The following is a 54,931-nucleotide window of genomic DNA, read 5'->3' as shown; positions in this document are numbered from 1 at the left end:
GGACTCCACCTTCGCCGGCGGCTCGGCGTTCGAGATGTACGTGGCGCGCGCCGTCCAAGCCATCGAGGCCGGTCAGTGCACGACCGTCCTCATCTCCTACGGCTCCGACCAGCGCAGCGCCAGGTCACGCTCGCTGGCCGGCGCGCTGGAGACGCACACGCCGCAGGCGCAGTTCGAGACGCCGTACGGCCCGCTGTTCCCGCTCTCGTACTACGCCATGGCCGCCCAGCGGTACCTGCACGACCGGGGGGCGTCCCGGGCGGACCTGGCCGAGGTCGCCGTGGCCGCCCGCGAGCAGGCCCTGCTGAACCCGAAGGCCTTCCGCCACCGCGCCGGCCCCCTCACCGTCGAGGACGTCCTCGGCCAGCCGATGATCTCCAGCCCGCTCACCGCCGCCGACTGCTGCCTGATCACCGACGGCGGCGGCGCCATCGTGCTGACCAGCCTGGAACGCGCCCGCGACCTGCGCGCCGACCCCGTCGTCGTGCTCGGCTACGGCGAGTCCACCACGCACCACGGCATGGCCGGCGCCGCCGACCTGCTGCGGACCGGCTCCATCGACTCGGGCCGGCGCGCCTTCGCGCGGGCGGGGCTGGGGCCGCAGGACGTCGACGTCGCCCAGCTCTACGACTCCTTCACCATCACGGTCCTGCTCACCCTGGAAGGTCTCGGATTCTGCGGGCCGGGGGAGGCGGGCGACTTCGTACGCCGGCGCGCGCTGCCCTTCAACACCACCGGCGGCGGGCTCTCCTACTGCCACCCCGGCATGCTGGGCCTGCTGCTGCTGGTGGAGGCGGTCCGCCAGCTCCGTGGCGAGTGCGGGCCGCGCCAGGTGCCCGGCGCCGAGGTCGCGCTCGCGCACGGCGTCGGCGGCATCTTTTCCACCCACGCCACCGTGCTCCTGGGAGCCGACCGATGACCGACCCCGCCCCGAATGATCCCGCCTCGAACCTACGGCTGACCGATCCCGCCCCGAACCTGCCGCTGAGCGACGAGATCACCGCGCCTTGGTGGGCGGCCACCCGCGAAGGACGGCTGCTGCTGCAGTCCTGTACGACCTGCGGCCACACGCAGCACTACCCCCGCGCGCTCTGCACCGCTTGCGGCGGCACCGACCTGACCTGGCGCGAGTCAGCCGGACGTGGCGTCGTCGACTCCTTCACCATCGTGCACCGATCACCGTCTCCCGAGCACGAGACGCCGTACGTGGTGGCCAGGGTCCGGCTCGCCGAGGGCCCGATCCTGCTGACCAACCTGATCGGCACCACCGACTGGCACTGCGACCAGCCCGTACGGCTGGCCTGGCGAGCCCTCCCCGACGGCCGCCACCTACCCGTCTTCGCGTCCCTCGACGAGCCGCGCTAGACGCCACGATCGCGCAGCTCAGCCGACACCGAAGCGTCGGCCTTGACGAACACGTTTCACTCGTCGCGAGTAAGTTTCGTAGCTGGACCGGGAGGGTCTCTGACGTCGCAAACCCCCACACCAACGTCAGCGCTTGCCACGCGCTCGCGGCCATTGTCGCTAATGGTGCGATCGCCACCCGAGGCGCGGGGAAGTTCCGCTGCGATCGGCTTCTCTGCCTCCTGTGGTCGCGGCGGTCCGAACGGACGGGCCGTCGCAGCCCGCCACGTGGATGATCGCGTCGTCACCACGAAATCCTCTCCGCCGTAGAGGGACTCGTATCGGATCTCTATATCGAAGCGCTGCTCAACGAGATCCCGGAACGCGTCATGTTCGGACATGCTGTAGGCATCCACACTGAGCAGCCAATTCGTATATCCGATGGGAAGACCTGCGCCGTCCGCCACGGTGGTGGCATGAACATGAGGTGCCATGTCCCCACGTACTCGGCGGGAAGTCTCCTTGGTCCAGGTCCCCGCGATTTGGTCGTCCAACCAGATCCGGGTGCCGGTGACGATGGCCGGGCCAAGCCCGGAGTTGACGAGCATGAGGCCCGCCGCGCGCCCGGGGGAGAAGGTGACCGTCAACTGGAGAAGCGGACGAATCATATGCCTGTTATGGAGACGGGTGGCTCTGAGTTGATGAACCGAAACCGCCAAAGACGCGATGGCGATGACGGTGGCACTGATCGCGATCACTGTTTCCGCGCCCATGCGGCCTCCGTCGCGTCACCTGTCTCCACTTCGAACTTAAGGCGACCCGGAAGGCCAGAGCAACTGCTCTGACAACTTCCGCATGGCAAGCTGATCATCGGCAGTGAGCCCCCGGTAGGGGTGGTGTTGATCTGAGGGAATCCGCTTCCCTCAGATCAACGCTCACTCAGGCCGAGGCAAGGCTGAACCGCTGGTTCTCGGAGTCGATCGCGAGGATCCGTACCGAGACGCGAGTGCCGACGGGCCAGGACTGCAGATGCGCGAGACCTGTGCAGCCGTCGGACTCGACGAACGAACCGAACGGCATTTCTTTGGTCACCACGCCTTCGACGACGTCACCGACTTGGTGACGGGCGAGGAAAGACTGCCAGCTCATATGGTCACCTCCTTCCGTTTACGAGTGGCTGCATGCACTTCTCGCAACGGAGGCGGGCTTCTCGCCCGCGCGGTGATCAAGCAGCGGCCGGGCGCCCGTTCTGTGTGCGGCACATGGCCGACCCGGCAGTCATAGAACAATGCTAGCGAACGCAATGGCGAATTCGAAGCCCAGTTCCGTGCCGACCCGCACGCTCAACCCGCGATCACGCCGGCAGATATGCTGCTGGAGCTCACTCAGCGTTAAGGTGACGCCATGATCAACGAGCCACCAGGACGGGGCTACCACGCTGCTGTCGTGATCGCCACGCTCGTCATTGCTTGGTGGGTGAGCGTTCCCTTCAGCTATTCAGAATCCAGCGTGGTCGTGATCTTCGCTCTCGTGCCGCTGATGTTGTACTGGGCCATCCGCCTCATGGTGGCGTTGATACAAGACGCCAGAACGGTACGACGCCACTTTCTCGGCTGGCTCCTCTTGCCCGTGATCGTCTTCGGGTTATGGGCTGCAGTCGATGCCGACCTGCCGTTCAAAACGCGCTTCGCGCTCTCCCAGTCCAGCATGGAGCGCTTCGCCCAGAACGTCCTTCGCGGCGGCGCGCAAGACCTCCCCACCTGCGCGTGGACAGGACTCTTTCCGGTGTGCGGCCGCATCGCAGGAGAGGGAAAGGAGCCCACCGGAGTAGAACTGCGGATCAGCGATTGGCCGATCGAGGGCTCGCGGTGCTTTGTGTGGGCCACCCACGGTCAACCGCGCGGCGATGACTACGAGTACGGGCTCAGGCATCTGACCGGTCCCTGGTGGGGCTGCCGAGGGTGGGACGGCTGGTAGGACTGCGGACGAGGGCGAGCATCTCTTCCACTGAGCCGGCCGGATCACTGATCGGGAACTGCACCGCGCGGATGATCGCGTCGGGGTCGGCCAGCAAGGTGAGGCGCTTGAAGCGGTCGACGCCGGCCACCCGGAACGTCGGCAGCAGCAGCCCGGCCGCGAGCTTGTTGTCCTGGTCGGAGAGAAGAGGATAGGGCAGCCTCGCGTGCGCGACGAAGGCGTCCAGCTGGTCGGGACGCTGGGTGCTGACGCCTCGGATCGCGGCACCGGACGCCTCGAAGTCGGCATGCCGTGACGCGTAGGTGAGGGACTCCAACGTGCAACCCGAGGTGCCGGGGATGTCGGCCCAGCCAGGCGGATAGTTCTGGGCGCCGGGGGCGAAGGCGCCAGGGAAGAAGTAGAGCACGGTCCAGACGCCCGGTACACCGGGTGCGACCCGTTCACCGTCGTGTCGTTCCAGAACGACATCCGGCACTTTCCGATTGATCAGCTCATGCACGCGGCGGATCTCGGCTGACCCGTCGGCGCTGGTCGCGGTCAGTGCCCCATCGCCCATCACATGCCTGGTGCCCCAATCCTGCAGTGCGATGAGCGCCGGCAGCAGGCCCTCGCCCTTCGCGGTCAGCAGGTAGTCGTAGCGCGGCGGGCGATCGGAGTAGGGCCGCTTCTCCAGCACCCCATGCTCCACGAGGCTGGCCAGGCGCTCGGCCAGAGCCCGGCGGCTGACACCGAGCTCACGCTGCAGGCCGTCGAAGCGCGTGGTGCCGCCGGTGATGTCGCGCACCACCAGGAACGTCCACCAGTCGCCGATCACTCCGAGTGCTTGCGCGATGCCGCAGTCGGCGTCGGAGAGATCAGCTCGCTTCACACCCATCAGTATAGTACGTTCCATTTTGGAACCCACTCAGGGAGCGGCGGAATGGTAGTCGACGGTGCGCGTGGCGCGAGCGTCTTCTGGCGCTGGTGGACGGCAGGCACGACCAGCGGGGTCGGTTCGGCGGTAGGCGCGGTGGCGCTGCCGCTGACGGCATTGACGGTGCTCGACGCCTCCGCGTTGGAGATGGGCGTGATCGCCGCCGCCAGTTACGTCGCCTGGATCGTGATCGGCTTACCCGCCGGGGTGATGGTGCAGCGACTGCCCATGCGAAGGGTGCAGATCGCCGCTGACCTCGCCCGCGCGGCGGCGATCATCTCCATCCCGCCGGCCTGGTGGCTGGACGGTCTGACGATCGCCCACCTGGTGATCGTGGCCCTCGTGATCAGCTTCGCGAACGTCATCTTCGACGTCGCCAACTCGACCTTCCTGCCGTCGATCGTGAGCAAGGAGCAGTTGCTGTCCCGCAACAGCCTGACCTCCGGCACCCAGGCCACCACTGCGCTCGGCGGGCCATCCGTCGGCGGTCTCATCGTCCAGGTGCTCGGGGCGGTGCCCACCTTGCTCGTCGACGCGGTCAGCTACCTCGTCTCAGCCCTGCTGCTGCGTACCCTGCCAGAACGCCGCGCCCAGGCCCCCGACGCCTGGCCTCCGGTGCGCGCGATGATCCGCGAAGGCTGGCGTTTCGTCGCGCGTCACCCGGTGATGGGCCCGTGCATGTGGACCGCCACCGCGGCGAACACCGTCTGCGGGGCGCAACACGCGCTCTACGCGCTCTACCTCGTGCGCGAGTTGCACGCCGCACCCGGCCTCGTCGGCCTGCTGCTGGCGGCGGACGGGGTCGGCATGCTGATCGGCGCGACCTTGACGAACCGGATCACGGCCAGGCTCGGCACCGCCCGCGCCCTGATCGTCGCCGGATTCGTCTCGGTCGCCGGGGCGTTCGTCGTTCCTCTCGGCACTGGCTGGCAGGGCTTCGTCGCGTTCGCCGTCGGCAACGTCGTCTTCTCCATCGGCGTGGTGGTGATCAGCGTGGTGACCCGTACGTACCGGCAGATCGCCTCCCCGCCCGAGTTGTTGTCCCGGGTGATGGCGACGGTCCGTTTCGTGTCCTGGGGCGCGATCCCGATCGGCGGGTTGATCGCCGGAGCCATCGCCGGGCTCCTCGGCGGCCGGGTCACCCTGATGATTTTCGTCGTCGCGGCCGCCTGCATGCCGCTGGTCCTGCTGGCCTCACCGATCCGGCACCTGCGCGATCTCACCGATTATCAAGTGGGCGACGGATCGACCACATCGCCGGATTTCGCCGCTGACGCCGAACCGGCCTAGCAGCCAGGCAGTCCCTTAGACCGAGATCCGATCGACCCGGGCAGCGCGGTCGCCCGGGATCACAATGGGGTCAGCCACTTCGACCACGCGGCCGTTGGAGAACATTTGCCGTGTGATGGCGAACACCGGCACACCAGGGGTGATGCCGAGCAACTCCATTTCTTCCGGTGTCGGCATCCGCACGGCCGTCTCTTCGATGATGTCGCCGTTGACCTCGATCCCGAGCGAGCGGAGCTGGCCGATGTTGCCGCCTGGCCACGGCTCGTTACGCGGGTCGGCGACCGGAGTGCCTTCCACATCGCGAGCGAGCAGGCATGAGCGGCTCATCTGACTCGGAGCCCCCGAGGCGTAGAACACGAACCGCCGCTCCAGCGCGCGCGTGCCCACGGGTACGTCGAACAGACCGGCCAGCCGCTCGTCGGCCTCGATCCAGTCGAATCTCTTGTCCAGCCTGTACTGCGACCAACTGATGCCTTGGTCACGGGTGAACGAGGTCTGCGGGACCGCTTGAGGGCCTTTGTCGGCCAGGTAGCGGTCCATCGATATCCGGCGGACCGACGGACGGGTCCGGACGAAGGTGCCTGATCCGCGCTTTGACTCGACGAGCCCTTCCATGCGCAGCAGATCCACCACTCGGCGAATGATGATGTCCGAAACACCGTACTCCTCCGCCATGACGCGGTGGGACGGAAGCCGGCTGCCCGGGCCGAGCTCGCCTGAACGGATTCGCTGACGGAGGTGCTCTGCGATCCGCTCGTAAGCATGTGCCCGTTCCGCCACAGCCACCTCCTCATCTTCGTAAGCGCTTGACAGGAGCGTACACGTGCAGGCAAGTTCGTATACGAAATCAAGATTCGCGTATACGATCTCCGATGGGAGCGTCGATGCCCGTCCCGCACGATCCGATACACCATGCCCGCCGCACCTTCCGCTGGCGCGACGAGCACTGGTACCTCCTCGACGAACCCGTTCCTGCCGTGGTGTTCATCTCCGACAACGTTTCGCAGAGTGACCGGCACCCGTCCCCCGATGTCGCGGAGACCGCCTTCTGGGTCCGTGTGGTGGACGGCATCTTGGCCGAAAGAGACCGCGTGGCCTCGGCGGCATGGCCGGGCGTCGAGATCGTCGCGGTGCTCGACAAAGTCAACTGCCGTGCGCTCGTCGCCGAACGCACGCGACGGAACGGCTGTCAGGTGTGGGTCCTCAGCGACAGAGACGCGGCTCTCGCAGCCTTCCGCGAACGAGTCTGTGCATTGATCAAGAAGTGCGAGAAAGCCGCATGACCCTCGCCGATACCTCGCAAGAGACGTTTCTAGCCGAGTTGGTCGTCCCGGGAGTGGACTCCTCGGTACGGCTCGTCCGGCACTCCGTGGCGCTCGCCTTGCAGGCGGCGGGACACCAGCATCTGGACGGCGTGCGTCTCACGGTTTCCGAGCTGACGACCAATGCGATCTTGCATACCCGCTCCGGGTGGCGGGGCGGGCTGGTCGTCGTCGGTGTCTTGGAGGTCGGTAGCAGGCTCGCGCGCATCGAGGTGACCGATGAAGGATCGGTCACCATGCCGCGTCCCCGTCGGTCCGGTGTCGGTGAGTGCCGTGGACGCGGTCTGTGGCTGGTCGCGGAAACGTCTGCCAGGTGGGGCGTACGCCGGGGACCCATGGGCGCCACGGTGTGGGCTGAAGTGCTCACGACGGAGCCCGCCCCATCCGCTGCGCCGGATTCATCCGCCTGCGTCCTGGAGGCGTGATGCATGGCGAGCTGCGGACTTGGATCGTTCCAGAGCGGGTCGTGGCGTGGACGCGTGCGGTGCGGACGGTGCTAACCGACTACGGTTCGCGCCAGTACGTCGGTCACGGTGCGGGTCGTGCCCAGTTCGGCGACGGTCTCGGCCAGCTCGCGGACCTGGGTCTCCGGTAGGGCTCGGGTCGCGTTGTTGCGGAACTTGGTCTCCAGGTCCGCCGCCGACAGGGGGTGCTCCGGGCCGCCGCGTGAGGAGTCCACCCGGTGTTCCAGCGTCGAGCCGTCGTGCAGCCGTACCCGGAGGACGGCCGCGAACGCCAAGGGGAAGATCTCTGAGGCCCGCTCGTCGGGCACGCACCGCACCCGGGCCGCCAGCGCCAGCCGCGCCGGGTCCAGCGTGGCGAAGTCGTCCAGCGCCAGCCCCAGGCCGCCGCCGCCGAGCAGCGCGGCGGCGACGGTGTAGGGGCCGGAGAACTTCGCGTGGTACGGCGAGCGCGGCCGCGCCTTCTCCTCGGGCGGCTCGGCGATCGTGCGGAGCACGGGGGCGGCCACGCCGACCTCGATCGACTCGATCCGGGACGGGTCGAGTCCGTCGCGCCGCAGCGCCAGCGCGCAGTCGATGGCCGGGTGGGTGAAGTGGTTCGTCGGGTACGGCTTGTAGACCGTGCGCAGCAACTCCCACCGCTCGCCGAGCCCGGACAGCAGCGCGCCGGCGTCGTAGCGCCCGCCCAGCCAGGCCTGGAAGAAGCCGAACCGCCCCTCCAGGACCGTCGGCGGTCCGGTCAGCCCCTCCAGCGCCAGTACGGCGGCCGACACCCCCGCGTGGGCGGCCCAGCCGCAGTGGGCCCGCTTGATCGTGCCGCCCGTGCGGTTGGCCTCCAGCAGCCCGGAGCCCATCGAGGCCGCCACGCCCATCGCGTGCGCGATGCCCTCGGCCGGCAGACCGTACAGGAGCCCGGCCGCCACCGCCGCGCCCAGCGTGCCGCAGATGGAGGTCGCGTGCTGGCCCTGCTCGAAGAAGCGCGAGTTGCGCTCCTCCGGCAGGTAGGAGGCCATGCCGAGCCTGGCGCACACCTCGATGCCCGCCGCGATGGCCGCGATCAGCTCCGCGCCGCTCGCGCCCGCGCTCTGCGCCGCCGCCAGGGCCGCGGGCACGACCGGGGCGGAGGGGTGCAGAACGGACGGCAGGTGGGTGTCGTCGTAGTCGAGGGAGTGCGCGAGGGTGCCGTTGACCAGCGCGGCCGACGGCGCGGGCAGCAGGTCGCCGCTGCCGATCGCGGTGGCCTCGCCGTTTCCGGCCCAGCGGCGTACGGCCCGCAACACCGCGGGCGCGGCGTCGCCGTCCGGCTCGGCGTAGGCGGCCAGGCAGTTGCCCAGTACGTCGAGCACCCGGCCCGGCACGTCGTCGCGCACCGCGACGGGCAGGCCCGCGTCCCGGCAGTCCACCGCGAACTCCGCCAGTTCCCGCACGTGAGTGGTCACCAGAAGATCATCCCTCCTCCGTCAAGCGTGCGGGGAGCGGTCATCTCCCGTCGTCGTGCAGGCCGTCGTGGTGCCAGTGGTCACATGCCGTCGCCGTCCCAGCGGCCACGGGAGCGGCTGCGGACCGGGAGGCTGGAGACGATCGGGGCGGGGACGGGATCGCCCGGCTTCCAGGCCCGGCCTTTGCCCCAGTTGTGCGACTCCCGCTCCTGCGCGTGCTCCAGCGCCGCGGGCTCCGCGCCCCACTCCGGCGCAGGAAGGCCGTCGTGGTCGTTACCGTGGCCGTGATCGTGGCCATGGTCATGGTCGTGCTCAGGGTGGTCGCCGTGATCGTGGTGGGGGTCGGAGTGGTCGGGGTCGGGGTCGGGGTGGTGGTGGTCGTGGGGGGTTGCCGGGGAGTGGCCGCCCTGGAGGCGGGCGGCGTCCATGGCCTTGGCGATGGCGAGCAGGCTCTTGTCGGGACCATGGCCGGGCGGGAACCAGTCGGAGTCGGTCGCGCCCTGCTCCCGCGCGTAGTCGAGCGAGGCCCCCAGCATCTCCCGGTCCCGTTCACTCCGTCTGCCGGAGCCGCGGCCGAGGTCGTGCGCCGACTGTGACCAGCGCATGCGCCCCTCTCCCGGCCCCCAGTTGATGGCCTCGCCGCCCCACCGCACCCACTCGTTCTCGGTGTACCAGTTGTACAGCTCTCCGTCCGAGCGCAGCAGCCACGTCGCGCCGCCCTCCATGGAGGTGAAATGGCCGTGCTTCACCCGCGCCGGACGGAAGAAGTACGTCCCGAGGTCCAGCGTGCCGAAGTTGTACTCCATCAGCCCCTGCACCGTGTACGCCTCCTCGTAACACGGATGGTGGGCCAGCCGGTGGTCGGCCCAGCCCTCCTGGGCGTGCACGAGCCTGGTGTAGAAGCCGGTGACGGGGTCCACGTGCAGATACTTGATGAACATGCCCGGCATCGGCCCCGGGTTCGGCACGGCGTCCCAGGTCATGGCGTCGGAGTCGAGGACGATGACCTCCTCGCGGGCGCCGTCCCAGCGGGGCGCGTTCGGGCTGTCCACGGGGTCGAATCCGGCGTCGCCGTACTCGCGGTAGTGCAGGACGCGGGTGCCCTCCGCGAAGGTGACCGCGTCGGCCGGCACGCCCTTGGGCAGGTAGAGGTAGCCGCCCGCGCCGATGCGGCGGTCCCCGTACGTCATGGAGCCGTCCAGCAGGTAGAACTCGGTGGTGGCGTGATGGACGCCGGGGCCCCGGCCCCAGTCGGTGTGGAAGTCGACGCGGAGCGAGCAGGAGCCGTCCTCCTCGTCCACCGACAACCGCCGCTCGCTCGCCCGGCCCTCGCCGCCGACCAGCTCGGCCGCGTGCCAGATGTAGTCGTCCTCGTGGATCACTTCAACATGGGGGCGCATGCTCCTCCTTCAAGGCGCGCTTGAGAATCTTGCCCGCCGCGTTCCTGGGCAACGCGCCGACCACCTCGATCCGGCGTGGCACCTTGGGCCCGCTCAGCCGGGTACGGCAGTGCGCGACCAGCGCGCCGACGTCGAGGTCCGCGCCGGGCAGGGCGACCACGAAGGCGGCCACCCGTTCGCCCCAGCGCTCGTCCGGCAGGCCCACCACGGCCGCCTCCGCCACGCCGGGGAACGCCGACAGAACCTCCTCGACCTCGCGCGGCGCGATGTTCACGCCGCCCGAGATGATCATGTCTTTCTTGCGGTCGACGACGTAGATGAAGCCCTCGTCGTCGCGCTCGACGATGTCCCCGCTGGTCAGGAAGCCGTCGGGGGTGGTGCACGCGGCGGTGGCCTCGGGGTCGTCGAGGTAGCCGTTCATCAGGTACGGCGAGCGGCTGAACAACTCGCCGCGCCTGGCCGGGTTGCCTTCGTCGTCGACGATCCTGACCTCGGTCATGAACCACGGACGGCCGACGGAGCCGAGCTTGCGCCGGGCGTCGGCGGGGCGGCAGTCGGTGACGATGCCGGCCTCGGTCGAGCCGTACAACTCGTGCACGCCGACGCCGGGGAAGGCGTCCAGCACCCACTCCTTGAGGGCGCCGGGCAGGGCCGCCGCGTTGAAGTACAGGGTGTCGAGCGACGACAGGTCGTACGCCCGCAGGGCCTCGGGGCCGAGCGCGCGCAGCATGTGGGCGTGCGTGGGGACGAGGAACACCGACTGGGCCCGCTCCTTCTCGATCATCGCGAGCAGCCGCTCCGGGTCCCACGACCGCAACATCGCGACGGCGCCGCCGGTGCAGACCGGCGCGTAGCCGAAGGCGAACCCGGCGCCGTGGTACATCGGGGCCACCGCGATCGTGCGGCGCCCGGGGCCCAGACCCCACTCCAGAGCGGAGGCGTAGAAGGTGAGCGAGCGGGAGCGGTGGCTGATCACCACGCCCTTGGGCCGGCCGGTGGTGCCCGAGGTGTAGGCGACGCAGAACGGCTCCAGCTCGCCGACCTCGATCCGGGGGTCGGCGGCGTCCGCCATGGTCAGCGCGGCCTCGTACGAGGGGCCGAACCCGGCGCCGCCCAGGCTGAGCAGCGTGTCCGGCAGGGCCACGCCCTCCACCGCCGCCGCCCAGGTCTGGTCGGCGATGAGGGCGCGGGCGCCGGAGTGGCCGAGGATGTACGCGCTCTCGGCCGGGGCCATCCGGGGGTTGAGCGGGACCATCGCCAGGCCCGCCTTGGCGATGCCCGCCGCGACCTCCGGATATTCGAGCCGGTTGCCCAGCAGCACCGCCACCCGCTCGCCGGGGCGGAGACCGGCTCCGAGCAGCACGTTCGCCAGGCGGCTTGAGCGATCGTCCAGCCCCCGGTACGTCAGCCGCCGGTCCCCGTCGACCACCGCCACCGTGGCCGGCGAGGCGGCGGCGAGCTCCCGGATCCCGCCCGCGATCGACAGCGCATACCCCGGCCTCACGAGGCATCCACCTGTGGGGGTGGGAAGTCGCCGGCGCGGCCGAGCAGGGCCGGGGCCTGTTTGCCGAGCCGTTCCGCGACGAAGGAGGCGGCCGTGACCAGCCGGTCCAGTCGCACCCCCGTGCCGATGCCCGACCGCCGCAGCGCGTACGCCAGGTCCTCTGTGGCGATGTTCCCGGTCGCCGCAGGGGCGAACGGGCAGCCGCCGATCCCGCCGCTGCTGGCGTCGAGCGCGGCGGCCCCCGCCTCGACGGCGGCCAGCGCGTTGGCGTAGCCGGTGTTGCGGGTGTTGTGGAAGTGGAAGCGCAGCGGCAGCCCCGTCCGCTCCCGTACGGCCGAGGTCAGCCGCCGCACGTCGGCCGGGACGCCGACGCCGATGGTGTCGGCCAGCGCGATCTCGTCCGCGCCCGCCTCGGCGCACTGCCGGGCCAGCTCCGCGACATGGCCGGAGGAGACCTCGCCCTCGAAGGGGCAGCCGAACGCGGCCGCGATCGTGGCGGTGACCCGCAGCCCCTGGGCGCGCCCGGCGATGGCGGCGAACGAGGCGAGCGCCCCGGCGACCGTCATGCCCTGGTTGCGCTGGGAGAACGTCTCGGTGGCGACCACGGTCACGTTCACCTCGTCCACCCCCGCGTCGAGCGCCCGGTCGAGGCCGCGCCCGTTGACGATCAGCCCGATGTAGCTGAGCCCGTCGCGCCGGGGGACCCTGGCCATCACCTGCTCGGCGTCGGCCATCTGGGGCACCAGGCGCGGGTGCACGAAGCTGACCGCCTCGATCCTGGTGAGCCCCGCCGCTGCCAGGGCCTCGATGTAGGCGACCTTGTCGTCGGTGCCGAGCAGGACGCTCTCGTTCTGCAGGCCGTCGCGCGGGCCGACTTCCACCACACCCACATCTGTGCCCACGTTCACGGGCCGCCTCTGTCGTGCACGACGGTGACGCCGTCGTCGGAGGCGTCGCCGAAGCCGTAGACGTAGGCCGCGGCCAGGGCGTCGCCGAGCGAGGCGCGCAGGAACAGCGCGCTCCACCTGGCGGCGGTGTCGACGCTCGCGTCCTGCGCGACGGTCTGCGGCGAGGCGTCGGGCGTGGCGCCGGGCGGGGTCTGGGTGTCGGTGAGGCCGTAGTGGTTGGCGCCGTGGACCGTGACGTACGCCTTCGGCGGCGAGGTCAGCCCGTCGTACGTGGCCCGCGCGGCGGCGGGCAGGTTGGCCCCGTCCGCGTCGCCCTGCACGAGCGCCACCGGCACGCCGGCGTTGGCGACGGGCACCGCGGGGCCGCCCTGCGACGCCGTGGCCGCGCCGTAGAAGGCGGCGGCCTTCAGCGCGGCCGGACGCTGGTAGACCGGGCCGAAGCAGAACGGCGGGACACAACTCCCGCCGATCGCGAACAGGCCGGCGGCCGCGCCGAACGAATGCCCGAGCAGCACCAGCCGGCCGGCGTCCAGCCGCCCGGCCAGCGGCGAGCCCGCCCGGACGTTCTCCGCCGCCGCCCACCGCACGGCGGCGTCGATCTGGGCGCTCTCGGGGAACAGCCCGCTGACCGGCCCCACGGAGCGCCGGTGGTCCGGCACCGCGACGGCGAAGCCGAACCCGGCGACCGTCCTGGCGAACCGGCCGTAACTCTCCTTCGGCACGTTGCCGCCCTGCAGCAGCAGCGCGACGGGCAGGGCGGTCCGGCCGGGCGGCAGGTAGACGGCGGCGGGGTCGGCGCCGATCGTGGTCGCGTGCTGGGCCACCCAGGCCGGCGCCGCCGCAGCGGGCACGGCCGGTGGCGCGGCGATGGCACCCGCTGGCGCGGCGAGAGCGGCCGGTGGCGTGGCGGTCGCGGTGGATACGGTGACGGTGAGGGTGGCGACGGCGGCGACGAGCAGCCGCCTCACTAACGTGGCGATGATCGGTCTCCTATCGGGTCATCCGTGAGGACGCTCTCGCGCGACAGCCGCCAGACGGCCACGGCGAAGGCCGCCCAGGTGAGCGTGTTGAGCGACTCTTCCGCCCACTGCAGGGCGATGGTCTGGTCGGGACGCGAGGCCAGCAGGCCCATCGCGTACGTGCCGAGGAGGTTGAAGCCGAACAGCGCCCGCCCGGCCGGATGGCGGGAGAGCAGGAGCAGCCGGACGGCGAGGATCGTGGCGCCGACGGTGGTCACCAGCAGCAGCGGCCAGGTGTCCCCGGTGGCGAGCGCGGCGACGACACCCGCGCCCGCGAAGCCGGCGAACGCCCACAACGGCGCCCTCCCGCCCAGCACTGGCCCACCGGCCCGCGGCCCGGCCAGGACTGCCCAGGCCAGCAGCGCGAACCCGGGTCCGAACAGGTAGAACTGCACCCCGGCCAGCCACCAGACGTCCGGCCCACCGGCCGCCACCAGCAGTTTCCACACGGCCTTGAGCAGGCCGCCGAGCACGACGAGCGCCCCTGCCACCAGCGTGACCCGCCCGGCGAGCGGCCCGGTGACCGGGCCCGAGACCCGGCCGACGTAGGGCACGAGCAGCACGATCCCGGCCGCCATGGCGAGCACCGGCAGGAAATCGACGAGTGCCAGGGCTAACGGATAGTCCATTCTCGGTGCTCCCTCTCTCAGTGCTCCCTCTTAGTGCTCCCTCTTAGGGCTCCCTCTAAGGGCGCCGTTGCTCGGTGCTCAGTGCTCCCGCAACAGGCTGCCCGCGCCGTGCACCCGGTCCTCGATGCCGTTGTCACGCAGCGCCATCCACCAGGTGGCGGCGTTGATGGCGATGACCGGCAGGCCGAGCCAGCGCTCCGCCTCGTCGGCCAGGCCCACCATCGACAGGTTCGTGCCGCACTGCACGATCGCGTCCGCCCCGGCGGCGACCTGGGCCAGGGCGTCGCGCAGCTCGGACTCGGTGACGTGGGCGATCGACACCGCCGTGGGGCACTTCAGCCCGTGGATCGCGGTCACCTCGAAGCCGATCTCGGAGAAGAAGCGCACCACGTTCTCGTCGCCGACCGGCTGGTACGGGGTGACGACGCCGATGCGGCGCGCCCCGTACAGCTTCAGCGCCCGCTCGCACGCCTCCGCGCCCGTGGCCACCTGGAGCCCGGTGAGATCGTGGATCTGCCGGACGAACTGGCGGTTGCCTTCGACGCCGCCCCAGAACGTCTCCGCGGACATGCCCATCACCATGTAGTCGGGCTCGCAGGTCAGCACCCGCTCGCAGGCCGCGCCGATCTCCTCGCGGATCTGCTCCAGGAGGCGTTCCATGCCCGCGTCGCCGGCCATGTTCTGGTCGCGGATGTGGATCCGGCTGAAGTGCGCGGTCACCCCCGGCACGGTCATCCGGTAGAAGTCGGGCTCCACGATGGTGTTCGTGGAGGGTGCGATCACGCCGAACTTGCGGCGCCAGCCGAGCGCGTCGGTCATGGGAGCACCTTCCGGTCGGTGAACGGGGCCAGGGCGAAGCGGGCGAGCACCTTGCGGCCGGTCAGCCAGCGCACGTGGGCCCCGTTCGCGGCCCGCTTGACCGCCTGCTCGGCCAGCCACGGCGTGACCGTCTCCACCCGGTCGGCGAGCAGGTTGAAGGTCCTGCGCGAGCTCGGGTTCAGATCGCGCAGCAGCAGGTCGGTGACGACCATGCCGGGGCTGAGCAGGCCGACGGAGACACCTGCCGGCACCTCCTTGGCCAGCGCCTTGGTGAGGTAGGTCAGCGCCCGCTTGGTCGCGCCGTAGAGCGCCAGGCCGGGCACGGTGCGGCCGTCGCTGCCGAGGCCCTCCATGTTCCACACGTGGCCGTGCCCCTGCGCCGCCATCCCGCGCAGCGCGACCGCGCAGCCGTTGACGACGCCGGTGAGGTTGACGCCGACCACGTGGCGGGCCTCGTCGTCGGGCAGCTCCCACAGCGGCAGGCGGGACTGGGTGACGCCCGCGTTGTTGATCCACATGTCCACGCGGCCGTGCCGCTCCACGGCGGTGTCCCACACCTTGCGCAGTTGCTCGCGGTCGGTGACGTCGGCGGTCACGTCACCGCCCGTGGTGCCGCAGGTGACGACCTCGTGGCCGTGGGCGAGGAACTGGTCGGCGAGCCCGCGGCCGATGCCGCGGGTCGCGCCTGTCACGACGATGACCATGTGAGCACTCCATGGACGACGGCGGTGAGCCGGTTGCCTTCGAACAGCTCGTACGCCACGGCCAGGGTGGTGCCCGCGCCCATGCCGGGCGTGGCGTCCATCATGAACTCGCGGCCGGTGAGCCGCCAGGCGCCGGGAAGGTGCAGGCTGGGGAAGTTCGCCCGTCCGTACGCCTGCGCGTTCCCCCACGCCTCCGGGCCCTCGGCGAACGAGCGGAAGCCGTCCCTGCGCACCTCCACGGTGTGGCGGCGCTCCAGCGCGCCCGCCCAGGTGACGTGGTGCCGGGTCCTGAGCAGGTCGATCGGCTCCAGCTCGACGGTGATCCGCACGCTGCCGGCCGGTTTCTGGTCCGGGCCGAACACCTCGCACGCGCCGGCGTAGGCGCCGGCCGTCTTGGTGGGCAGGATGAACGGCACCGGCCCGTTCCTGGTCTCGGCCGGCAACCACTGCTCGACCTGGGCGGCGTCGCGGGTGTAGAGGCCGTTGAAGCAGCCGGCCACGGCGGGGCCCTGGAACAGCAGCGACGAGTAGACCTGGACGTCGCCGATCGTCTGGTTCCAGGTGTTGAGGTCCACCTGCCAGCCCGGCCCGTAGTAGCGGGCGTCCACGAACGAGCCGTACGGCTGGCCGCAACCGTAGAAGTCGGGGCCGGTGTAGAGGCGGTCGGCGTCGGAGTCGACCACCCCGAACGCGAACGGCGCCCCCAGCCGGAAGCGGCCGGCCAGCGGTCCGCCGCCCTCCAGGCCGCCGTCCATGTAGTACGTGGTCACGCCGTCGTCGAAGACCGACGAACGCCGGATGTCCTCGAAACCCTGCCAGGTGCCGGTGGCGTCGAACAGCGACGGCCGGCCGTGCCACTCGCCCTCGATGCGGCGCTGCCATTCGCTGGGCTCGCTCATCGCAGCAGCTCCCCTCGGACGCGTTCGGTCTGCTCCGCGCCTAGCAGCCGGCTCACCTGGTGCCAGACCGGGTCCACGTCGGGGGAGAACAGGTTGGCCCGGCTCGCCTGGTCGCGGGCCGCCAGGGGGCCGCCGACCGGTGGGACGCCGGTGCCGAGCAGGTGCAGCCAGTGGTCGAGGTAGGTCTCCACGGTCGGGCCGAGCTTGGCGAAGGCGTCCTCGGTGGCGCGGCAGACCAGCATCCAGGGGGACATCATCGCCCGCTGGCGCGGGCCGACGGCCGCCGCCGTGAGGCCGTCGAGCTGCCAGGCGCTCTCCAGCGGTTCGGTGAGCGGCAGGAAGCAGGCGTCGAGGTAGGGCAGGTGCACGGCCAGCTCGGCGCGGGGGATCAGGTCCAGGTGCAGGGCGTGGTAGCCGGCCGAGGCGACCGCGTCCAGGGTGAAGTGCGGGACCGCGGACTCCGGGCCGGTGAAGGCGAAGATCATGTGGCTGTCCAGGCCGATGGGCGGCACCACCAGGGTCACCGCCACCACCTTGGCCGTCTCGCCGTCCGGCGGGCGCAGGACGCGCAGGCGGCCGACGGGGGCCGGGGACATCGGCGAGGTCAGCGGCACGTCCGCGGCGACCTCCAGGCCGAGGGCGGTGACCAGGCGGTCCAGGGTGCGCTCGCTCAGCGCGGCGGGCAGGCTCACGGTTGCTCTCCTCGGGTGTCGTCCGTGCGGGACTTGTGCACCCACGCGCGGGCGAGTTCGGGGTTGTCACGGCGGGCGGGAGAGGGAATCACGGTGGCCTGGCGGCGCGGGACGTCGCCCATGACGAGGTCGTCGCCGCCCACCCACCAGCCCTGGTCGATGAGCTGCTGGCGGCGGCGCCGGTAGGCGACCTGGAGGGCGTCGCTGCGCAGGTGCAGCTCCGCGGACAGGTCGAAGGGCAGCAGCTCGGGCCGCTGCGACTCGACCACCGGCCGGTCCTGCTCGAAGATCTTGGAGATGCGCTGGAGCGCGTTCTTGTCGGCCCACTTGCCGGTGAAGAAGTTGCGGTAGCCGACGATCTTCACCTGGGTGCGGCCCTGCGACAGCGGGATGTTGTGGTCGTACAGGATGAGGTCGCCGAACGGCAGCCGGACGTGCAGTTTGACGATGTTCGGCAGGTACCAGCCGTTGGTGACGACCACGTGCTCCGCGCGCTTGCCCGACCGCAGCAGGCTCCACAGGCCCTTCGGCGGCGGCGGGCTGAGCAGGATGTCGGCCTCGGCCTGCCAGTCGCTCTGGGTGACCTCGAAGTCGGGGATCTCCGGTTTGTCGGGGTTGCCGAAGGAGGTGCCGTGCACGAACGGGGTGTGCGCCGCGTCCACGACGTTCTCCATCGTGCGCTCGTAGTTGGCCTCGACGGTCGTCTCCCAGTAGACGGCGCGGAAGGCCGGGTCGTCGTGCTCGGGGAAGTGCGGCATCGGCGGACGCTGCTCCTCGGGCAGGTCACCCAGGTACGCCCAGACCAGGCCGTACCGCTCGACGGTCGGGTACGCGTCCACCCGCGCCTTCTTGGGGATGCCGCGATCCGGGGGATTGGCCGGGATCTTCACGCAGGTGCCGTCGGCCTCGTACTGCCAGCCGTGGTACGGGCAGGCGATGCGGTCCTCGCCGACGAGCGTGCCCATCGACAACGCGCCGCCCCGGTGCACGCACAGGTCCGAGAGCACCGCGACCTGGCCGTCGCGGCGCCGCCAGATCACGAAGTCCTGGCCGAGGCAGGTGACCTTGCGCGGCTCCCGCCGTACGGCGTGGCTGAACTCGACGGCGTACCAGAAGTTCTTAAGCATGGCTCCTCCTGAGGTCCAGGCTCTCCAGGATGCCGCGCGCCGCCGCGTCACCGTGCAGGTGGGTGCGGAGGAAGGAGGTGATCAGCAGAGCCAGTTCGGGGCGGGGCTCGGCGGTGGCGGGCAGGTCGAGGAAGGCGCGGGCCGCCGTGGGATCGACCGGGTCGGCGATGGCGAAGTGGTTGGCGCCCTCGATGACGGCCAGCAGGTGCTCGCCCTCGCCCAGCGCCTCCTCGAAGGTGCGGGTGACCGGATCGTGGCGGTGCTCCTCCTGGCCGTAGCGGTCGGAGCTGCCCATGATCACACCGTCGTGGGTGCCGACCGAGAGCAGGACCGGGCAGTCCACCTGGGCGGGCACGACCGTTCCCGCCGGCCAGCCGAGCATGGTCGCCACCATGGTGTGCGCGCCGTAGGCGAACACCGCGCGTACCGACGGGAAGTGCCTGGCCGACTGGAGCACCACGGATCCGCCCGCCGAGTGCCCGCCCAGCGCCACATTGTCGAGGTCGATGGCGCCCTTGAGCAGGTCGATCTCCGCCAGTGCGGTCAGGATGGCGCCGATGGCCGGACAGGTCGGGCGGGTGCCGTACGTGGCGGGGACGGCGGCGTCGAGGTCCACGCCGGGCGTCAGGCCGTACTCGCCGCCGAACAGCTCGCCGACCCGGTCGAACGTCACGCAGACGAACCCCGCGCGGGCGATCTCGACGGCCAGCCAGCGGTAGGCGTCCTGCCCGACGTTGATCCCGGAGACGAACAGCACCACCGGGTACGGCCCGCCCTCCGGCTGGAAGACGCCCGTCAGCCGGTCGCCCTCGTCGGCGGCCGGATAGTGCACCTTCAGGTGGGCGGTGTCGAACGGCGGCTCCCCGCCGGTCTTGACGGCCCACCACAACGACCGGATCATGCGGGCCTCGGCAGGCTGCGGTCGCCGCCCCAGAGCCCTCTGACCAGGCGGTCGGTCTGCTCCTGGCCGAAGTAGCGCACGCCCATCACGTTGGCGGGGTCACGTTCGGCGATGTTGCGCCGCACCGCCAGGTCCGCGGCGGCCAGCGCGGGGCGCTCGGCGGCGGGCACCGGCTCGGCCTCGGCCACCCAGGCCAGCCAGCGGTCGACCTGGGCGTGCAGCAGGTCGCGGACGGTGTCGATGTGCGGCTGGGCGCGGGGGAAGGAGTAGCAGTAGGCGTTGGGGGAGAGGCTGGCCCGGATGAAGGCGGCCCGGCTGGTGAACCACACGAAGTCCGGATTTTTCTCTTTAAAAGATAGCCAGTCCGCGTCGAGCGCCGCGTAGTGGCGGTCGAAGTGGCCGCCGTCCTGGGTGAGGCTCGCCCGGGGGATGAAGTCCTGGTAGAACCAGCCCTCCGGCCACACCAGCAGCGCGATGCCCAGATGCGGGACCCGGACGTGCGGCCCGAGCCAGACCGTCAGGTGCAGGTTGGCGAAGCCGGCGCTCGGATTGCCCAGCCAGGAGTGGACCATCCAGTCGATCTCCGGCCCCGCGAAGGCGTCCAGCCGGCCGCCGGGGCCCTCGGGATGTGTTCCGTAGGCGCCCGGCGAGGCCGCGTCCCTGGTCAGCTCGAACCGCTCGTCGATCTTGGCCTTGAGCTCCGCCAGGATGTCACTCAGCCGTTCGAACGTCTCGGTGACGTCGATCACGGGGGACTCGTCGAGCATCTGCTCCACGTGTTGCGGCGTTTCCTTCACTGATGTCCTTCCAGCAGTGCGCCGGCCAGCCGCCACGGTCGTCCCGCCACCAGGTCGGTGTTGCGGGAGACGAGCCGGTTGACGCTCTGGGCGGGGGAGAGGGTGCCCTGGACGAGCAGGTCGGTGTTCTTGACGTGGGTCACCACGGGATGACTGATCTGCCCCGTGAACGGGCCCTGCCACGCGGTCCACAGGGTGAAGTCGGCGGGCAGCCGGAGGATCGCGCCGGCCAGCCCGCCGGGGCCGTCCTGGCCGGCGGCGATGATGTTGAGCCGGTTCTCGGCCGACCGCTCCAGCAGGCCCAGGCGCAGCTCCCACGGCTCGCGCGCGGTGCACGGCACGGCCACGACGTCGGCGTCGGCCAGCGCCGCCAGCCGGAACTCCTCCGGATGCCGGGCCGCCGCTCCCGCGATGATCGCCAGCCGCCCCCACGGCAGGTCGTAGACCTCACACGGCCCGCTCGCGGGGGCGGCGTCAGGGTGTCCCGGCCCGTCGGGGCCGTCCAGGCGGCCGGTGCCAGGGCCGTCGGGGTCGCCCAGGCGGCCGAGGTCCGGCCCACCGGGGCCGATCAGGAGGCCGGTGCCGGTGACGACGTGGGCGTCCGTCCCGTGGACGGCCCGCGCGGCCTCCTCCGCCGTGACCGGTGAGCCTTCGGGCAGCACGATCAGCCGGGCCCCTTCGGCGGCGGCCCGGCGTACCAGGGCGGCGTCGCCCCGCACCACGGCGACCGGCAGCTCCGGCGCGCCCGCCGGGGCCGCGCGGTCGCGGGGCGGCTCGGCGATCGGGCCGTAGCGCCCGGGGCGGCGGGTGGCGAGATGGCGGGCCCGCTCGGCGTCGGCGGCCGGCGGATCGATGTCGGCCACCACCACCGCCTCCCCGGTACGCGGCCCCCGCGCGACCACGGACCCGTCAGGGGCGACGATCTGGCTCTCACCCGCCCCGTGCAGCCACTCGGGCGGCACGCCGAGCCCGGCGCTCACCTCGGCCAGCCGGTCGGCGGGGATCAGCGGCCCGACCTTGTTGGCGGCCACGACCCAGACCTTGTTCTCGGCCGCGCGGACCGGGATGTGCAGGGCCGCCTCGTCGACGGCGAAGGAGTTGAGGCTGTTGAGCAGCACCTGCGCCCCGCGCAGCGCCAGCCCGCGGGTGACCTCGCAGATCACGCCCTCCATGCACGCGTACATCCCGAGCCGGCCCGCCTCCGTCTCCACCACGGGCCCGACGGAGGCGCCGGGGTCGAGATGGTCGTTCTCCGCGCCCATCAGCACCTGCTTGTCCGCCTCGCCGAGCAGCGTCCCGTCCCGGCCGTAGAGCAGGGAGGCGCCGGTGGTGCGCCCGTCCTGGCGGGCCAGCGTGACGCCGATCTTGACGAGGACGCGGTGCGCGGCGGCCCGGCCGGCGACGGCGGTCAGGAAGGCGTCGCCGTGCCGGCAGGCCAGCGAACGGGCCTGGTCGCGGCCGGTGTACCAGGACAGGTGGTTGCAGAACTCGGGTAACACGATCAGCTCGGCGCCCTGCGCCACGGCTGCGTCGATCATGCGGAGGGCGGCGGCGAGATTCGCCGCGACGTCCGTGCCGACCTCGTACTGCACCGCGGCGACGCGCACCACGCGGCCTCCTGTTACGTCTGGAGAAACAGCGTTTCCAAGAAGTAGGATCTCGCGAACCACCCGTGAATGTCCAGAGGAGGCGGCCCGTGCTGACCCACGTCGTGCTGATGAGATTCGCCGATCCCGCCGACGCGGCCGGGGGGAAGGAGTTGCTCGAAGGGCTGAGAGGGCGGGTCGAGCAGATCAAGGAGCTCACGGTCGGCCTGGACGTGGTCGGATCGCCGGTCTCCTACGACCTGTGCATGATCACCGTCCACGACTCGGCCGAGGGGTTGCGCGGCTACCAGGAGCACCCGGTCCACCTGGAGGCGGCCGCCTGGCTGCGCCCCCGGATAGCCGCGCGCGCGGTCGTCGACTACGAGACCAGCGGCTGAATCGTCCCCGCCGCGCGGAGCCCCTCGTAGGTGGCGCCGCCGGGATACAGGCTCGCGGTGGGCGCGCCGCCGACGAAGTCGCCCGCCCAGCCGACCGCGAGGGTCTGCAGCGCGGCGACGTTCTTGGCCTGCGGCGTGCCGCAGGCCAGCTTCTCCACCGCCGGCGCGCTCGCGCCCTCGACGTCCACGTGCGATCCCGTGGTCAGCCGGACGCCGAGGAAGGGCCGCGCCAGCCGCGCGATCAGCTCCTTCGTGCCGCCGGCGTCGCTGTTGCACAGGTACGGTGGCGAGGAGATGGCCAGGATCGGCAACCCCGTGCCACTGAGCGGGCCGAGCGCGCTGCCCAGGTTGTCGCCCGCGATGGACTTCACCGGGTCGAACAGGATCAGCCCGCGCACCTTGGCGAACGCGGCCGGGGAGGCGGCGCGCAGCCGCTGGGTCACGTACGGCACCGCCTCGCCGCCCGCCGAGTGCCCGGCGAAGACGAGGGCGCCGGGTAAGGCGAGGCCCGTCCGCCCGGCCTTCGTCCTGGCGTCGGAGAAGCTGCGCTCCAGCGCCGCGGCCTGCTGGGCGCTGCCGCCGAACAGGCCGGCCACGTTGTTCAGGAAGTCGGTGTTGTTGCCGAGGTTCTGCAGCGTGCAGCCGAAGATGTGCGCCGAGGGCAGGTTCGGCGCGAACACCAGGAAGCCCTGGGCCGCGAAGCGCTGCGCGATGTCGGCCAGGCCGTCGTTGGTTCCGGCGAACCCGTGCTGCAACCAGAGCAGCGCCTTGGGGGTGCCGGACGGGAAGTACCAGTCGCTGCCCTGGCGGAGCGTGGTGAAGGCGCAGCCGATCTCCACCGTGTTCTCGACTCTGGTGACCGACTGGGCGTGGGCGGGGGTGGGCAGGAGCGCCGGCGTGATGATCAGCGCGGCCAGCAGGCTTCTGAGGCCCATGGGTTCCTCCTCGGAACGCTGTTTCCTATAAAGAAACGGCGTTTCCATCAGAAGTCAATGGGTGAGTGCGCCCGCGCAGCTCATGGGGTGGGGTAGGCGGTGGCGGACATGCCCGTGCCGCCGGGGCGGAAGGCCGCCGGGGCGTGCGCCACCGCCGTCTGGACGTACTCCAGGAGCCCTTCTGTGCCGTACTCGCGCCCGTAACCGCTGCGCTTGACCCCGCCGAAGGGCGCGCGCGGGGACATGCCGGTGCGGTTGTGCGTGTTGACGAAGACGAACCCGGCGTCCAGCCGCCCGGCCAGGGCGAAGGCGCGCTCCTCGTCGGCCGACCAGACCGAGGCCGCCAGGCCCAGCTCGCCGGCGTTGGCCCGGGCGACGACCTCCTCCTCGCCGTCGTACAGCAGCAGCGGCACCGCCGGGCCGAACTGCTCCTCGGTGACCAGCGGCGCGTTGTCCGGCAAGTCGGTCACCAGGGTCGGGGTGACGAAATATCCGGCGTTGAGGTCGCCCACGGACCGCCCCAGCGGCACCACCGTCCCACCCCGGCCGACCAGCGCCCGGATCCGCTCCGCGGCCCGCGCCGAGATGACCGGGCCCATGGTGACCCCGTCGGTGAGGGGGTCGCCCACCAGGAGCACCCGTTCGGCCGCCGCGACATAGGCCGCCACGAACTCCCCGGCCCGCGCGCGCGGCACGTAGAGCCGCTTGGCGGCCATGCACACCTGCCCGCTGGTCGCGAACGAGGCCATGACCAGGCGTTCGTAGTCGGCGGGCGCCAGCACGAAGTCGGGCAGCAGCACGGCCGGATCGTTGCCGCCCAGCTCCATCACCGCGGGCGTCAGCATCGCCCCCGCCGCGGCCGCGATCTCCCGGCCCGCCGCGTCACCGCCGGTGAAGGCCACCTTGCGCACCAGCGGATGGGCGACGAGCGCCTGCCCCGTCACCGCGCCGCCCTGGACGACCTCGACGTGCGGCAGCGCGGCCGCGACCTCGCGCACCGTCAGCGGCGCCAGCGGCGACGGCTTGACCACCACCGTGTTGCCCGCGACCAGCGCGGGCGCCAGCTTGAGCAGGGCCAGGATGACGGGGGCGTTCCACGGGGTCAGACAGGCCACGACACCGTACGGCCGCCGCCGCGTCACCAGCCGCCCCGCGCCGTCGTCGATCGCGGAGTCCGCGAGCACCCCGGGGGCGTGCTCGCACACCCACCGCAGGTAGGCGAGCGCGAACGTGATCTCGCCTCGGCAGTCGGCCAGCGGTTTGCCCGACTCCCTGGCCAGCAGCACGGCCAGCTCCGCCACCTGGCCGGCCAGCACGTCCGCGCCGCGCAGCAGGGCGCCGGCCCGCTCGGCGACGGGCCGCGCCGACCAGCCCGGCCGGGCGGCCTCCGCCCGCCGGACGGCGGCGTCCACCCCGGCGGGATCGGTGACGGGAACACGGCCCACCACCTCACCGATCCGCGCCGGGTTCTCCTTGGTGATCATCCCGTCTCCCGCAACGAGGAGATCAGGCAGGCCCGCAGCAGGTACGCCCTGGCCGCCGCCGGGTCGGCCGCCAGCGCCCGCAGCTCGTCGTGCCTGGAGGGCGACCGCATCCGCTCCCAGTTCCCGTGGCTGATCGCCTGGACGTGCCCCAGCGCCACCTCCCGCCGCCGCCCGGCCACTGCGCCCGGCGGGCTCCCGTCCACCAGGGCCGTGGCCATCAGGACGGCGTCGTGGATGCCGCTGTTCATGCCGAGCCCGCCGAGCGGGTTGTTCACGTGCGCCGCGTCCCCCGCCAGCAGCACCCGGCCGTCGCGGAACCGGGCGGCCACCCGCTGGTGCACCCGGTAGAGCGTGGCGTGCGCCACCGCCCAGTCACGGCCGGGATCGGCCACGGCCCGCAACCGTTCCGGCAGCCTGGCCAGCTCCTCCTCGTCGGTGCTGCCCTCGGGGGTGGGCAGCAGCACCCGCCAGTGGTCGGGCGTGCGCAGCAGGACCAGCCACTCCTGCGGATCGAAGACGTAGTTGATCGGCGCGATCCCCGGCAGCAGGGCGTCCAGGTCCTCGTGCACGGAGGCGACGAGGAAACGTTCCGGATAGGTGATGCCCTCGAAGGGGATGCCGAGCGCCTGGCGTACGGCGGAATGGGCGCCGTCGGCGGCGACCAGCCAGTCACCGGCGAACCGGGCCCCGCGCGCGGTCGTCACCTCCACCCCGTCCGGGTGGGAGACGACGTCGCCGACCTCCTGCCCGAACAGCACCTCGCCGCCGTGCCGCCGCACGTGCTCGGCCAGGATGGGCGTGAGCTTGCCCTGCTCGCACTGCACACGGAACGGATAGGGGGTGTCGCCGGCCAGCACCCGCAGGTCGAGCGTGGCGATCGGCCCGCCACGGCGGTCGCGGTACTGGAAGGTCCCGGCCACCAGGCCGAGCGCCATGAGCTCGTCCAGCACGCCGAGCGCGGCCAGCATCTCCAGCGTCGGCGGATGGAAGGTGGAGGCCCGCGACTCGGCGGCCAGCCCGGCCCCGGCCTCCAGCACGGTCACCGGCACGCCGCCGCGCGCCAGCGTGAGCGCCGCCGCCAGCCCCACCGGCCCGGCCCCCGCCACCAGCACGCGGCTCATGACGCCCGCTCCACGCCGACCTCCACCGGCACGCCGCTCATGGCGCCCGCTCCACGCCGACCACCCTGGCGCCGGTGAAGAACAGGATGGTCTCCGCGGTGCCCTCCTCGCCCAGCCCTGACAACCCCCAGGCCGGCCGGGGCGTGAACAGGTGCAGGCTCAGCACGCTGGACCCGTTCACCTTCACCTCGCCCGCCCTGATCCGCCGGGCGAGCGCCAGCGCCCGCTCCTCGTCGCCGCCCACCACATACCCCTCCAGCCCGTACGGCGTGCCGTTGGCCAGCGCCACCGCCTCCTCGACCGTGTCGTACGGCAGCACGGCCGCCACCGGCCCGAAGATCTCGTCGGCCAGGTCAGCCCCGGTGATCAACGTCGGCGCCAGGAAGTTGCCCCGGTCCGGCACGCTGCCGTACGCGGTCGCCCGCCCGCCGGCCCCGGCGACCGCGTCCAGGACCCGCCGCCGGTGGGCCGAGTGCACGAGCGGCCCGAACTCCGTCTCCTCCGCGAGCGGATCACCCGCCCGCAGCCCGGCCAGCCGCGCTCCGGTGGCCTCCACCAGCTCGCCGAGCCGGGTCCGGGGCACGATGAGCCGGCCGAGGGCCCGGCACCACTGCCCGTTGAGCGCCGTGAGCAGCTCGGCGGCGGCGGCAGCGGCCCGCTCGGCGGGGGCGTCCGGCATGACCACCAGCGGGTTGTTGCCGCCGAGCTCCAGTTGCGCGGGGCGCAGCCCGGCCGCGCAGGCCAGGGCCACCGACCGGCCGCCCGCGAGGCCGCCGGTGAACGACACCGCGCGCACCCTGGGGTCCGCCGCGAGCCGCGCGCCGGTGTGCGCGCCGCCGTGCACGAGCTGGAACACTCCGGGCGGCAGCACCTCGTGCAGGACCTCGGCGAGCACCTGGGTGCCGTGCGGGGCGTACTCGCTGACCTTGACGATCACCGGGCAGCCCGCCGCCAGCGCGCTGGCGGCCTTGTGCGCGGCCATCGGCGCGGGCGCGTTCCACGGGACCAGGCAGAGGGCGGGCCCCCAGGGCAGGCGGTGCACCTCGACCCCGTCCCGCACCGAGCCGAGCAGCCCCGCCCGCACCTGCGCGGCGGCGAGCGCGAACGCGCCGTGGACGATCACCCCCAGGGGCGTGGCCTGCCGGATCGGCACCCCGGTGGCGAACGACTCCAGCCGGACGATCTCCGCCACCCGCTTGGCCAGCGCCCCGGCCGCCGCCTCCAGCAGCTCGGCCCGCCGCTCCGCCGGGGTCTCCGCCCACGAGGGGGCCACCCGCTCGGCCGCCGCGAGCGCGGCCTCGACGCGGGCGGGCGAGGAGCCGAGCGCCCGGCCCCTGGGCTCGCCCGTCGCGGGGTTCTCCAGGTCGAACCCGAGGTCCTCCCCGCAGCCGGCCCAGGTGCCGTCGACCAGGTCGGCGGGGATCACGGCTGCTCCGCGGTGGTGAACAGCTCGTTCTCCTTGGCCTGCGTGACCATCTGGGCGGCTTCGAGCCGGCCGCGCTCGGCGGGGAAGGTCATCACCAGCCCCATCGCCAGATCCCGCAGCGCCCGGCCGACGACGCCGCCCATCATCGCGCCGGAGGTGCCCGACGCCTTGAACGCGCCCAGCGCCACCTGGTAGCAGGACTCGGTCACCGCGCCCTTGCCGAGCCGCCACTGGCGGAAGACCTCGGGCTTGGGGCGCAGCGGCGGCTGCGTGGTCTCCAGCAGCAACTGCCTGCGCAGCCACAGGTAGGCGGTCTCCAACTGCGCGGTCATGTCGCCGATGAGCTGCTGGTGCATGGGTGAGGAGGCGATCGGCCGCCCGGTGTCGGCGAAGGTCTTCCTGGTGAGCTGCTCGATCACGACGTCGTAGACGTTCTGGGCGCAGCCGGTGTAGACGGCCGCGATGGCGAGCTGGTTGCCGACGAAGCTGCCGCGGCTCATCGTGAGCATCCGGGTGAAGGCCCCCGGCACGGTCAGCGCCTCGTCCTCGGCGATGAACACCCGCTCCAGCCGGATGCCGTTGTTGGCGGTGGCGCGCATCCCGAGCCCGTCCCAGGGGGCGCGGGCCGAGACGCCGGGCGCGTCCCGCGGCACGAAGAACGTCACCAGCCCGTCGGCGGTCTCGTGGCCCGCCAGCTTGGCCGTCGTCAGGTAGTAGTCGGCCACCCCGGTCGCGCAGCCGAACGACTTCTCGCCGTCCAGGAACCAGCCGCCCTCGGTACGGGTGGCGGTGGTGGCGATGGTGATGTTGGCGTTCGAGCTCTTGACCGACTCGGAGGCGAAGTTGGCCAGCCAGACCCCCGAGGCCATCCTGGTCAGCACCTTCTCGGCGAAGGCCCGCACGACCGGGGTCTCCTCCTCGGTGAACAGCCCGGCCTCGATCGCCTCCAGGGGCAGCAGGCCGCGTGAGGCGCTGGTGTTGTGGAAGAAGTAGGCCAGCGCGGTGGACGGACAGGCGGTGCCCATCGCGAACGTGGCGGCGGCCAGGTCGCGCAACGTCCCGCCGAGCCCGCCGTACGCCTGCGGCACCACCAGCCCGAGCAGCCCCGCCTCCCGCAGCAGCGCGACGTGCTCGATCGGGAAGCGGGCCTCCTCGTCGGCCTTGGCGGCGGCGGCGCGCAACGCGGGCAGCACCGACTCCACGCGCTCCGCGCGGGAACGTTCGGCCTCGGTCATGTCGTCGACGAGCCGTTCGCCCGTCAGCCTGTCGGTCACGTTTGCCCCTTCAATGTGCGAATCGGTAGGTCCGCCCCGGCAGGGTCGAGCCCCAGGAGCGCTCCAGCTCTTCGGCGCCGGCGATCAGGGTGGCCCGGTCGACGGCGCTGGCCACCTCCAGCTCGCCCGCCAGGAACAGCACGTCCTCGGCGGGCAGCGCGCCGTCCACGCCGCCCAGCGTGGTGTCGAAGTGGCACACCCCGCTCTTCATCGCGACCAGCGCGTTGACCAGGCCGATGCCGTGCCGCTCCCGCAGCCCGACACGCAGTCTGACGCGCGGCCCGGCTCCGCCCGCCAGCCCGGCTCCGCCCGCCAGCCCGGCTCCGCCCGCCACGGCGGCGGCGTCCTGCAAGAGGCGGCGGACCAGAATCGGCGTGGCGGGGGAGTCGCCCTCCTGGAGCGCGATCTCGTCGCAGCCCAGTGCGGCCAGGCGGGCGACCGTCGCCAGGACCCGGTCCTCGCGCTCCCCGGCGAAGGCGTCGGGCAGATGCGCCACCGTGACCAGCCCGGCCGCCCCGGCCGCCGCCAGCACCGCCTCGGCCGCACGCGCGCCGGATCCGGCCCCATCCGGCCCGGCTGCACGCACGCCGGATCCGGCCTCATCCGGCCCGGCCGCGTGCGGGCCCGATCCGGCCGCGGCCGGTGCGGTGTCACTCGCCCAGAACTCCGCCACGCCCGCTCCCGCGGCGGCCACCGCCGGCACCTGCTCGGGCCGGGTGATCAGGGCGGAGGCGGTGGCGGGGTCGAGGTCCTCGCGTGGGGGCGCGGCGCCGTACAGGTCGAAGAGCCGGACCCGGGTGCCCGCGCCGCGCAACATCCGCGCGACCGCCGCCAGCCGCCGGCCCGCGAAGCCGCGCGCCCGCAGGACGGCGAGCAGCCCGGTGTCGGCGATGGCGATCCGGTCGGGCAGCGGGTCGGCGAGCTGGCTCCAGGCCCGTGAATGGAACAGCACGGGAGCCACCCGCCGGGGCGTGGCGGCGGCGAGCACCTCGCCGACGAAGATCGTGTGGTCGCCGCCCGGATAGGCGTGCGCGACCCGGCAGTCCAGCCAGCCGACGGAGTCCGTCAGCACGGGCGACCCCGTCGGCCCGGCCGCCCAGCGGGCGCCGGCGAAGCGGTCGGTCACCGGCTCCTGCCCGGCGAACCGGCGCCCGAGCGCGGCCTGGTCCTTGCCGAGGATGCTCACCGCGAAGGTGCCGTGCCCGGCGACGAGGTCGTGCGTCCTGGTGCCCCTGGCCAGGCAGATCAGCACCATCGGCGGGTCCAGGCTCACGCTGCTGAAGGCGCTGGCCGTCATGCCGTGCCGGTGCCCGGCGGCCCCGGTCGTCACGATCACCACGCCGCTCGGCCACTGGGCCAGGACCGCGCGGAAGGCCTCGCCGTCAGTCGCCACGGCTCCTCGCTGTTTCAACATGGGAAACGCTGTAACGCTGAAGGTAACGAGTGGCGTCTTTTGTGTCAATGTGACGATGTTTCCCTCACGGAAATACACTGGCCCTGTGAACGCTCAAGTCGAGACCGAGAACCAGAGCAGGTCCATCGCCTCGGTGGAGCGGGCGATGGACGTTCTGCTGCTGTTCGGCCGCAGCACCCGCCCGGACCTGGGCGTCACCGAGATCGCCACGGAGCTCGACCTGACCAAGGCGGCCGTGCACCGCATCCTCACCGCGCTGCGCAGCCGCGAGCTCATCGCGCTCGACCCCGTCACCCGGCGCTACTCCCTCGGCCACGCCGCCATCGCGCTCGGCCGCGCCTACATGGCCCGCACCGACCTGCGCGCCATGGCCGGCCCCGAGCTGCGCCGCCTGTCCGCCCGCACCGAGGAGACCGCCACCCTGTCCGTGCGCCGCGGCGACACCCGGCTCTACGTCGACCAGGTCGTGCCCGCGCAGGAGTTGCGCATGGAGGTCTCGCTCGGCATCCCCTACCCGCTGCACGCGGGCAGCTCCTCCAAGGCGATCCTCGCCTTCCTCCGGGATGAGGAGATCGACGGCTTCCTCAGCCGGCACCGGCTCGACGCCCTCACCGCCAGGACCATCACCGACGCCGGCAAGCTCCGCGCCGAGCTGGCCACCGTCCGGCGCCGGGGTTATGCCACCTCGCTCGGCGAGCGTCACGAGGGCGCGGCCTCCATCGCCGCGCCGATCTTCGACCACGACGGCCTGGTGATCGCGGCCGTGAGCGTCTCCGGGCCCAGCACCCGCTTCAAACCGCACCTGCAGGAGTCGGCGGCGCCGCTGCTCGAAGCGGCCGGCCGTCTCTCCGCCCGCCTGGGCCACCACCCGTAACGCCTGCGGTGTCGCGCCGGTCCGCCCGCCATCAGTAGCGCCTGTCCACCCGAACGCCGCCTACAGCGTCGCGCCCGGTTTCAGTACGCCCAGCACCGCCGCCGCCAGCACGCTGCCCCAGATCGTCCAGACGTAGGGCAGGCAGCCGTCGACCGAGCCGCGCAGCGTCCGTTCCAGCTCCGGCGTCGAGCCCGACGCGCTGAGCGCGCCGAAGGCGGGCCCGAAGGGGCGCAACTTGAGCCGGATGCCCAGCCCGGCCGCGATGGCCAGGGTGTAGAGCGCCAGCTTGCCCCCCAGCCACCGAGGGTCGGTGGTGACACCGAAGGGCCGGTCGGCGAGGAGCGTGTAAGCCGCGAAGCCGGCGATCGTGGCGATCAGCGCCAGCCTGATGGCCCAGTCGGCCCGCCGCACCAGCGGAAATCTGCCATGGGTACGGTGATCGGCCACCGTCAGCGCCAGCCAGCCGAGCGCGAACACCCAGACCAGCAGCACCGACCAGAGCGGGAACAGACGCACGCCGAACAGCTCGGCCCCGTGGGGTTCCAGCGCCATCAGCGTGACCCCGCTGGGCAGGAAGAGCACCAGGCAGATCTTCGGCCCCAGATCCAGGCCGCTCATGATCCCGAGCGCGGTCGCGCGGGCCTGCGGGCTCAGCGCCGGATTGAGCACGTATCTGCTGGAGTAGAACACCCCGAGATCGCCGCCCAGCCAGAAGACGAACAGCACCAGGTGAAGGACGATCCACCAGCCGTGCGGATGAGCTCCCATGTACGCCCCTTTCGCCTCGAAAGTGGAAACGACGTTACATGGTCCGAAACGGATTGGCATATCCCCAGAGCCGGTCAGGACACGGACGCTGCGAGGCCGCCATGGGTTCACACGGGGATGGTCAAGACTAATTGGACATCGTGCTGCGGGGTGGTTCGTGGCGCCATCGGGTCCGCTGGCTTATTTTTCGGCTGCAGACGACTTCCGTGTGTAACCGAAGGGGGACTCTATGTTCCGTCATACTCTGGCAAGCGGCGCAATGCTGGCCGTCACTGGTCTCGTTCTGGCTACCGGCCCCGCCGCGCACGCCGAACTCTACGCCCCGTACGCGCGGGCCGCGGCGATCGTCGACGCGGACGGCGTCCTGAACAACTTCAAGAACGTCGAGGCCACCAAGCGCGTCGCCACCGGCACGTACTGCGTGCGGGTGAAGAGCAATGTGCACGTGGCGGACGCGGTGATCCTCGTTACCTCGCGGGAGCCGCGGCGGCTGCCCAGCATCGCCTACCGCAACCCGTCGGCGACGTGTTACCACCATGCCAACACCATCGCCATCCAGGTCACCAACACCAGCACCGGGCGGCTCGACAACGGCGGCTTCGACCTCGCCATCCTGTGATCGGGCCCGAAAGGACACAGCTATGAGAATCACCAAGCGCGTCGCCGCGGGAGCGCTCGCGGCGGCCGCGGTCCTGGCCCCGGCCGCCGCGAGCGCGGACACGCCGTACGCCCAGGCTTCGGTGCTCGTCGACTGGGACGGCTCCCAGGGGGCGAGCAAGAACGTCCTGCGCACGTACCGCGTGACGAACGGCGAGTACTGCGTGGTCGTCAGCGACAGCGTCAACCTGTACGGCGCGGAGGGCGTGCACGCCACGCCGGTCGGCGACTACCGGTTCCCGCGCTGGTTGTCGGTCGAGATCGGGTCGCCGGCGTGCGGCTCGGTCCACTCCAACGCCATCGCGGTGCACAGCAAGAACGCCGACGGGGACAGCCGCGATGCCGCGTTCTACCTGACGGTCTCCTGATGGGACTCCGTAGCGCCGCCGGGTAGCGACGCGTCGATGACGGCGTGGACCAGCGGATCGCGGCACGCCGTCATCGCTCCTCCCGAACGAGCGTCTGGTCGCTGAGGCCGTGACGCCTCGGCCCGGCGTTCATGAAGACGCCGAAGGTCGCGGCGTCGACGGCGGCCGGCGCGTGTGCACGTTCGCGCAGGCCGGAGGCCATGCGGCCGGTCAGCGCGACTCGGCGGGGGCCGGTGACGTCTCGCGGTCGTCGCGGGGGGCCGGTCGGTCCCGTACGCGGAAGGGCGACCACCAGTTGGCCCGGCCGGCCAGGCGCATGACGGCGGGGACGAGCAGGGCCCGGACCACGGTGCAGTCGAGCAGGACCGCCAGGGCCAGCCCGACACCGATCATCTTGAGCACGGTGAGCCCGGAGGTGGCCAGGGCGGCCATCACGACGGCGAAGACGGTGGCCGCGGAGGTGAACAGGCGGCCGGTGTGCTGCAGCCCGGCGGCGACCGCGATGAGGGTGTCGCCGCTGCGCCGGTACTCCTCGGTGATCCGGGACAGCAGGAAGATCTCGTAGTCCATGGACAGGCCGAAGGCGATGCAGAAGATCAGGCTCGGCATGAGGACGTCGATGCTGCCCGTGACGGTGAAGTCGCCGACCAGCCAGCGCAGGTGGCCTTCCTGGAAGACGTACACCAGGGCGCCGAAGGTGGCGGCGAGGCTCAGGGCGTTCATGATCAAGGCTTTGAGCGCGAGCACGATGCTGCGGGTCAGCGCGGTCACCAGGAGCAGGGTCGTCAGCGCGATCAGGGTGAGGGCCAGGGGGAGCGCCTGGCCGATGCTGCGGCGGGTGTCGGCCAGCTCCGCGCCGGGCCCGCCGAGCAGGGCACGCCCCGGCGCGGAGACCCGGCGCAGCAGCTTGGCCAGGTCGCTGTTGTCCACGGAGTAAGGCTCGTAGGCGCTGGACACGGTCAGCCGGGACCCGTCGGGGCCGGTGAACCGGCCGCCCTCCGCGCCGGGCGGCGGGCCCGCGACGGCGCCGCCGCGGTAGGCGCCGGTGGCCGCGTCGACGCGCGTGACGCCGGGTACGGCCGAGAGACGCTGGGCGTAGTCGGCCAGGAGCGTGCCGGCGGCGCGGCCACCGGAGGTCACGGACAGGTGGGGCAGGACGATGGTCGTGGGCGCCACGGCGCTGCCGTCGAAGTCCTGGCGCAGTTGCTGAGCGGCGCGGGCGGCGGGCGCGTCCGGCGGCAACACCCGGTCGTCCAGGGTGGCGAAGCGGGCGTTCAGGAACGGCGCCCCCAGAGCCAGCAGCAGCACCATGGACGGAACGGCGACGCCGAGCGGGCGGCGCATCACGGCGATCGCCAGACGGAACCACCACGAACCGGGCATGGCCGCCGCCCGCCGGAGACGCGGGATCGACAGCCGGTTGACGCGCTCACCGAGCAGGACCAGGACCGCCGGCAGGACGAGCAGGCTGGCGGCGGCGGCCAGGATCGTGATCGCGATGCCGCCCCAGGCGATGGAGCGCAGGATCGTGAACGGGAACAGCAGGAGCGCGCCCAGGGACAGTGTCACGGTGGCCGCCGAGTACGCCATGGCCCGGCCGGTGGTGCGCATGGTCACGGCGACCGCCGAGCGGGGGTCGAGACCGCGGCCGAGCTCCTCGCGAAAGCGCGTGACGATGAAGAGGCTGAAGTCCACCGCGAGCGCGAACCCCAGCGCGCTGGCGATGCTCATCGCGAACACCGAGATCTCGGTGACCTCGGTGAGCAGGCGCAACACGGCCATGGTCCCGGCGACGGCCAGGACACCGACGAGCAAGGGCAGCAGCGCGGCCACCAGGCCGCCGAACACCAGCAGCAGGACCAGCAGCGTCAGCGGCGCGGCGATGAGCTCGGCGGTGCGCAGGTCGGCCTCGCTCTGCTCCTGGGTCTCGGCCCTGACCTTGGCCTCACCGGTCACCCCGATGGTGAAGGGCGGGAAGGGGCCGCTCAGCTCGGCGGCGAGGCGGCGGGCGCTGGTGATGCGCTGCAGGTGGTCGCCGCGCAGGCGGGCCAGGATGAGCGCGGTTCGGCCGTCCCGGCTGCGCATCGAGGGTGCGCGGGTGTCCCAGAAGGAGGTGACGTGGTCCACCGCGGCGTCGTTCCGCAGCCGGGAGACCAGCGACATCCCGGCGGTGGCGATCGGGGCGCCGCTCACGGGACGCGGGGCCCTGGCGATCAGGACGAGGTGCGGGTTGCCCCCGCCGAACGATTGCTGCAGCAGCTCACCGGCGCGCGCGGACGACGCGCCGATGGGCGCCGTGTCGCCCATGATGAGCCGGTCGTGGACGTCATGGCCGATCAGCAGCGCGCCGGCGAAGCAGACGGCGGTGAGCAGGATGACGATCCGGCTGCGGCGCCTGGCCAGGCGATCGGAAGTGTCGCGGCCGGTCGCCGACGCGGTGCGGGACATGCGGATGGACCTTTCACGTGCGGATGGCGGAGGCGACGGGCACGCCTCGCAGCGGCTCCACGCGCCGCGCGATGCCGGCCGCGGCGAGCGCGACCACCAGCCCGGCGACGGCGTCGCTGAGGTAGTGGTAGCGGCAATACACCACCGCGACGCTCAGCACGCAGACGAACGGGAGCAGGACCAGGAAGAGACGCCGGGTGGCGGGCCCGCGCAACACCAGCAGAGCCGCCCACGACATGGCGACGTGCGAGGACGGGAAGCAGGTGCCGAGGGGATCCAGCGTCATGATGCGCGACTGCACCCCGGTCATGGCGTAGCCGGTGAGCTGCGGGACGTCGAAGGGCAGCGCGTGCGCCGGCCCGCGCAGGGGCACCAGCAGGTAGCCGGGATAGCACAGCAGATGGGCCAGCACCTGAGCGAACATCACCCGCGCCGCCTGCCGGATCCGCCCGCCGGCCAGGAGCCACAGGGCGGGAACCGACACCACGAGGTAGTACGAGAAGTAGCCGGTCATCATCAGCTCGGTGAGCGGCGGGGTGGCGAACCGGTCCACGACGAGGTTGGGCAGCGCGCCGAAGGCGAACCGCTCCCACTCGATCATCTCCTGGTCGACGTAGCGGCCGTGCGGCGCCGTGGCGTAGCGCTCGGCGGAGGTGTAGAGGAACGGCTGCAGCGCCAGCGGACAGAAGATCCACAACGCCGCCCGCCATCGGCTCTCCGGACGCCGGCCCGCCAGCGCCGCGCAGCCCGCCATCAGCAGGGCACACCCGCCGAGCCCGGCCAGCAACCCCGCCGCGCCCTCGATCCGGCCGGCGAACAACGCCACGAAAGCGCCGGTCAGCGCCAGATAGCCGACGAAGAGCACGGTCAGGGGCGCTCGCAGGAGGGCGAGCGGCTCACCCGGGACGGCGGGCGCGCGGCCGGTGACGGCCAGGCCGGCCGGCCGATCCCGGCACGTCTCAGGCATCCGCACGGACGGCGGCGACGTCCCGGCCGTCGCTACGGACATCGGTCCGGGCGGCGTCCTGGCCGTCGGTGCGGACGGCGGCGGCGTCCCGGTTGGCGGTGGTGGGTACGAGGCCGAGGCGGCGGCCGGCGGCGGCGAACGCCTCGGCGATCCGCGCGAGGTCGGCTTCGGTGTGGTCGGCGGTGACGCTGAGGCGGATCAGCGCCTTGCCCTCGGGGACACCCGGCGGGATCATCGCGTTGGTGAAGACGCCCTCGTCGAACAGCTCCGTCCACAACCGCAGGCAGAGCCGGGCGTCTCGCACGGGCACCGGGATGGCGGGGGTGAAGCCGGCGGAGGTGTCGAACCCGAGCCCGGCCAGCGTGGCACGCATCCATCGTGCCCCGGCCAGGACCCGCTGCCGGCGTTCCGGCTCGGCGGCGATGATGTCCAGGGCGGTCAGCGCGGCGGCGGCGCAGGGCGCGGGCAGCGAGGCCGAGAACAGCGCGGGGCGGGCGTGGTGGCGGAGATGGTCGATCACGTGCCGGGGTCCGGCCACCGCGCCGCCGAGGGTGCCGAAACACTTGGAGAACGTCAGCGTCTGCACGTCGACCGCCGCCGGGTGCCCGAAGTGCTCGGTGACGCCCCGGCCGCCGGGGCCGAGCAGGCCGACGTCGTGCGCGCTGTCCACGATGAGGCGGGCGTCGTACCGGCGGGCGAGCTCCACCGTGGCCGGCAGATCGCACAGGTCGCCGTTGAGCGAGAACATGCCCTCGGTCAGGATGACCCGCCCCGCGCCGGGGGCGGCCGCGTCGAGCAGGCGGCCGAGATGGCCCATGTCGTTGTGCCGGTAGCGCCGCAGCGGCGCCTGGCCGAGCAGTGTGGCGTCGATGACGGAGGCGTGCACCTGCCGGTCGGCGAACAGGGCGTCGTTCGGCCCGAACAGCGGATGCAGGGCGAGATTGGCCTGGTAGCCGGTGGACACGACCATCACCGCCTCCATGCCGAGGAAGCCGGCCAGCCTGCTCTCCAGCAGCTCGTGCAGCGCCAGCGTGCCGTTGGCCGGGCGTGAGCCCGAGTTGCCGACGCCGAGGCTGCGCACCGCCTCGATGGCCGCCGCCTGCAGCCGCGGGTCGCGTGACAACGACAGGTAGTCGTTGGAGCCCGCCATCAGCACGGTCCGGCCGTCGATCCGCACCCTGCCGTCGGCCAGCCGCTCGTCGATCGCCCGGTAGAAGGGATGGACGTCCACCACCTCGCCGTCGGGAGTGGTGACGGTCTGGCACTTGCTGAAGGCATCTCCCACGGTGCGGTGCTCCTCGTGGCCCGAATCGTCGTGCGTCAATAGTAGTAACGGACAGTAACATTACAGCTACAACAAGTGATCAAGAAGGAGCAAATGGTGGATCCGTATCTGAGCGACGACGACGTCTTCGACGAACTCCGCAGGATGTGCGCTCAGGTGCTGTCCGTCGATCCGGGAAGCATCACCCCTGATCTGGACCTGCGCGTGGAGTTCGAGGCCGACAGTCTCGACATGGCCGAGCTGGCCATGCAGATCACCACCCGCTTCGACCGGGACCTCACCCACCTCGCCGAGCGGCAGGTGCGCACGATCGCCGACATGGCCGCGCTGATCCGCGGCACGGCGGGCGCGGTCCGATGACGGTCGAGCCGGTTCGCACGCGCGGGCAGCTTCGGCACTTCATCGAGCTGCCCTACCGGCTGCACCGCGGTGACCCCTGCTTCGTGCCGCCCCTGCGCGGCGACAGCCGGCGCCTGCTCTCCCGCCGGCACAACCCGTTCTTCGCCTACGGCGCCGCCGAGTTGTTCCTGGCCCGCCGGGACGGCCACGTCACGGGCCGGATCGCCGCCGTGGACAATCCCCGGCACAACAGCGCCCACCAGGCGCGCGACGGGTTCTTCGGCCAGTTCGAGTGCGCGGACGATCCGCAGGCCGCCCGCGCGCTGCTCGACGCCGCGGCGGGATGGTTGCGGGCCCGTGGCCTGGAGACCCTGCTCGGCCCGGTCAACCTCACCACGAACGGCGAGTGCGGCCTGCTGGTGCACGGCTTCGACGCGCCGCCGTGGGTGATGATGCCGTACAACCCGCCCTACTACCCGGCCCTGCTCGAAGGCCACGGGCTGGCCAAGGCCAAGGACCTGCTGGCGTTCGAGCGCGGACCCCGCCCGCTCGACGCCCGGATCGGGCGGATCGCGGACCGCGTCGAGCGGCGCGCCTCGCTGACCGTCAGGTCGCTCGACCTGCGTGACTTCGACGCGGAGACGGCGCGCGTCAAGCGGGTCTACGACCGCGCCTGGGCGGACAACTGGGGCTTCACGGCGATGACGGACGCGGAGTTCGCCGTCCTGTCCCGGCGGTTGCGCCAGATCGCCGATCCGGCGCTCATGCACCTGGTCGAGTCGGCAGGCGAGCCCGTCGGCGTCGCGATAGCGCTGCCGGATCTCCACCAGGCGCTGCCCGCCGCGCGCGGCCGGCTGTTCCACCGCGGGCTGCCGATCGGCGCGATCCGCCTGGCCCGCGCCACGCGCCGGATCGATCGCGCCCGGGTGGTGCTGGTCGGCGTCGTCCCCGAGTTCCGGGTACGCGGCGTCGAGGCGGTGTTGCTGCGCCGCCTGCACGAGCACGCGCTGGCCGCCGGATATCGCGACCTCGAACTCGGCTGGACCCTGGAGGACAACCGGGCCATCAACGGCATCATCGAGGCCGTCGGCGGCACCCACACCAAGACCTACCGGATCTACCGGGGCGTCCTATGACGTCCTATCTGCTCACCGGCGCCACCGGGTTCGTCGGCCGCCGGCTGACCCGGATGATCCTGGACCGGGGTGACACCGTCACCGCGCTGGCGCGCCCCTCGCCGCGCACGCGGTTCCTGCGCGACCTCGGCGTCACCGTCGTCCACGGGGATTTGGCAGATGGAGCGGGCCTCGCCGAGGCCGTGCGCTCCGCCGACCGGGTGATCCACCTGGCGGCCCTGGTCAAGGCGGCCCGCACCGCCGACTTCTGGACGGTCAACCGCGACGGCACCGCCTGCCTCGCCCGCGCGCTGAGCGCCCTGCCACACCCGCCCCGCCTGGTCGTCTGCTCCTCCCTGGCCGCCGCCGGCCCGGCCGCCGTGACCGCCTCTGGGCCCGTCTCCTTCTACGGGGCCAGCAAACTGGCGGGCGAGGAGGCCGCGCGCGAGCACGCCGGGCGGATCCCCGCGATCGTCCTGCGCCCCGGCATCGTCTACGGCCCCGGTGAGCCCGCGCTCCTCCCGGCCCTGGTGCCCATGATCAGGCGAGGCATCGTGATCAAGGCCGGCACCGGCCCGCGCCGCTACTGCATGCTCTACGTCGACGATCTCTGCGCGGCCCTGCTGGCCGCCGCCGAGCGCGGAGCGACCATGTCCCCCGGTGACCCCGGCACGGGCGTCTACCCGGTCTGCGACGGCCGCTCCTACGACTGGTCCGACATCTGCGCCGCCGTCGCGCACGCCCTCGGCCGCCGCGAGCCCACCCTGGTGCCGGTGCCGATGGGCGTCGTCCACGCGCTGGCCGGCCTCGCCGAGCTCGGCGGCAGGATCGGCCGCCGGGCGGCGGCGTTCAACCGGGACAAGGCCAGGGAGCTGCGGCATCCGGCCTGGACCTGCCCCGAGGCGGGCATCACGCTGGCCGCGCGCGAGCTCGGCGTCAGCCCCGCCACGTCGCTCCGCGACGGCCTGGCCGCGAGCGTGCTTCGGTGGCAACCTGAGCGGCAACGTGTTCCGGATGTTCCGCCGGGCTCCCGGGGGAAGGAGGGGAGGGATCGAGAGTGAGGAGTCACATGAAGATCGACAGGCTGGACCATCTGGTGCTGACCGTGGCCGACCTCGACGCCACCATGCGGTTCTACACGACCGTGCTCGGGATGGAGGCGGTGACGTTCGAGCCTGGACGGCACGCGCTGTCGTTCGGGCAGAGCAAGATCAACCTGCATCAGGCGGGCCAGGAGTTCGAGCCGAAGGCCGCGCGGCCGGAGCCGGGGAGCGCGGACCTGTGCCTGATCACCGGCGATCCCCTCGACGCGGTGGTGGCGGAGCTGGCCGGGCATGGGGTGCCGATCGAGGAGGGCCCGGTCGAGCGCACCGGCGCGACGGGGCCCATCCGCAGCGTCTACCTGCGCGATCCCGACGGCAACCTGATCGAGATCAGCAACTGTCTGTGAGCCCCGGGCGTGCCGGTCGCGCGCGGGCTACGCCGCCTTCTTGCCGCCTGCCGACCGTGCCACGCTCGGGTCCACCCGCGGCATCAGGCGCTGGTTGTGCACCAGCCAGATGGTCCGCTCCAGGTCAGGGGTCAGATAGCGGTCATCGCCGAGCGGCGCGACGTACCTCCGCAGCTCCGCGTGCAACGTCCGGGTGACGGCGCCGAGCGGCAGGCCCGCCATCTGCCCCGCGATGAGGTCGATGCCCTGCGCCGCCATCAGGTACTGGACCGCGAGGACGGTTTCGAGCCGGTCGAGGTTCTCGTGCAGGTGCCGGGCCGAGGCCATCGCCATCGTGTTGTGGTCCTCCTGCCCGTCCTTGACCGGCCGGGACAACGTTCCCGCGGGTGTGGCCCTGACCTGCATCTCCGGGACCAGCGCGGCGGCCACCGTCTGCACCTGCACCAGGCCGGAGTTCAGCCCGACCGTCCCGCCGGCCAGGTTCGCCGGCAGGCCGTAGCTCCACCTGGGCGACAGCAGGCGGCCCGACAACTCCTGCGAGAGCACCCCCATGTCGGTGATCTCCGCGTTCAGTGAGTCGGCGAGGTGGCCCATGACGGAGCCGTCCCAGTTGCCGCCCATCACGAACTCGTACCCCGGCCCCTGCTCGCGCTTGAAGATCAGCGGGTTGGAGGTCGAGGAGTTGGCCTCCCGTACCAGCGCCTGGCGGAGGTCGGCGAGCACGTGCCGCAGCCCGGCCATGATGTGCGGCGCCGCGCGCACCGACACCGCGTCCTGGATCCGCGGCTCGTAGTTCGCCGGGTCGAGGCGTTTGCGGCCCTCCTCCGTCATCCAGCCCGAGCCCGCCACCATCGCGCGCAGGCGCGCGGCGACCGCGTTCTCCTCGGGGATGTGGCGTTCCTCGTGGGTACGCGCGTCGAGCGAGCCACGCTCGGCCCTGGTCGCCTCCATGAACAGGGCGAAGGCGCTCTCCGCCTGGCCGGCCAGCGCGGTGGCCCGGCGTACGGCGTCCATCAGCGTGGCGGCCAGCACGGTGCTTCCGCTGACGATCGGCAGCGCCTCCCCGGCCTGGAAGGCGAAGTCCCTGGCCAGCCCCGCCTTCGGCAACAACACCGAGGCCGGGCCCTCCTCGCCCCGGTAGCGCACCGGCGCGTCCTCGCCGAGCGCCGCGAGCCCCGCCGCCGCCTGCGGCTGCAGGTCGCCCGTGCCCAGCGAGCCGATCTGCGGCATGCGCGGCACGACCCCGGCGTTGACCATGGACAGCAGCCGCTCGGGCACCTCGGGGCGCACGCCGACCTTGCCCCGGGCCATCTGGTTCGCCTTGAGGATCAGGGCCAGCCTGACCACGTTGTCGGGCAGCGGCTCCCCGACGCCCGCGGCGTGCGAGCGCAGCACGTTGCGCTGGAACTGCTCCGCCTGCTCGGGCGAGAGCGGCCGGTCCTTCAACGGCCCGAGCGCCTGGTTCCAGCCGTACACCCGCTGGCCGTCCAGGGCCGCCAGCGCTCCCGCCCGGGTCTTGACCATCTCCGCCCGCGCGCCCGGCGCGAGCCGCGCGGAGACGGGACGACCGGCCAGGATCGCGAAGGCGTCCCGGAAGGAGAACGACTCGCCGTCCAGCACCAGGCTCAGCACCGGGTCCACCGGCGGCGCCACGGGCTCCGCGACGGCCTGGCCCGGCACGCACAGAGCGGCGACCAGGCCCATTCCGATGGCCATTCGTCCTGCATGGGTGCTCAACTTGTCCCCCCGGCCCGCACGGCGAAGATCAATGCCGCTCCGTTATAGGCACGGGACGAGGGGGACCGGGGAACGACTCGACACCGGCGGGACGAGTGCTGACCGGGTTTAGGGCGGCCGCTTACCGCGACCTCGGCTCAGCCCGCGCTGATGATCTCGCGCAGCAGGGCGGTGGTGGCGGGCGGGGACGCGGCCTGGAGGCCGAGGGTGTTCATCAGGTGCAGGTAGGGGCCGACCTCGGAGGGCTTGGTGAGGTATTGGGCACTGGCCAGATGCTCCAGGTAGACCACGTCGGAGAGCTCGGCCTGGGCGAAGCGCAGCAGCGTGACAGGGCCGATGCCGCCGCTGGGGCCACCGCTGCTGAACGGCAGGATCTGCAGGGTGATGTGCGGCAGTTCGGCCAGCTCGGCCAGGTGACGTAACTGGTCGCGCATGATGGCGGGGTTGCCGACCCGGCGGCGCAGGCTCGCCTCGTCGACCACCGCCCAGAGCCTGGTCGGCGTGGGCCCGGTGAGGATGCGGCGGCGTCGCATGCGTACGGCCACGCGTCGCTCGACCTGCTCCCCGGAGTCGACGGCGTGGCCCGAGACGATGACCGCGCGGGCGTAGTCCTCGGTCTGCAGCAGGCCCGGGACGTACTGCACCTCGTGGATCCGGATCAGGGCCGCGTCCTGCTCCAGCCCGAGATACTCCTCGAACCAGTACGGGACCACGTCCCGGTGCTCCTGCCACCAGCCGGGCGCGTTGGCCTGCTCGGCCAAAGCCAGCAGCGCGGCACGGTCGGACTCGTCGGTCACGCCGTACAGGGTCAGCAGATCGGCCACGTCGCGCCGCTTGAAACTCGTGCGGCCCGCCTCCATCCGGCTGATCTTGGACTGGGAGCCGCGGATCAGGTAGGCCGCCCGGTCGCGGCCCACCTCCCGCGCCTCGCGCAGCCGGCGCAGTTGCGCGCCCACCAGCATGCGCAGGGCCGTCGGTCCGGGCCGGCGAGCGTCGTCACCGGAAACGGCGGCCCTGTCGCGGTGGTCGCCCCGAGGCGAGAGGGTGCTCAATGCTTGCGGCCGACTCCGCCGGCGCAGGCCACGATCGGCGGCTCGCCCCATGGGCCGGGCTCCGGCCGCCACTGGGACACCGTGACCACACCGGGATCCAGCAGCTCCGTGCCGTCGAAGAACGCGGTGATCTGGTCGAGGCCGCGCGGGGTGTAGGGGACCGCGCCGCTGGCGGAGTTGTAGCTGCGGATCGCCGTCACGTAGGCGCGGTCGATGTCGCAGCCGTCGTACAGGGCCAGGTAGCTGCCCGGCGGCAGGGCCGCCATCAGCTCGCTGACGATCGCGTGCGGCTGCTGGTCATCGCCGACCAGCCCCATGATGCCCATCAGCATGAGGGCGGTCGGCCGGCTGAAGTCGAGCGTCGCGGCGGCCTGCCGCAGGATGTCAGCGGGCCGGCGGACGTCGGCCTGCACGTAGGCGGTCGCCCCCTCGGCCGTGCCGACGAGCAGCGCCTCGGCGTGGACCAGCACGAGCGGGTCGTTGTCGACGTAGACGATCCGGGAGTCGGGCGCCACCCGCTGGGCCACCTCGTGCGTGTTGTCCACGGTGGGCAGCCCGGTGCCGATGTCGAGGAACTGCCGGATCCCCGCCTCGCCCGCCAGGAAGCGGACGGCCCTGGCCAGCATGTAGCGCGACTGCCGGGCGATGTCGATCATGCCGGGGAAGACTTCGACGATTTTCTGACCGGCGGCGGTGTCGACCTCGTAGTGGTCCTTGCCGCCCAGCAGCCAGTTCCAGACCCGGGCGGAGTGCGGCCGGGTCGTGTCGATCTGCGGTGCGCGCGCACCATCGCTCATGAGGGAGCTCCCTGCCGTCGCCAGCGTTGCCGGAAGATTACGTTACCGCTCTTGGCTCCTCGTATCGATCTTTCCCGCTATGACGCCCGCTGGAGAACAGAACGGGCGTAGCTTAGAGTTCTCGGTCATAATCACAGAGTCCTGACACCAGCAAGGGGGCGGTGCGCATGGGTGACGAGGACAGATGGTTCGCGGACGTGGACACCGGCACCCCGAACCTCGCCCGGATGCACGACTACTTTCTCGGGGGTAAGGACAACTTCGCGGTCGACCGGGAGGCGGCCGAGGCGGTGCTGGCCATCGCACCGGAGGTCCGGGTCATGGCGCACGAGCATCAGGCGTTCCACGTACGCGTGGTGCGGTATCTCCTGGAGCAGGGCATCACCCAGTTCATCAACCTGGGCTCGGGGCTGCCCACCGAGCGCGGCACGCACGAGCTGGCCCGGTCCCTCGTGCCCGGCGCCCGCGTGGCCTACGTCGACAGCGACCCGGTGGTGCTCACCCACGGCCGGGCGCTCCTGGCCAGGGCGCCCGGGGTCGCCGTGGTCAAGGGCGACGTCCTGCGTCCCGCCGAGCTGCTCGCCGACCCCGGGCTGCGGGCGGTGATCGACCTCGACCAACCGGTGGCGCTGCTGCTGTTCGTCGTCCTGCAGTACATCCCGGACGACAGTGACCCCTTCCGGGCCGTGGCCGAGCTGCGGGACGCGCTGCCGGCCGGCAGCCACATCGTCATCACGCACGTCGTCTTCGACTCCCGCCCGGAGGTCGCGGATCCGATGGTCGCCCTCTACCGGAGCATCCTCGGGCACGACCAGGGCCGCGCCCGCACGCGTGAGCAGGTGCTGCCCTTCTTCGACGGGCTCGACCTGGCCGAGCCGGGGCTGGTGTACGTCAGGGAGTGGCGGCCCGACAGCCCGTTCCTGTCGGAGCGGCCGGACAAGGCCTGGATGATCGTGGGAGCCGCCCGCAAGAGCCCGTGATCGCCACGCCGCGCCACGTGCCCCCGGCGAGGCCGGGGTGGTCAGGCGATCTTGGGTGTGGCGCGCATGCCGACGTAGCAGAGCTGGGTCCCGCCGGGCAGGGTGGTGAAGACCACAAGCTCGTCGCCACAGGAGCGGCCGGGTGGAGAATCGATCTCACCGACAGGAGTGAGGAACGATGGTGCGCACCTGGTTGACTGACCGGTTCCAGCTCGCTGTGCCGCTGGTCGGCGCCCCGATGGCGGGCGCCGGCGACGGCCGGCTGGCCGCGGCCGTCTCCGCCGCGGGCGGGCTCGGCATGATCGGCGTGCCCGCCGCCGCACCGGCCTCGTGGATCGCCGAGCAGGCCGCGGTCGCGGCGCAATCGGGCAGGCCGTACGGCATCGGGCTGATGGCCTGGGCGCTCGACGGCAACCCGGCCCAGCTCGACGCGGTGCTCGCCGCCCGGCCCAGCGTCGTGTCCGTCAGCTACGGGCCGTACGCCGCCTACGTCGAGCCGCTGCGCGCGGCCGGCATCACCGTGGCCACGCAGGCGGGCACCACCGACGAGGCGCGCGCCGCCGAGCAGGCGGGGGTGGACGTGGTGGTCGCCAGAGGCGCCGAGGCGGGCGGGCACGGCCGCGACGACGTCGCCACGCTGCCCCTGCTGCAGAGCGTCCTGGACGCGGTACGCCTGCCGGTGCTCGCCGCGGGCGGGATCGGCACCGCCCGCGGCCTGGCCGCCGTGCTGGCCGCGGGCGCGGAGGGCGCCTGGGTGGGCACCGCCTTCCTCGGCTGCGCGGAGGCGACCGTTCCCGAGCCGGCCAGGCGGCGGCTCCTGGCCGCCGAGGAGACCGGCACCGCCTACGGACGTGTCTTCGACATCGCCCAGCGGCTCGCCTGGCCGCCGGAGTACGGCGGGCGCGCCCTCAGGAACACCTTCTTCGACAAGTGGGCGGACCGGGAGGAGGAGCTGGCCGCCGACGAGCAGGCGGCTGCCGAGCTGGCGGCGGCCCGCCGCGCGGGCGACTACGACACCGCCTACGTCTACGCCGGTCAGGCGGTGGGCCTGGTGCGGACGCGGCGTCCGGCGGCCGACGTGGTGGCCGACTTCGCCGCCGCCGACCGTCTGCTGAGCCGGTTCGGCGCCTGACCGTCTCCTGAGCCGGTTCGGCGCCTGACCGTCGAGATCGCCGGTTGCCGGCCGCGACCCGACGGCGGCTCTTGTCCTGATCCGGGATCGCGGAGACACTGCGCACGGAGCCGTACAGGAGAGGGAGGCGCCATGAAGTGGCGTGCGCTGATCGTCGCCCTGCTGATGGCGCTCGCGACGGGGGCGGCCGCGGCGCCCGGAAGCTCCTACGAGATCTGGCTGGTCGACCAGTCCGACACGAACGGCCGCACCCACGGCGGCACCGTGTACGTGTACGACGGCGACAACGTCACCAGACGCCTGTCCGCCGCCCGCCCGGCCGCCGTGATCGACCTCGGCGGCGCCACCTCCTCCCTCTGCCTGGCCAGCACCGGGCGCAATCCGGTCCGGCCGCACATGCTCGTCTTCAACCAACGCGACACCCACGCCGCGCTCGCCTTCGTCGCCAGCGGCCACGTGGTCATCTTCGACGCCGCCACCCGCAGCCCGCTCGCCTGCCTGTCCACCGAGACCGGGGCGGGCGGCGCCCGGCAGGCGCACGCCCTCTGGCCCACCGGGGACGACCGCTACCTCGTCATCGCCAACCAGAACGGCAAGAAGCTGGAGCGGATCCGCACCGACTACGCCGCCGGCGCCTTCACCCAGGAGCCGGCGGCGACGCTCGACCTGGCGGGCTGCACCACCCCGAGCGGCGCGCCGTGCCAGTCCGCCGCATTACGCCCCGACAACGCGCCGATCTGCCCGTTCATCGCCTCCGACAACGGCCCGGTCTTCGTCAGCCTGCGCGGCGGCGGCCTGCTGGTCGTGGACTGGCGCACCGCGCCGATGACCATCGTGGGGGAGTACGACGCGGCGCACGTGCCCGCGAACGGCTGCGGCTTCGTCGAGGCGAAGGGCGCCGTCTTCGGCGACGGAGGCGGCGGCACGCCCGCCAACCTCGACCAGTTCAGCGTCTTCCGGATGTCGCGCGGCGGCTACTCCGCCGCCAACCCGCCGAACACGCCGCCCGTGGAGCGGCTCTACGACGACGACACGCCGGAGCGCGACGCCCACGGCACCGCGGTCAGCGACCGGGATCGCCACGTCTGGGTGGGCGACCGCGACGCCAACGTGGTGGAGGTCTTCGACGGCCGCACCGGCGCCCGCGTGAACACGGTGCCGCTGACCTCGCCGTACAGCGCCGACCCGACGGTGGACCTGTTCGCCGGATCCCCCGACCGGGCCTGGGCGTTCGCCTCGACGCGCGGCCCGAACCCGCTCTCCGGCGACCCGCACTCCTCGCACGGCAGCGACCCCGGCCTGCTGATCGTCCGGATGACGGGCGAGGGCCGCGCCGGTCAGGTCCGCGGCCTGATCCCCATCACCAACGTCGACGCCGGCGGCGCCGAACGCGCCGACGCGCACGGCATTCGAGTGCGGCGCGTGCGTTAGCACGGCATCCGGGTGCGGCGCGTGCGCCGGCGTCGCGAAGTGGGAATAGCGCGATGATTCCTGCGCATGCCTCATTTCGCAATGCCACATGCGGCGATAAGCCCATTTATCGGGTTCTGCGGCGATCTATGATCCTGATGATCGACTCCGTGAGAGAGGACATCTGTGCCCGAGAAGCCAGAGGACTGGAAGAGCGGCATCGACACGAGCAGGCCCAGCATCGCCCGGGCCTATGACGTCGTCCTGCACGGCAAGGACAACTTCGAGGTCGATCGCGCCTTCGTGGCGGAGATCTCCAAGGTCGTCCCGGAGATCTACGACGTGGCGGCCTACAACCGCCGGATGCTCGGCCGGGGCGTGCGGTTCCTGGTCGAGCAGGGCATCACGCAGTTCATCGACCTCGGCTCCGGGCTGCCGACCGTGGAGAACACCCACCAGGTCGCGCAGCGCGCCGACCCGAAGGCGCGGGTCGTGTACGTGGACAACGACCCGATGGTGCGGGCCCACGGCCGGGCCCTGCTGGCGGAGAACGAGCGTACCGCCGTCGTCGCCGCGGACCTGCGCGACCCGGCGGCGATCCTGGCCGACGAGGTGGTCGGGCGGCTCATCGACCTCGGCCGCCCGGTCGGCGTGCTGCTGGTCGGCATCCTGCACCACCTGCACGACGACGAGGACCCCCGGGGGATCGTCGAGGCGTACATGGCCGCGGTCCCGTCCGGCAGCCACCTCTTCATCACCCACTTCTGTGCTTCGAGCCAGGCCTCCCGGGACGCGGAGAAGCAGTATCTCGCGCTCCTCGGCACCGGCAGATTCCGCACGGTCGCGGAGATCACCGCGTTCTTCGACGGGTTCGAGCTGGTGGAGCCGGGTGTGGTGCCGCTGCCCCGGTGGCGGCCGGAGGAGGACGTCCCCGAGGAGCTCACCGTGGGCCAGCGTCTCATGTTCGGCGGCATCGCCCGCAAACCCTGACACACCGCTGGCACGCGACGGCTCCGGCAGGTGATGGCCCTGACATGTCCGAGGGTCCGGTTCGGTGGGCGTGTCAGGGCTTGGCGGGTCCTACCGGTTCGTGTTCTCCCTGCGCCGGACGGCCCAGGTGATCACCCACAACACCAGGCCGATCGCCAGCAGCACCCCCGCGATCCGGTATTGCCCGGCCGGCCGCCCGGAGGACCAGGGCAACACCAGGTAGAGGCATGTGATGGTCCCGATCACGGGCAGGACGCGGCCCGCGTTGAAGTGCCGGGCCACCGTCGTGTCCTTGCGCAGCACGAGAACCGAGAGATTGACGGCCGCGAACACCGCGAGCAGGAGCAGCGAGGTCGTCCCGCCCAGCAGGGCCACCACCGGGCTCTCGGGGTCGAGGGAGACGAAGGTGATGAGCCCGAGGGCGATCACGGTGGTGAACACGATCGAGGCCTGCGGCGTGCGCCGGGAGGGATGCACCTTCGACAGGAAGGGCGGCAGCACGCCCTGCTTGCTCATCCCGTACAGGAGCCGGCTGGCCATCAGCATGTTGATCAGCGCGGAGTTCGCGACGGCGAACATCGAGATGAACGGCAGCAGGTCGGCGATCGGGAAGCCCGGAGCCGCGGTCTGCACCACGGTCGACAGGGGAGTCTCGCTCTCGGCGAGCCGGCCGACGGGGACCACGGCGACGGCGCAGATGGACACGAGCACGTAGATCAGCCCCGTGATCCCGAGGCCGGTGAGCATCATCCGGGGGAAGATCCGGGCCGGATCCTTGGTCTCCTCGGCCATGTTGACCGAGTCCTCGAAGCCCACCATGGCGAAGAAGGCCAGCGAGGTGGCGGCGCTGATCGCCAGGAACACGCTCTTGTCGGAGGCGGTCTCGAAGGCGACGACCCGGGAGAAGTCCGCGTTTCCGCCGGAGATGAAGTAGAGGCTGAGCACGATGACGAGCAGCAGCCCCGAGAGCTCGACCGCGGTGAGCACGACGTTGATCTTGACGCTCTCGCCGACGCCCCGGAGGTTGACGGCCAGGACCAGGAGCATGAAGCCCAGCGCGATCAGCAGGATGACGCTGTTTCCGACGTCGAGGCCGAATCCGGCGGCGAGGTTGGCGGCGAAGGCCCGCGACGCCGCCGAGGCCGAGGTGATGCCCGAGCACATGACGGCGAAGCACACCAGGAAGGTCAGGACATGCTTGCCGAAGGCCTTGTGCACGTAGAGGGCGGCCCCCGCGGCCTGCGGATATTTGGTGACCAGCTCCAGGTAGGAGCACGCCGTGATCAGGGCGACGATGAAGGCGACGGCGAAGGGCAGCCAGGCGGCGCCGCCCACCTCTCCGGCGACCTGGCCGGTCAGCGCGTAGATGCCGGTCCCGAGAATGTCGCCGATGATGAACAGCAGCAGCAGGCCGGGGCCCATGACCTGCTTCAGGGCGGGCTGGCCGTCGCCGTTCGCCTCAAGGGGGCTGGTGGGTCTCGTCTCAGCCATGGCGGTGATCCTTGTCGTCGATCGGCCGAATGCTCATGATCGTCCGGGGCACCCTGTCACCATACGGTCCGGCGCCGACATTCGTAAGCCGTCTGTCACGACAGTCGTGACTCCAGGTTCTCGAGAATGTCAGCAACAGGGCGGTTGTAACCGGGCGGGAGTGCGCTGGGCCTCGGGGCCCGCCACCGGCAGGGTCTCCTGGGAGCCGAGCAGGGCGCGGGTGAGCGCCTGGCTGTCGCCCGCCATGGCCTGGAGTGCCGTGTCGAAGTGGTCGTCGGTGAGGACGGTCTCCTCCGAGCGCAGGGTGATCAGGATGACGCGGCGCAGCAGCTCCTTGATGAAGGAGGCGGTGACGCCCTCGGTCGCCGCGACCACCTTGGCGGTGTCGGCCGTCAGCGGGCGGTCGCGCGCGTACAGCCGGATCAGGCGCTCGCGTGCCGCGGCGTCCGGCGGCGGCACCTCGACCGCGAGGTCCACCCGGCCCGGACGCTGGACCAGGGCCCGCTCCAGGGCCTCGACCCGGTTGGTCGTCAGGATGAACGTCACGTCCACGTCGCCGCTGATCCCGTCCATGGCGTCGAGCAGGGAGAACAGCAGCGGGCTGGTCTCGTGGTGGCTGCGGTCCTCGGCGATCAGGTCGACGTCCTCCACGATCACGATGGACGGCTGGAGCTTGCGGGCCAGCGCCACCGCGTAATCGATCTTGCGCATGGCGGGCCCGGTCATCAGCACCGCCGTGTGGTCGCGCAGCCGTCCGATGAGATAACGCGTGGTGTGGGTCTTGCCGGTGCCCGGCGGGCCGTACAGCAGCAGTCCTCTGCGCAGGTGCTGGCCGGCCTCGGTGAGGCGGCCTGCGTGCTCGGCGATGCCCACGATGTGGTCCTCGACGGCCTCCAGCCGTCCCTCCGGCAGGACCACCTCCGCCGCGCTCAGCTCCGGGCGGGGCAGGAAGGTGAGCAGCTCGTTGTCCCGGTGCTCGCTGAACCCGAAGCTGAGCACCTGGCCGCGGAACGGGTCGTGCTCCCGCATGAGGCGATCCACCTCCTCGCGGACGGCGGTCGCCGTGCCGCGCGCGGCGGAGAGCACGGTGAGCAGGCAGAAGGGGTCGAAGTCGTCCCTGTTGCTCAACCCGATGACCACCGGCGTGCCGTCGGGCGCGACGGTGGCGACCAGGCCGAGCTGCATGATCTCGATCGTGGCCTCGGGGCCGATCGGGGCGGTGCCGTAGTCGGGGCGGCCGAGCATGCGGCTGCCCTCGCGCATCGCGGACAACAACATGTTGATGATGCTCTCCCAGCGCCGCTCTCCGCCGGCGATGCCGAACCACTGCGCTCCGGGGGAGTGCGCGCCCAGATAGAGGTCGGCGGCGATCTGCAGCGCGGCGTGCTCGTGCGGCCGGTACTTCTCCTCGACGACGACGACGTCATTGAGCGGGCAGCCGAGATGCTCGCTCACCTTGGCGATCAGCGGAGCGGAGGCGTTGTCGTCGCCGATGCGCTCGGCCACCACGGTGTACACCTGCCGCAGGCTTTCAGCGAGCGCCCGCGCACTCGCCAGGTCGATGTCCGTCACACCAGCCATCATCCCCGCCGGCCGGTTCCGGCGGATGAGTACATCGGGACCTAATGCGGTGCGCCGGGTCCGGCGGCGAGCAGCCGCCGGAAATAGCCGGGGCCGGTCGTCTCCCCGACGGGCCGGCCCTCCGCCTCGATCCAGGCGTGGGAGCCGAACGGCGGGCGCACGCGTACCCCGGCGCACCAGGTCGCGGACGTTCCGCGCAGCCGGCACAACAACACGACCGCCAGCGACCGGGGCAGGCACGCCTCGCCGCCCGCGCAGCGCAGGCTGACGGCGAGCACGGCCTGGAGCGCGCTCTCGGCTTCGGCGTGCGAGGCGGGACGGGCGCCACGTGACAGGCGCCGCAGCACGGATCTGATGCCCGCCGGCGAACGCCGGGCCAGCAACCGGGCCAGCCCGACGGCGCAACGGACCGCGAGCCGCCGCGACAGCGGACCCGCCCGGCCCGATGCCGTGCTGCGCTGCGGCAGAGGACCCGCCCGGTTCGCTGCCGTGCTGCGCCGCGACAGCGGACCCGCCCGGCCCGATGCCGTGCCGCGCCGTGACAGGGGGCCCGCTCGGTCCGGTCGGGTGGTCATCGGTCCGTCACCCCGGCGGCGGCCAAGCCGGCTACGAGGGTCTGGACGTCCTGCTCGGCCTGGGACGGGCCGACGGCGTAGTGCTCGGTGAGCCGGCGCACGGCCTGTTCGGCGCTCCCGCCGTCGAGCAGGGTGCGCACGATCAGCGCCCCTGTCTCGTTGAGCTGCCAGTACCGGCCGCTCCGTTCGTGCAGGAGGATCATGCCGTACTCGGTGTCGGCCGTGGAGACCTCCGCGTTCAACCTCATGGCGCGTGCCTTTCATCCGGGTGCGGAGCGCAGCCACCACTCCATCGCGAGCGCGGTGTCCATGTCCCAGCCGTGGGAGCCGGTGGCGTAGGTGAGGGTGGTCAGCCGCCGCAACGGCTTCGGGTCGATCAGCCCGAGCTCGGCCAGGCGCGAGCCGGACCAGGTGCCGGCCAGGTCGCGGCGGTGCCGCCGGAACCCCTCGGCGGCCAGCGTGGTGCCGTCGGCCTTGCTCCGGCGGCGCAGCAGCTCCGCGGGCATCAGGCCGGCCATCGCCGCCTTGATCAGGGGCTTGAGCTCGCCCGGGGTCAGGCGTTCCTCGGGCCGTACCCGCAGGCAGGCGTGCACGACGTGGTCGTCGAGGAAGGGGGACTCCGCGACGGGGCCGCCGGCGGGAGCGAGCTGCCCGAGCAGGCGCACCTCCCGCCCGGCGCCGCGGATGGCGGCCAGGTCGGCGTGCGCGCCCCGGCGCGCGGCCAGCGGCTCGGCGTGCTCGGCCGCCTCGTCGAGCCGCTCGGCGATCAGGCGCCGGGCCTCGGGGGTGATCCAGGCGGGCAGCGCCGGCGCCGGCTCCCAGTCGAACGCCTGGCACCGGGGCGCTCCCGGGCCGCCGAGCAGCCGGGCGCGCGTCGCGGCGTACCAGGCCCGGTAGGAGGAGCGGTCGGTCAGAGTGCGTACGGCCTGACGCGGATCGAACCCGTCCAGATGCCGGTGGCGGCGCAGGCGCGACAACGTCGTCAGCGGGCGTCTGCGCAGCAGGTCGTGGTAGAAGGCGGGGGTGCCGGTCAGGACCTGGTCGCCGCCGAGCCCGTCGAGGTGCAGACGCGCGCCGCGCTCGCGGGCCAGGCCGAGCCGCCAGCGTACGCGCGCCTGGTTGAGCGTGGCCAGGGACGGCTCGTCGGTGCGCGGCGCCAGGCGGGACGGCTCGCCGTAGAAGTCGGGAAGCGCGCGTGCCGGGTACACGACGTGCTCCACGGCGGGCAGGCCGCCGGCCGCCACCCGGGCGTAGCGCAGGTCCTCGTCGGCGTCGTCGTCGCTGGCCATCGTGTACGCCGTGACGCGGGCGGCCCCATCGGCGGCCAGGTAGCACAGCGAGGTGGAGTCCAGCCCGCCGGAGAGATCGGCCGTGATCGTCCCGCCCGCCCCGGTGCGTGCTTCCACCGCCGTGGCCAGGGCCTCCCGCACACCGTGGGCGCCGGCGTCCAGGGCCAGCTCGGCCGGTGGGGGACGCCACCAGCGCCGGGTCCGCGAGGTGGGCGAGGCGGTGTCGAAGAGCAGGCAGTCGCCGGGCGCGACCGCCTTGACGCCGCGCCACACCGACGTGTCGGCCAGGGGATGCGGCAGGACGTCGAGCAGCCGCAGGGCCAGCACGCCCGGATCGAGCCGCGCCCCCAGCAGGGCCGCGAGCACGTCCGACCGGTCGGCGGCGACGTCCACGCCGCCGGCCGAGGCGTACAGGACGCGGCGCAGCCCGCAGGCGCTGCCCTGCACCCGCGTGACGCCGCCGATCGAGGCGAGCAGGTGGTAGCTTCCCGGCAGCAGGCCGGCCAGCTCGTCCAGCCCGCCCGGGTGCCGCAGCCGCGCCGCCTCATCCCGCAGCCGCGCGGGCGTCACCGGACAGCGGCCGATGACGACGAGGCGGTTCTCGCCCGCTTCCCCGATCGTGACCTGGTCGTCCGGGAGCACGCCGAGCAGCAGGGGGCGGCCGGAAGAATGGCAGAGCGTGTGCGTGGCTCCAGCGGAGAAACGGCCGGCCACGACAGCGGCCTCAGGATGGTCGGGAAGGACCACGAAATAGTGCGCGGGGTGACCGGCCACTTTTCCTCCGATGTCCATCTCAAGCCGCCGGAACTACCAGAGGTCGCGCGGATATCCGATCAGGGATTCGCGGTTCTTGAGCCCGACGTAGCCGGTCAGCTCCCGGAAATAACCCAGCTCGATGAGCAGGGGGGTCTCGTACGCCGCGCGCCGGTCGGGATTGTCGTCCAGCATGCTGTGCACCTCCTTGTGTTGGGTGATCCCGTCCTGTTTAACACGGGCGTTATTTCGCCGAGTACCCCTAGTTTGTGCGGGCCCTTTTCCGCGCGCGGGAGTAGGGGTGGGCACAGGGTCAAGGTTGCTCGCGGCGGGTCCGGGCCCGGAACCGGCCGGTGACCTCCACGACGACGGGGAACCCGTCGACCTCCCGAGGCAGCCGCGGCTCCAGTTCTCGGGCAGCCCGCCCTCCGCCCGCCCCGGCGGCTCGAAACCCTCGTTGCGCACCACAGATAGCTCCCGCTGTTCAGGAATCCGGCTTTCCAGAACTTCGGCTCGAGCGTCTCACCGAATGTCGTCGAGCGGGTGACGCCGGTGGTGGCGACCCGCCGTGTTCGGCGGTGAGCTGGCCAAGGCCAAGCCGGCCGGCATCCCGTTCGACCCTTACGCCTGAGCTGCCAAGACGATCTGGGCGAGTGCCCGGGTCCTGGTGGCAGGCCCCCGCGACGGGCGTCTGGCGAAAGTTTTCACGTGAATCGACTTCGTGAAAAGAGCCGTGAGCAGAATGATCAAAACCCTGGACGGACCGATGAGGCCGGGTGAGAATCCGAGCGACAATCGAAGATCGTGGAGACGCCGGGCGGGTCCCCCGTTTCGTGCGTAATCCCGGCTCACCCACGGGCGAGGACGTATGCGGGCACTACGCGGGCTGCTCACGGCGACGATGATCTTAGCGCTCACTCCGGCGGTGGCCGCCAGGGCGGATGAGCCGCCGGAGCCGGCGAAGATCGTCCAAGAGCAGCCGAAGTCCGAGGAGTCCGCGGTCGCGGCGGCCCGCCGCACCGGTCAGCCGGTCGAGATCGAGTCGATGCGCAGTGAGACCCGGCAGGTCTTCGCCAAGCCTGACGGCACG

The 54,931-nt window shown here is 72.1% G+C and carries 56 protein-coding genes (1 of these 56 cut by a window edge); 19 read left to right on the top strand and 37 right to left on the bottom strand.

Annotated elements, in window-relative coordinates; translation table 11 throughout:
* A protein-coding gene (locus tag ACWD0F_RS37050; RefSeq protein ID WP_449884591.1) for an acetyl-CoA acetyltransferase crosses the window boundary here: on the top strand, nt 1-919 show its 3' portion. It extends 206 nt beyond the left edge of the window; 919 of the gene's 1,125 nt are visible here — the last part of the coding sequence; the start codon falls outside the window, past its left edge; it ends in the stop codon at nt 917-919.
* Nucleotides 916-1,365, top strand: a complete 450-nt coding sequence (locus ACWD0F_RS37045) for a Zn-ribbon domain-containing OB-fold protein (protein WP_449884588.1) — start codon at nt 916-918, stop codon at nt 1,363-1,365. The genes ACWD0F_RS37050 and ACWD0F_RS37045 overlap by 4 nt, the downstream gene beginning before the upstream one ends.
* Before the next feature lie 56 nt (nt 1,366-1,421).
* Here ACWD0F_RS37045 and ACWD0F_RS37040 read toward each other — a convergent pair whose 3' ends face one another.
* Together ACWD0F_RS37040 and ACWD0F_RS37035 are read right to left on the bottom strand one after the other, a co-directional pair.
* Entirely contained in the window at nt 1,422-2,117 is a 696-nt protein-coding gene (locus tag ACWD0F_RS37040) for a hypothetical protein (RefSeq protein ID WP_449884586.1), read from the bottom strand.
* A 166-nt stretch (nt 2,118-2,283) separates the two neighbouring features.
* Entirely contained in the window at nt 2,284-2,493 is a 210-nt protein-coding gene (locus ACWD0F_RS37035) for a S1 RNA-binding domain-containing protein (RefSeq protein ID WP_449884584.1), read from the bottom strand.
* A gap of 255 nt (nt 2,494-2,748) precedes the next feature.
* Here ACWD0F_RS37035 and ACWD0F_RS37030 point away from each other — a divergent pair, with 255 nt between their 5' ends.
* Nucleotides 2,749-3,321, top strand: coding sequence for a hypothetical protein (locus ACWD0F_RS37030; RefSeq protein WP_449884582.1), 573 nt, complete (start codon nt 2,749-2,751; stop codon nt 3,319-3,321).
* Here ACWD0F_RS37030 and ACWD0F_RS37025 read toward each other — a convergent pair.
* On the bottom strand, nt 3,269-4,189 hold the full coding sequence (locus ACWD0F_RS37025; RefSeq protein WP_449884580.1) for a winged helix-turn-helix transcriptional regulator: 921 nt from the start codon (nt 4,187-4,189) through the stop codon (nt 3,269-3,271). The two genes, ACWD0F_RS37030 and ACWD0F_RS37025, sit on opposite strands and share 53 nt — an antisense overlap.
* Nucleotides 4,190-4,240: 51 nt before the next feature.
* Between ACWD0F_RS37025 and ACWD0F_RS37020 the strand changes: the two genes are divergently transcribed.
* A complete protein-coding gene (locus ACWD0F_RS37020) occupies nt 4,241-5,524 on the top strand; it encodes an MFS transporter (RefSeq protein ID WP_449884578.1) in 1,284 nt (427 codons plus the stop codon).
* A gap of 15 nt (nt 5,525-5,539) precedes the next feature.
* Here ACWD0F_RS37020 and ACWD0F_RS37015 read toward each other — a convergent pair whose 3' ends face one another.
* A complete protein-coding gene (locus ACWD0F_RS37015) occupies nt 5,540-6,304 on the bottom strand; it encodes a GntR family transcriptional regulator (protein WP_449884576.1) in 765 nt (254 codons plus the stop codon).
* A gap of 104 nt (nt 6,305-6,408) precedes the next feature.
* Between ACWD0F_RS37015 and ACWD0F_RS37010 the strand changes: the two genes are divergently transcribed.
* A complete protein-coding gene (locus ACWD0F_RS37010; RefSeq protein WP_449884573.1) occupies nt 6,409-6,807 on the top strand; it encodes a hypothetical protein in 399 nt (132 codons plus the stop codon).
* Nucleotides 6,804-7,271 carry an ATP-binding protein gene (locus ACWD0F_RS37005; protein ID WP_449884572.1) on the top strand — a complete coding sequence of 156 codons (468 nt, stop codon included), beginning with the start codon at nt 6,804-6,806 and terminating at the stop codon, nt 7,269-7,271. Before ACWD0F_RS37010 ends, ACWD0F_RS37005 begins: the two co-directional genes overlap by 4 nt.
* A 71-nt stretch (nt 7,272-7,342) precedes the next feature.
* Here the strand turns inward: ACWD0F_RS37005 and ACWD0F_RS37000 are convergent, their stop codons facing one another.
* From ACWD0F_RS37000 to ACWD0F_RS36935, 14 genes are all read right to left on the bottom strand, one after another.
* Nucleotides 7,343-8,746 carry an MmgE/PrpD family protein gene (locus tag ACWD0F_RS37000; RefSeq protein ID WP_449884569.1) on the bottom strand — a complete coding sequence of 468 codons (1,404 nt, stop codon included), beginning with the start codon at nt 8,744-8,746 and terminating at the stop codon, nt 7,343-7,345.
* A gap of 80 nt (nt 8,747-8,826) precedes the next feature.
* Nucleotides 8,827-10,146 (bottom strand): DUF4437 domain-containing protein, encoded by a 1,320-nt coding sequence (locus ACWD0F_RS36995; protein ID WP_449884567.1) that lies wholly within the window; start codon nt 10,144-10,146, stop codon nt 8,827-8,829.
* Entirely contained in the window at nt 10,130-11,650 is a 1,521-nt protein-coding gene (locus ACWD0F_RS36990; RefSeq protein ID WP_449884564.1) for a class I adenylate-forming enzyme family protein, read from the bottom strand. The genes ACWD0F_RS36995 and ACWD0F_RS36990 overlap by 17 nt, the downstream gene beginning before the upstream one ends.
* A complete protein-coding gene (locus ACWD0F_RS36985; RefSeq protein ID WP_449884561.1) occupies nt 11,647-12,552 on the bottom strand; it encodes a hydroxymethylglutaryl-CoA lyase in 906 nt (301 codons plus the stop codon). The genes ACWD0F_RS36990 and ACWD0F_RS36985 overlap by 4 nt, the downstream gene beginning before the upstream one ends.
* A gap of 2 nt (nt 12,553-12,554) precedes the next feature.
* A complete protein-coding gene (locus ACWD0F_RS36980; protein WP_449884559.1) occupies nt 12,555-13,526 on the bottom strand; it encodes a hypothetical protein in 972 nt (323 codons plus the stop codon).
* A complete protein-coding gene (locus ACWD0F_RS36975; RefSeq protein WP_449884556.1) occupies nt 13,526-14,206 on the bottom strand; it encodes a hypothetical protein in 681 nt (226 codons plus the stop codon). Before ACWD0F_RS36975 ends, ACWD0F_RS36980 begins: the two co-directional genes overlap by 1 nt.
* A gap of 78 nt (nt 14,207-14,284) precedes the next feature.
* On the bottom strand, nt 14,285-15,025 hold the full coding sequence (locus tag ACWD0F_RS36970; RefSeq protein ID WP_449884554.1) for a maleate cis-trans isomerase family protein: 741 nt from the start codon (nt 15,023-15,025) through the stop codon (nt 14,285-14,287).
* Nucleotides 15,022-15,729, bottom strand: a complete 708-nt coding sequence (locus tag ACWD0F_RS36965; RefSeq protein ID WP_449884551.1) for an SDR family oxidoreductase — start codon at nt 15,727-15,729, stop codon at nt 15,022-15,024. Before ACWD0F_RS36965 ends, ACWD0F_RS36970 begins: the two co-directional genes overlap by 4 nt.
* On the bottom strand, nt 15,714-16,628 hold the full coding sequence (locus ACWD0F_RS36960; RefSeq protein WP_449884548.1) for a hypothetical protein: 915 nt from the start codon (nt 16,626-16,628) through the stop codon (nt 15,714-15,716). The genes ACWD0F_RS36965 and ACWD0F_RS36960 overlap by 16 nt, the downstream gene beginning before the upstream one ends.
* Nucleotides 16,625-17,320 carry a hypothetical protein gene (locus ACWD0F_RS36955; RefSeq protein WP_449884546.1) on the bottom strand — a complete coding sequence of 232 codons (696 nt, stop codon included), beginning with the start codon at nt 17,318-17,320 and terminating at the stop codon, nt 16,625-16,627. Before ACWD0F_RS36955 ends, ACWD0F_RS36960 begins: the two co-directional genes overlap by 4 nt.
* Nucleotides 17,317-18,447 (bottom strand): aromatic ring-hydroxylating dioxygenase subunit alpha, encoded by a 1,131-nt coding sequence (locus ACWD0F_RS36950; protein WP_449884543.1) that lies wholly within the window; start codon nt 18,445-18,447, stop codon nt 17,317-17,319. Before ACWD0F_RS36950 ends, ACWD0F_RS36955 begins: the two co-directional genes overlap by 4 nt.
* Nucleotides 18,440-19,348: an alpha/beta hydrolase family protein gene (locus ACWD0F_RS36945; protein WP_449884541.1), complete on the bottom strand. Its 909-nt coding sequence runs from the start codon at nt 19,346-19,348 to the stop codon at nt 18,440-18,442. Before ACWD0F_RS36945 ends, ACWD0F_RS36950 begins: the two co-directional genes overlap by 8 nt.
* Nucleotides 19,345-20,145, bottom strand: a complete 801-nt coding sequence (locus ACWD0F_RS36940; RefSeq protein ID WP_449884538.1) for an oxidoreductase — start codon at nt 20,143-20,145, stop codon at nt 19,345-19,347. The genes ACWD0F_RS36945 and ACWD0F_RS36940 overlap by 4 nt, the downstream gene beginning before the upstream one ends.
* A complete protein-coding gene (locus ACWD0F_RS36935) occupies nt 20,142-21,755 on the bottom strand; it encodes a carbon-nitrogen hydrolase family protein (protein ID WP_449884535.1) in 1,614 nt (537 codons plus the stop codon). Before ACWD0F_RS36935 ends, ACWD0F_RS36940 begins: the two co-directional genes overlap by 4 nt.
* 86 nt (nt 21,756-21,841) lie before the next feature.
* Here ACWD0F_RS36935 and ACWD0F_RS36930 point away from each other — a divergent pair, with 86 nt between their 5' ends.
* On the top strand, nt 21,842-22,129 hold the full coding sequence (locus ACWD0F_RS36930) for a Dabb family protein (RefSeq protein ID WP_449884532.1): 288 nt from the start codon (nt 21,842-21,844) through the stop codon (nt 22,127-22,129).
* On the opposite strand, the gene ACWD0F_RS36925 is transcribed toward ACWD0F_RS36930, so the two are convergent.
* The 6 genes from ACWD0F_RS36925 to ACWD0F_RS36900 all read right to left on the bottom strand — a co-directional run bounded on the left by ACWD0F_RS36925 (nt 22,111) and on the right by ACWD0F_RS36900 (nt 29,762).
* The gene (locus ACWD0F_RS36925; protein ID WP_449884529.1) at nt 22,111-23,064 is read right to left on the bottom strand and encodes a hypothetical protein; all 954 of its coding nucleotides are present in this window, start codon (nt 23,062-23,064) and stop codon (nt 22,111-22,113) included. The genes ACWD0F_RS36930 and ACWD0F_RS36925 overlap by 19 nt on opposite strands.
* Before the next feature lie 80 nt (nt 23,065-23,144).
* Complete coding sequence (locus ACWD0F_RS36920) at nt 23,145-24,548, bottom strand: aldehyde dehydrogenase family protein (protein WP_449884526.1); 1,404 nt, start codon at nt 24,546-24,548, stop codon at nt 23,145-23,147.
* Complete coding sequence (locus ACWD0F_RS36915; RefSeq protein ID WP_449884523.1) at nt 24,545-25,669, bottom strand: FAD-dependent oxidoreductase; 1,125 nt, start codon at nt 25,667-25,669, stop codon at nt 24,545-24,547. Before ACWD0F_RS36915 ends, ACWD0F_RS36920 begins: the two co-directional genes overlap by 4 nt.
* 37 nt (nt 25,670-25,706) lie before the next feature.
* Nucleotides 25,707-27,095: an aldehyde dehydrogenase family protein gene (locus ACWD0F_RS36910; RefSeq protein ID WP_449884520.1), complete on the bottom strand. Its 1,389-nt coding sequence runs from the start codon at nt 27,093-27,095 to the stop codon at nt 25,707-25,709.
* Complete coding sequence (locus tag ACWD0F_RS36905) at nt 27,092-28,369, bottom strand: acyl-CoA dehydrogenase family protein (protein ID WP_449884517.1); 1,278 nt, start codon at nt 28,367-28,369, stop codon at nt 27,092-27,094. The genes ACWD0F_RS36910 and ACWD0F_RS36905 overlap by 4 nt, the downstream gene beginning before the upstream one ends.
* Before the next feature lie 10 nt (nt 28,370-28,379).
* Nucleotides 28,380-29,762, bottom strand: a complete 1,383-nt coding sequence (locus ACWD0F_RS36900; RefSeq protein WP_449884514.1) for a flavin reductase — start codon at nt 29,760-29,762, stop codon at nt 28,380-28,382.
* A gap of 106 nt (nt 29,763-29,868) precedes the next feature.
* Here ACWD0F_RS36900 and ACWD0F_RS36895 point away from each other — a divergent pair, with 106 nt between their 5' ends.
* Entirely contained in the window at nt 29,869-30,657 is a 789-nt protein-coding gene (locus ACWD0F_RS36895) for an IclR family transcriptional regulator (protein WP_449884511.1), read from the top strand.
* Nucleotides 30,658-30,717: 60 nt separating this feature from the next.
* Here the strand turns inward: ACWD0F_RS36895 and ACWD0F_RS36890 are convergent, their stop codons facing one another.
* On the bottom strand, nt 30,718-31,425 hold the full coding sequence (locus ACWD0F_RS36890) for a hypothetical protein (RefSeq protein ID WP_449884508.1): 708 nt from the start codon (nt 31,423-31,425) through the stop codon (nt 30,718-30,720).
* A gap of 259 nt (nt 31,426-31,684) precedes the next feature.
* On the opposite strand from ACWD0F_RS36890, the gene ACWD0F_RS36885 reads away from it, so the two are divergent.
* Both ACWD0F_RS36885 and ACWD0F_RS36880 read left to right on the top strand, forming a co-directional pair.
* Nucleotides 31,685-32,044, top strand: coding sequence for a hypothetical protein (locus ACWD0F_RS36885; protein WP_449884505.1), 360 nt, complete (start codon nt 31,685-31,687; stop codon nt 32,042-32,044).
* A gap of 22 nt (nt 32,045-32,066) precedes the next feature.
* Entirely contained in the window at nt 32,067-32,450 is a 384-nt protein-coding gene (locus ACWD0F_RS36880) for a hypothetical protein (RefSeq protein ID WP_449884502.1), read from the top strand.
* 210 nt (nt 32,451-32,660) lie between these two features.
* On the opposite strand, the gene ACWD0F_RS36875 is transcribed toward ACWD0F_RS36880, so the two are convergent.
* From ACWD0F_RS36875 to ACWD0F_RS36865, 3 genes are read right to left on the bottom strand one after another with little or no spacing between them, the layout of a single operon-like run.
* The gene (locus ACWD0F_RS36875) at nt 32,661-34,898 is read right to left on the bottom strand and encodes an MMPL family transporter (RefSeq protein WP_449884499.1); all 2,238 of its coding nucleotides are present in this window, start codon (nt 34,896-34,898) and stop codon (nt 32,661-32,663) included.
* A gap of 13 nt (nt 34,899-34,911) precedes the next feature.
* A complete protein-coding gene (locus ACWD0F_RS36870) occupies nt 34,912-35,865 on the bottom strand; it encodes a phosphatase PAP2 family protein (RefSeq protein WP_449884497.1) in 954 nt (317 codons plus the stop codon).
* Nucleotides 35,858-37,150: an aminotransferase class I/II-fold pyridoxal phosphate-dependent enzyme gene (locus ACWD0F_RS36865; protein ID WP_449884494.1), complete on the bottom strand. Its 1,293-nt coding sequence runs from the start codon at nt 37,148-37,150 to the stop codon at nt 35,858-35,860. Before ACWD0F_RS36865 ends, ACWD0F_RS36870 begins: the two co-directional genes overlap by 8 nt.
* A gap of 93 nt (nt 37,151-37,243) precedes the next feature.
* On the opposite strand from ACWD0F_RS36865, the gene ACWD0F_RS36860 reads away from it, so the two are divergent.
* Genes ACWD0F_RS36860 through ACWD0F_RS36845 form a run of 4 tightly spaced genes read left to right on the top strand, consistent with a single transcriptional unit; the run spans nt 37,244 to nt 40,054 of the window.
* Entirely contained in the window at nt 37,244-37,510 is a 267-nt protein-coding gene (locus tag ACWD0F_RS36860) for an acyl carrier protein (RefSeq protein ID WP_449884491.1), read from the top strand.
* Nucleotides 37,507-38,625 carry an N-acetyltransferase family protein gene (locus ACWD0F_RS36855; protein WP_449884488.1) on the top strand — a complete coding sequence of 373 codons (1,119 nt, stop codon included), beginning with the start codon at nt 37,507-37,509 and terminating at the stop codon, nt 38,623-38,625. Before ACWD0F_RS36860 ends, ACWD0F_RS36855 begins: the two co-directional genes overlap by 4 nt.
* Entirely contained in the window at nt 38,622-39,665 is a 1,044-nt protein-coding gene (locus ACWD0F_RS36850; RefSeq protein WP_449884486.1) for an NAD-dependent epimerase/dehydratase family protein, read from the top strand. The genes ACWD0F_RS36855 and ACWD0F_RS36850 overlap by 4 nt, the downstream gene beginning before the upstream one ends.
* 8 nt (nt 39,666-39,673) lie before the next feature.
* On the top strand, nt 39,674-40,054 hold the full coding sequence (locus tag ACWD0F_RS36845) for a VOC family protein (protein WP_449884483.1): 381 nt from the start codon (nt 39,674-39,676) through the stop codon (nt 40,052-40,054).
* A gap of 27 nt (nt 40,055-40,081) precedes the next feature.
* Here the strand turns inward: ACWD0F_RS36845 and ACWD0F_RS36840 are convergent, their stop codons facing one another.
* The 3 genes from ACWD0F_RS36840 to ACWD0F_RS36830 form a co-directional block, all read right to left on the bottom strand.
* Nucleotides 40,082-41,770: an HAL/PAL/TAL family ammonia-lyase gene (locus ACWD0F_RS36840; protein WP_449884480.1), complete on the bottom strand. Its 1,689-nt coding sequence runs from the start codon at nt 41,768-41,770 to the stop codon at nt 40,082-40,084.
* A gap of 158 nt (nt 41,771-41,928) precedes the next feature.
* Complete coding sequence (locus ACWD0F_RS36835; RefSeq protein WP_449884477.1) at nt 41,929-42,843, bottom strand: helix-turn-helix domain-containing protein; 915 nt, start codon at nt 42,841-42,843, stop codon at nt 41,929-41,931.
* On the bottom strand, nt 42,840-43,640 hold the full coding sequence (locus ACWD0F_RS36830; RefSeq protein ID WP_449884474.1) for an SAM-dependent methyltransferase: 801 nt from the start codon (nt 43,638-43,640) through the stop codon (nt 42,840-42,842). The genes ACWD0F_RS36835 and ACWD0F_RS36830 overlap by 4 nt, the downstream gene beginning before the upstream one ends.
* A gap of 167 nt (nt 43,641-43,807) precedes the next feature.
* Between ACWD0F_RS36830 and ACWD0F_RS36825 the strand changes: the two genes are divergently transcribed.
* From ACWD0F_RS36825 to ACWD0F_RS36810, 4 genes are all read left to right on the top strand, one after another.
* Entirely contained in the window at nt 43,808-44,620 is an 813-nt protein-coding gene (locus tag ACWD0F_RS36825) for an SAM-dependent methyltransferase (RefSeq protein WP_449884471.1), read from the top strand.
* Between the two features lie 178 nt (nt 44,621-44,798).
* Nucleotides 44,799-45,752 (top strand): NAD(P)H-dependent flavin oxidoreductase, encoded by a 954-nt coding sequence (locus tag ACWD0F_RS36820; protein ID WP_449884468.1) that lies wholly within the window; start codon nt 44,799-44,801, stop codon nt 45,750-45,752.
* Nucleotides 45,753-45,884: 132 nt separating this feature from the next.
* Complete coding sequence (locus ACWD0F_RS36815; RefSeq protein WP_449884465.1) at nt 45,885-47,183, top strand: hypothetical protein; 1,299 nt, start codon at nt 45,885-45,887, stop codon at nt 47,181-47,183.
* A 165-nt stretch (nt 47,184-47,348) separates the two neighbouring features.
* Nucleotides 47,349-48,152, top strand: a complete 804-nt coding sequence (locus tag ACWD0F_RS36810) for an SAM-dependent methyltransferase (protein WP_449884462.1) — start codon at nt 47,349-47,351, stop codon at nt 48,150-48,152.
* A 90-nt stretch (nt 48,153-48,242) separates the two neighbouring features.
* On the opposite strand, the gene ACWD0F_RS36805 is transcribed toward ACWD0F_RS36810, so the two are convergent.
* The 6 genes from ACWD0F_RS36805 to ACWD0F_RS36780 all read right to left on the bottom strand — a co-directional run bounded on the left by ACWD0F_RS36805 (nt 48,243) and on the right by ACWD0F_RS36780 (nt 54,036).
* On the bottom strand, nt 48,243-49,643 hold the full coding sequence (locus ACWD0F_RS36805; protein ID WP_449884459.1) for an APC family permease: 1,401 nt from the start codon (nt 49,641-49,643) through the stop codon (nt 48,243-48,245).
* A gap of 129 nt (nt 49,644-49,772) precedes the next feature.
* Entirely contained in the window at nt 49,773-51,215 is a 1,443-nt protein-coding gene (locus tag ACWD0F_RS36800) for an AAA family ATPase (protein WP_449884456.1), read from the bottom strand.
* A gap of 50 nt (nt 51,216-51,265) precedes the next feature.
* Complete coding sequence (locus ACWD0F_RS36795; RefSeq protein WP_449884454.1) at nt 51,266-51,799, bottom strand: lasso peptide biosynthesis B2 protein; 534 nt, start codon at nt 51,797-51,799, stop codon at nt 51,266-51,268.
* Nucleotides 51,796-52,047, bottom strand: a complete 252-nt coding sequence (locus ACWD0F_RS36790; protein WP_449884451.1) for a lasso peptide biosynthesis PqqD family chaperone — start codon at nt 52,045-52,047, stop codon at nt 51,796-51,798. Before ACWD0F_RS36790 ends, ACWD0F_RS36795 begins: the two co-directional genes overlap by 4 nt.
* A gap of 12 nt (nt 52,048-52,059) precedes the next feature.
* A complete protein-coding gene (locus ACWD0F_RS36785) occupies nt 52,060-53,862 on the bottom strand; it encodes an asparagine synthase-related protein (protein WP_449884449.1) in 1,803 nt (600 codons plus the stop codon).
* Between the two features lie 33 nt (nt 53,863-53,895).
* A complete protein-coding gene (locus tag ACWD0F_RS36780) occupies nt 53,896-54,036 on the bottom strand; it encodes a keywimysin-related RiPP (protein WP_449884446.1) in 141 nt (46 codons plus the stop codon).
* A 673-nt stretch (nt 54,037-54,709) separates the two neighbouring features.
* On the opposite strand from ACWD0F_RS36780, the gene ACWD0F_RS36775 reads away from it, so the two are divergent.
* The coding region (locus ACWD0F_RS36775) for a hypothetical protein (RefSeq protein WP_449884444.1) at nt 54,710-54,931 on the top strand (222 nt) is incomplete at its 3' end.

The sequence above is a fragment of the Nonomuraea sp. NPDC002799 genome, from assembly GCF_053592075.1.
This window is presented reverse-complemented; position numbering and strand designations above follow the sequence as displayed.

Excerpts from the sequence above, each read along its gene's own strand:
- ACWD0F_RS36885 (WP_449884505.1), top strand. The coding sequence starts at position 31,685 with ATGCTGGCCGTCACTGGTCTCGTTCTGGCTACCGGCCCCGCCGCGCAC.
- ACWD0F_RS37035 (WP_449884584.1), bottom strand. The coding sequence starts at position 2,493 with ATGAGCTGGCAGTCTTTCCTCGCCCGTCACCAAGTCGGTGACGTCGTC.
- ACWD0F_RS36795 (WP_449884454.1), bottom strand. The coding sequence starts at position 51,799 with ATGACCACCCGACCGGACCGAGCGGGCCCCCTGTCACGGCGCGGCACG.
- ACWD0F_RS36875 (WP_449884499.1), bottom strand. The coding sequence starts at position 34,898 with ATGTCCCGCACCGCGTCGGCGACCGGCCGCGACACTTCCGATCGCCTG.
- ACWD0F_RS37005 (WP_449884572.1), top strand. The coding sequence starts at position 6,804 with ATGACCCTCGCCGATACCTCGCAAGAGACGTTTCTAGCCGAGTTGGTC.
- ACWD0F_RS36850 (WP_449884486.1), top strand. The coding sequence starts at position 38,622 with ATGACGTCCTATCTGCTCACCGGCGCCACCGGGTTCGTCGGCCGCCGG.
- ACWD0F_RS36855 (WP_449884488.1), top strand. The coding sequence starts at position 37,507 with ATGACGGTCGAGCCGGTTCGCACGCGCGGGCAGCTTCGGCACTTCATC.
- ACWD0F_RS36950 (WP_449884543.1), bottom strand. The coding sequence starts at position 18,447 with ATGCTTAAGAACTTCTGGTACGCCGTCGAGTTCAGCCACGCCGTACGG.
- ACWD0F_RS36925 (WP_449884529.1), bottom strand. The coding sequence starts at position 23,064 with ATGGGCCTCAGAAGCCTGCTGGCCGCGCTGATCATCACGCCGGCGCTC.
- ACWD0F_RS37030 (WP_449884582.1), top strand. The coding sequence starts at position 2,749 with ATGATCAACGAGCCACCAGGACGGGGCTACCACGCTGCTGTCGTGATC.
- ACWD0F_RS36915 (WP_449884523.1), bottom strand. The coding sequence starts at position 25,669 with ATGAGCCGCGTGCTGGTGGCGGGGGCCGGGCCGGTGGGGCTGGCGGCG.
- ACWD0F_RS36965 (WP_449884551.1), bottom strand. The coding sequence starts at position 15,729 with ATGGTCATCGTCGTGACAGGCGCGACCCGCGGCATCGGCCGCGGGCTC.
- ACWD0F_RS36960 (WP_449884548.1), bottom strand. The coding sequence starts at position 16,628 with ATGAGCGAGCCCAGCGAATGGCAGCGCCGCATCGAGGGCGAGTGGCAC.
- ACWD0F_RS36995 (WP_449884567.1), bottom strand. The coding sequence starts at position 10,146 with ATGCGCCCCCATGTTGAAGTGATCCACGAGGACGACTACATCTGGCAC.
- ACWD0F_RS36780 (WP_449884446.1), bottom strand. The coding sequence starts at position 54,036 with ATGCTGGACGACAATCCCGACCGGCGCGCGGCGTACGAGACCCCCCTG.
- ACWD0F_RS36870 (WP_449884497.1), bottom strand. The coding sequence starts at position 35,865 with ATGCCTGAGACGTGCCGGGATCGGCCGGCCGGCCTGGCCGTCACCGGC.
- ACWD0F_RS36890 (WP_449884508.1), bottom strand. The coding sequence starts at position 31,425 with ATGGGAGCTCATCCGCACGGCTGGTGGATCGTCCTTCACCTGGTGCTG.
- ACWD0F_RS36970 (WP_449884554.1), bottom strand. The coding sequence starts at position 15,025 with ATGACCGACGCGCTCGGCTGGCGCCGCAAGTTCGGCGTGATCGCACCC.
- ACWD0F_RS36975 (WP_449884556.1), bottom strand. The coding sequence starts at position 14,206 with ATGGACTATCCGTTAGCCCTGGCACTCGTCGATTTCCTGCCGGTGCTC.
- ACWD0F_RS37045 (WP_449884588.1), top strand. The coding sequence starts at position 916 with ATGACCGACCCCGCCCCGAATGATCCCGCCTCGAACCTACGGCTGACC.
- ACWD0F_RS36830 (WP_449884474.1), bottom strand. The coding sequence starts at position 43,640 with ATGAGCGATGGTGCGCGCGCACCGCAGATCGACACGACCCGGCCGCAC.
- ACWD0F_RS36840 (WP_449884480.1), bottom strand. The coding sequence starts at position 41,770 with ATGGCCATCGGAATGGGCCTGGTCGCCGCTCTGTGCGTGCCGGGCCAG.
- ACWD0F_RS36845 (WP_449884483.1), top strand. The coding sequence starts at position 39,674 with ATGAAGATCGACAGGCTGGACCATCTGGTGCTGACCGTGGCCGACCTC.
- ACWD0F_RS36815 (WP_449884465.1), top strand. The coding sequence starts at position 45,885 with ATGAAGTGGCGTGCGCTGATCGTCGCCCTGCTGATGGCGCTCGCGACG.
- ACWD0F_RS37010 (WP_449884573.1), top strand. The coding sequence starts at position 6,409 with ATGCCCGTCCCGCACGATCCGATACACCATGCCCGCCGCACCTTCCGC.
- ACWD0F_RS36820 (WP_449884468.1), top strand. The coding sequence starts at position 44,799 with ATGGTGCGCACCTGGTTGACTGACCGGTTCCAGCTCGCTGTGCCGCTG.
- ACWD0F_RS36945 (WP_449884541.1), bottom strand. The coding sequence starts at position 19,348 with ATGATCCGGTCGTTGTGGTGGGCCGTCAAGACCGGCGGGGAGCCGCCG.
- ACWD0F_RS36805 (WP_449884459.1), bottom strand. The coding sequence starts at position 49,643 with ATGGCTGAGACGAGACCCACCAGCCCCCTTGAGGCGAACGGCGACGGC.
- ACWD0F_RS36860 (WP_449884491.1), top strand. The coding sequence starts at position 37,244 with ATGGTGGATCCGTATCTGAGCGACGACGACGTCTTCGACGAACTCCGC.
- ACWD0F_RS36825 (WP_449884471.1), top strand. The coding sequence starts at position 43,808 with ATGGGTGACGAGGACAGATGGTTCGCGGACGTGGACACCGGCACCCCG.
- ACWD0F_RS36920 (WP_449884526.1), bottom strand. The coding sequence starts at position 24,548 with ATGATCACCAAGGAGAACCCGGCGCGGATCGGTGAGGTGGTGGGCCGT.
- ACWD0F_RS36790 (WP_449884451.1), bottom strand. The coding sequence starts at position 52,047 with ATGAGGTTGAACGCGGAGGTCTCCACGGCCGACACCGAGTACGGCATG.
- ACWD0F_RS37040 (WP_449884586.1), bottom strand. The coding sequence starts at position 2,117 with ATGGGCGCGGAAACAGTGATCGCGATCAGTGCCACCGTCATCGCCATC.
- ACWD0F_RS36880 (WP_449884502.1), top strand. The coding sequence starts at position 32,067 with ATGAGAATCACCAAGCGCGTCGCCGCGGGAGCGCTCGCGGCGGCCGCG.
- ACWD0F_RS37020 (WP_449884578.1), top strand. The coding sequence starts at position 4,241 with ATGGTAGTCGACGGTGCGCGTGGCGCGAGCGTCTTCTGGCGCTGGTGG.